Source organism: Hymenobacter coalescens (genome assembly GCF_054783195.1).
On the sequence record NZ_BAAGRA010000007.1, the window covers coordinates 247,535 to 305,205 of the forward strand.

Below are 57,671 nucleotides of genomic sequence, written 5' to 3' on the forward strand. Positions count from 1 at the left end.
ACGAGACGGCGCCGGTAATGGTCATTCAGGGCGTGGCCGGCTCGGGCAAAACCTCTATTGCCCTGCACCGCATTGCGTTCCTGCTCTACCGCTTCCGCGACACCATCGCGGCCAAAGACCTCCTCATCATCTCCCCGAACAAGGTCTTCGCGGATTACATCTCGAACGTGCTGCCCGAGCTGGGGGAGGAGCACATCCCGGAAATGGGCATGGACGAGCTGGCGGCCGACCTGCTCGACAACCGGTACTCGTTCCAAACCTTCTTCGAGCAGGTGTCGGCGCTGCTGGAGGCCCACGACGCCGCGTTCATCGAACGCATCCGGTTCAAGTCCTCGTTTGACTTTCTCAGCCAGCTAAACCAGTACCTGCTGCACGTGGAGAACCACTACTTCACGGTGGGTGAGTTGCGGGTGGGCCGGGTTGTCGTGCCCGCGGCCGTCGTGCAGCAGAAGTTCAGAACTTACCACCGGGTGCCGCTGCTGAAGCGGTTTGCGCTGGTGGCCAACGACGTGCGGGCTTACGTGCGGGACGCTGCCGGCCGCAAGCTGACCGGCGGGGAGAAAGCCACGATCGGGGAAGGAATTCCCCGCATGTTCCGCTTCCACAACGTGCTGGACCTCTACCGCGACTTTTACCGCTGGCTGGGCCAGCCCGAGTTGCTGAAGCTCGACCACAGCCTGCGCCTGGAATACGCGGATGTGTTTCCCTTGCTCTACCTGCGGCTGCGCCTGGAGGGCCTCACTGCCTACGACCACGTGCGGCACCTGCTGGTGGATGAAATGCAGGATTACACGCCGGTGCAGTACGCCGTGCTGTCCCGCCTGTTCCAGTGCCGCAAGACCATTTTGGGCGACGTCAGCCAGACGGTGAATCCCTACAGCGCCTCCTCGGCCGAGGACATCGAGCGCGTCTTTCCGCAGGCCGACGTGGTGAAGCTCTACCGCAGCTACCGCTCCACCATCGAAATCACGGCCTTTGCCCAGCGTATTACGCCGAATCCCCACATCATCCCACTAGAGCGGCACGGGCCGGAGCCCGTAGTGCGGCGTTGCACTAGCCACGAGGACGAGCTGGGGGCTATCCGGCAGTTCGTGGCGGATTTTGCCGGCTCGGGCAACCATTCCCTGGGCATCATCTGCAAAACCCCGCGCCTAGCCGCGCAGGTGTACCAGGCGCTGCAGGCGCCGGGGGTGCATCTGCTCACGGCCGAGTCCACTTCCTTCAAGGAAGGCGTCATCGTGACCACCGCCCATGTGGCAAAGGGCCTGGAGTTTGATGCCGTTATTGTGCCCTTCGTCTCCGCCCGGCACTACAAAACGGGAATTGACAAAAGCATGCTGTACGTGGCGTGCACGCGGGCCATGCACCAGCTCACGCTGACGTATGCCGGCGAAATCAGCGCGTTTTTGGCGCAGGTAGTGTAGGCGGCGGGTGCCGGGTGGGGCTGCGCTGGGCAGGCAGTTGCGCGGTAACCCCGGGCCGCAGGGGCGCGTAGTTTTGCTGCACCTCGGTGCCTTAGCCGCTGCCGTGTATGCCATTTAAGCTTATTGCCCTGCTGGCCGCGTGCCTGGCCCCGGGAAGCGCGGCCCAGGCCTGCACCGTGTGTCGGCCTAAGGTGGAGGCGGGCATCTATACTGCCGGTTATTCGGCTAACGCGTTGGTGCTGCTGTTGCCCATCCTGTTGCTGGTGGGCGGGAGCCTGCTGCTGTATTACTCCCCGAAGCTGCTTCCATGGAAAACGTTTCCGCGCCGGCGCGGCACCGCGCCCCGCTAATTGCCGCTGGCATCCTGCTCGGAGCCGGGCTGGGCGGCTTTGTCGACGGCATCGTGCTGCACCAGATCCTGCAGTGGCACAACATGCTCTCGGGCAAGCTGCCGCCCAACAATCTGGTCGATGCGAAGGTCAACATGTACTGGGACGGGGTGTTTCACGCCGCCGTATGGGGGATGACGGCGCTGGGCCTGCGCCTGCTTTGGGGCGTAGGCCACCGGCGCGACGTGCCGTGGTCGGGCCGGACGTTTGGGGGCAGCTTGGTGCTGGGCTGGGGGCTGTTCAACGTTGTCGAAGGCCTCATCGACCACCTGCTGCTTGGGCTGCACCACGTATACGAGTACACCCCCGACCACCTGCCGGCCGACCTGGGGTTTCAGGCGTTCGGGCTGTTGCAGGTGGCGGCGGGCGCGCTGCTGATTCGCCGCGGCCGCACCGATGCCACGCCGTCTGCCCACGCTACCCGCTAAGGCTTGCCGCTATCCTGAGGTGCTCAAGGCCTGCCCTGGGCAAAACCCAACCGTCATGGCAGAGGGAAAGGCCGGTGAGCAGGGCACGCCAGCTCAGGCATCGGTTCAGCTGCCCCGCGCCGGTCTAAGGGTATTGTCGGGACGGGCGCCTCTGGCCGAAACGAAACCAGCCCATCCGGAGGCCGGATGGGCTGGTATATCAAAGCGGGGCGCCGCTTATTTGCCGAGCTTAACCTTCAGGTTTTCGTCCAGCGCCGCCAAGAATTCCTCCGTGTAGAGGTAGTCCCGGCCGTGCTCCACCTGGTTGCCGTGGATGCAGACGGCCAGGTCCTTGGTCATCTTGCCGCTTTCCACGGTTTCGATGCACACCGCTTCGAGGGCGTGGCAGAAGTCGATGAGCTCCTGATTGCCGTCGAGCTTGCCCCGGAACTCCAAGCCGCGCGTCCAGGCGAAGATGGAGGCGATGGGGTTGGTGGAGGTGGGCTTGCCTTTCTGATGGTCGCGGTAGTGGCGCGTCACGGTGCCGTGGGCGGCTTCGGCCTCCATGGTGCCGCCGTCGGGCGTCACCAGCGTAGAGGTCATCAGACCCAGCGAACCGAAGCCCTGGGCGACCGTGTCGCTTTGCACGTCGCCGTCGTAGTTTTTGCAGGCCCACACGAAGTTGCCGTTCCACTTCAGCGCCGAGGCCACCATGTCGTCAATCAGGCGGTGCTCGTACGTGATGCCGGCAGCCTTGAATTTCTCCTGGTAGTCCTGCTCGTAGATTTCCTGGAACAGGTCCTTGAAGCGGCCGTCGTACTTCTTCAGGATGGTGTTTTTCGTCGAGAGGTACAGGGGCCAGCCTTTCATCAGCGCCTGGTTGAAGCAGGCATGCGCGAAGCCGCGGATCGACTCGTCGGTGTTGTACATGGCCAGGGCCACGCCGTCGCCTTTGAAGTTGTACACCTCAAACGACTGCTCTGCGCCGCCGTCTTCGGGCTGGAAGGTGATGGTAAGCTTGCCCTTGCCCTTGGTCACGAAATCGGTGGCGCGGTACTGGTCGCCGAAGGCGTGACGGCCGATGCAGATGGGGGCGGTCCAGTTCGGCACCAGACGCGGCACGTTCTGCATCACGATGGGCTCCCGGAACACCGTGCCATCGAGGATGTTGCGGATGGTGCCGTTCGGCGACTTCCACATCTGCTTGAGGTTGAACTCCTTCACGCGCTCCTCGTCGGGCGTGATGGTAGCGCACTTGATGCCCACCCCGTACTGCTTGATGGCGTTGGCCGCGTCGATGGTCACCTGGTCGTTGGTCTGGTCGCGGTACTCGATGCCCAGGTCGTAGTACTTGATGTCCAGATCCAGATAAGGAGTGATGAGCTTGTCTTTGATAAACTTCCAGATGATGCGCGTCATTTCGTCGCCATCCAACTCCACCACGGGGTTTGCTACCTTGATTTTGGTCATGTGCTCAGGGGTATTGAAGTGATGTTTGCTGACCTGCCGAATCTGCCGAAGCAGGGCAAGCGTCGTTTTCAGGGCTAAACTTAAGCGAGAATTGCTGCCCGACTGCGCACCGTAGCTCGCGCGTATGCCGCGGCCCGTATACGCAAGGCTATGGTCAGCTGCTGCGGCTACGACGGAGGTAGCGCGGAGCGGGCTGCCAGACAGCAGTGCGTCAGGGGCCAAAGGGCTACGACCGCTGCTGGCCATGCCGACCACCTGACGTGTCCTGGAAGCTATTCTGGGAACTCACGCTTCTTCAGCCGCTGAGCCATGTAGGTAATAGCATAACGCGGGGCACCACCGGTTCGTGACTGAGAGCGGAACCGTTCGGGCAACAGCTCGGTAGCGCAGCGTAACGGCTATTGACCGGGCGGCCCGGCGGATGCACAAGGCTATTCTTCGCCAAATGAAAACGCCGTTCGCACTAGGCGAACGGCGTTTTAAGTTCAGCAAAAAGAGGAAAGCGGCGCTGCTGCGGCTGTAGCGCATGCGCACCTACCAGGCGGCGTATCTAATACGGAAACTGGGCAATGCTGGAGCCGTTGGCGCCCACGGCCGGGTAGATGAGCCGGTTCAGGCCGGGGTCACGGTAGGCATCGGCGTACGCGTTGTCGCCGTAGGCGCGCACATACAGCGTGGCACCGGGCCGCAAGCCGGCCGCTTGCAGCTGCTGGTAGCTGACGGTATCCACAAACTGGTCGCTGCCCACGTTGGTTTTCCCGGAGAACGAGTAGCCGTATTCGGTCGGGGTGAGCGGGGTTTGCGAGCTGAAAAACAGGCGGTGACGACGGGGCGGGTACCCCGGCGCGTTGGGCAAGGAGGAACTCCCGTACACCAGCAGGCCGGGCGCACCGCGCACGACCATGGTGATGATGGGCGGTGCCGTTGAGCTCGTACCTAGGCGCACGAGTGGCAACGGAGTGGCATTGCCGGCCAGGGCCTGATCGATGAGCCGGTACGTGCCCACGTACTGCTTGCTGAACACCAGGGTGCGCATGCCGGTAGGTGCGGTCAGGGAAAAGCTACCGTCCGCTTTGGTCACTGCGGTTGCGCCGTTTCCTTCCACCGCAACCTGCACGCCGCTTTTGTCCGTGGCTTCCCGGCCGAATTCATCCAGGATGGTAACGCGGCCGGAGACCTGGGTGCTGCTGGGCTTGCTGGAGTCCTTGCCGCAGCCGGCCAGCACAAGCAGGGCCGCCATAGCCAGGGGCCAACGTTTTGAAGGAATAATCAGCATGTAAGAATAGCTTGGGTTGATTATTTGACTGAAATGTAAGCAAGGCAGAGGCAACTCCTACTTCATGAGAGGCTTAGATAGAGTAGAAGTAATCTGGACCGGACATGATGTCGGCAGAAGTTCAAAATTACAAGTGGCAGCACCCACTCCCGAGACGCAAACGCCCCGGCTGCACTTGGCAGCCGGGGCGTTTGTGTCTCGGAATTTTAGTCAGGTTCAAGGGCGAAGCCGCCGGGGTTCTACAGGTTAATACAGCACCACTTTCAGCGCCGCCGTGTGCGCGCCCAGGCTCAGGTGCAGCGTGTAGATGCCCGCCGGCAAGTCGGCCACAGGCAGCGTTTGCCGGCCGTTGGCCGAAAGCTGCACGGGCTGCTCCCGCACCAGCTGCCCCACCGAGTTATAGAGTCGCAGCGGCGCCCGGGCAGCGGCCGCCCGTAGCTCGGCCGGAATTTCCACCACAAACTGCCCGTGCGCCGGGTTCGGGTACAGCTTCACGCCGGCGGGAGCCTGGGCGGCTGCGGCGGCCGTGGGGCCGCGGCTGCCGTTGAAGTAGCGCTGCAGGCCCGAAGAAAACGTCGCGTGAATCAGGTCCAGGTCGCCGTCCCGGTCGATGTCGCCGAGCAAGGGCGCGTACGGCCGCGCGGCGCTGTTCATCTGCATGCGTTGGCTATCGGTAAAGAAGCCCTGTCCGTCGTTGAGCAGGATTAATACCCGGTCATTGTAGTAGCCCGTCAGAGCCACGTCCGGGTCGCCGTCGGCGTCCAGGTCGCCCACCGCCATGCCGTCAAGGCCCCCGTGAATCCAGGTGGGCCCGCTACTGTCCACCAGGGTCGGGAAGTTGCCCGCGCCGTCGTTGATGCGCACCGTCAGGCCGTTGTTGACCAACAGGATCATGATGTCCAAGTCGCCGTCGGTGTCCACGTCGCTGAGGGCGAGGGCGGTGAAGTTGCCCGGAATCGGCAGCGAAGTGGTGGTGCGGGTGAAATGGCCCTGGCCGTCGTTGAGGCGCAGCATGGCCGCGAAGTAAGTGCTGAACAGCATGTCCAGGTCGCCGTCGGCGTCCACATCCCCGAAAACCATGTGCGTGATGGAGCCCGAGCCCACGGAAGTGCGCTGGTCGTGGCCGCGGGTGAAGTGGCCCTGGCCGTCGTTGTAGCGGACGCTGGTGGTGCAGGCCACGCGCCCGCCGTTGCCGGTCACCAGGTCCAGGTCGCCGTCGGCGTCGATGTCGACCAGCGCCGCCTGGTGCGGGCCTTCGTCGACGGGCACCTGCATCGTCCCGCTGAACGCGCCCTGGCCGTTGTTGAGGCGGATGTTCACCACGGAGTTGTGCTGGTAATCCTTCACGTCGGCCACGGCCAGGTCCAGGTCGCCGTCGCCGTCCACGTCGCCCAGGGTGAGGCCGCCGATGGTTTCGCGCGGGTAATTCAGCAGCGTGACGGGGCTGGCAAAGTCACCGTTGCCGGTGTTGAGCCGCAGATAGACTTGCGTGCTCACGGCACCGATGAGGTCCAGGTCGCCGTCGCCGTCCACGTCGGCGGCCTGGGGCGGGCGGTCGGAGGCGGAAAACAGCTGCGTGGGCGCCGACATGGTGCCCCGCCCGGTGCCGCCCACGGCCGCCCGGAACTGATACACCTGCCGCGTGACGCGGCGCTGGTTGGCGTCGACGTAGCTCGGAATGCTCACGCTGAGCAGCTCGCCCGGCTCGTAGGCGCGGCTGGGCGTGAAGCTGAGCGTGGCGCTGCCCGCGCCGCCGCGGGTGCCGGCCAGCAGGCCGCCGCGGCGCTGGCTGAACACGGCCAGGTTGGCGGCCGTGTTGGCCGAAATGCTTTGCCCGAACTGCACGCTGACCGGCGTGTTGCGCGGCACCGTAGCGTTGCGCCGGGGGCTGAGGCCCACCACGGCCACGGGCTGGAGCACGGTAAAGGCCGTGGCGGAAGCAGCCGTGCCGGCCGGGTTGGTGACCTGCAGCGGCCCCGTGGTAGCGCCGGCCGGCACGCGCACCTGCAGCTGCGAGGCCGTCAGGACGGTGAACGTAGTAGCCGGCGTGCCGTTGAAGCTCACGCTGCTGGTACCGATCAGGTCGGTGCCGGTAATGGTGACCAGCGCGCCGACCACGTCGCTGACGGCGGCAAAGCTGCTGATGACGGGCGGGGCCACGCGCTGGTTAAACAGCGCGTGCACCTCGTTGCCGTTCGTATTGGCCAGCAGCAAATCCAGGTCGCCGTCCGCGTCCAGATCGGCCAGCTGCGGAGCGCGGCCCAGGCTGCCGGTGCCCAGCGGAGCCGTTTCGGTGCCGCTGAAGAGGCCGGTGCCGTCGTTGCGGCGCAGGGCTGCGCCCCCCAGGCCGGCCATGATCAGGTCCAGGTCGCCGTCGGAATCGACGTCGGCCAGGGCCAGGCCCGTGCCCGCCACCGTGGTTTGCGAGCCGGAGAAGCTGCCGCGGCCGTCGTTGAAGCGCACCAGCCCGTTGCTGGTCACCAAGTCCAGGTCCTGGTCGCCGTCGAGGTCACCGAGGGCCACCTGCAGCAGGTCGCTGCCCGCACTCAGCGTCTGCACGTCGGCGTACCAGCCGATGCCGTTGTTGAAGCCCACGCTGACCGTGCTGCTGGTGGTGCCCTCGTTGCCGGTGACAAAATCCAGGTCGCCGTCGCCGTCCACGTCGCCCAGGGCAATGCTGGCGGGGAAGCGGCCCACGCGCACCTTCAGGCGGGTGTTGAAGCGTCCCGCCCCGTCGTTGAAGCCGATGAGCACGGAGTCGCGGGCGTAGATCGGGGCCACGAAATCCAGGTCGCCGTCCGAGTCGATGTCGCCTAGTGCCAGGTCGCGCGTGTCCGCGTCGAGCCCGGCAATCTGCGGCTGCTGCGCGAACGTGCCCTGGCCGTTGTTGAAGTCGAGGTGGCCGCTGGTGGTTACCAAGTCCAGGTCGCCGTCGCCGTCCACGTCGCCGGCCACGATGTGGCGCGGGAAGGGCGTCTGCGGGTAGAGCACGTAGTCGATGCTGTCAGGGAAGGCGCCCTGGCCGTCGTTGAAGCGCAGGCTGCCTTTGGTAGTGGCCAGGTCCTGGTCGCCGTCGCCGTCCCAGTCGCCCACCGCGAAGCCGTAGGGCGTGTTGTAGGCGGCATGGGGGCCGGCGTAGTTGCTGGGCAGGAACAGGCCGGTGCCGGTGCCGTGCGCGGCCACCGTAAACTGCGCGCTCTGCCGCAGCGCCCGGCTACCGTCGGTACCCGTTACGCGGTCGGGAATGCTGAGGCTCAGCGCGTCGCCGGCCGCAAAGGGCTGCGCCGGCGTGAACGTGAGCGTGCTGGTGCCGCCGCCCGAAACCGTGCCGGCCAGGCGGCCCCCGCGGCGGTGGCTGAATACGCGCAGCTCATTGGCGCTGCTGGCCGCCACGGGCCGCGCAAACGTGACGCTGACGGCCGCCGTGCGCGGGGCGGTGAGGGCATGGCGCGTGGGCTGCAGCGCCGTCACGGCCAGGGGCTGGATGACGGTAAACGGCGTCGGCGAGGTGGCCGTGCCGCCGGGCGTGGTCACGGCCACCGGGCCGGTGCTGGCGCCGGCGGGCACCGTCAGCATCAGCTGGGAGGCCGACAACACCGTGAAAGCGGTGACGGGCACGCCGTTCAGCGTCACGGCCGAGGCCGTGCGCAGGTGCTCCCCGGTGAGGAGCACGCTGCTGCCCACCGGGCCGCTTTCCGGCGCCAGGCTCGTCAGCGCGGGCGGCGGGCCGGGGCGGTTCAGCTTGGCGCGAATCTGGCCCGTCTGGTCGTCCGTGAGCATGTCGAGGTCCAGGTCGCTGTCCAGGTCCGCCAGAATCAGCTGCGAGGCCACCGTGGTGCCCGGGCTGGTGGTGCGGGCCGTCTGCGCGAAGCCGCCGCTGCCGTTGTTCAGGCCCACGCCGGCGTAGGTGACCAGGTCCAGGTCGCCGTCCCCGTCGGCATCGGCCAGCGCGAGCGTGGGGCCGCCCAGCGCCACCGAGGCCACGGCGCTGCCGAAGCGGCCGCTGCCGTCGTTGAGGCGGACGATGGTTTGGTACTGGCTCCCGACGAGGCTCATCAGGGCCAGGTCCAGGTCGCCGTCGGCATCCAGGTCGCCGAGAGCCACGCGGGCGGTGGCGTCGGTGGTCAGCGTCTGGCTGGCGGTGGTGCCGAAGGTGCCGTTGCCATCGTTCAGCACCACCAGCACGTTGTTTTGCCACGAGCTGGCTTGGCCAGGCAGCACCAGGTCCAGGTCGCCGTCGCGGTCCACGTCGCCGACGGCCGCGTCGGTCGGGGTGATGGGAAGGGTCACGTCGGTTTTGGTCGGGAAGCTGCCGGTGCCGGTGTTGAGGAGGGTGCTGATGCCCGTGCTGTTGACCGTCAGCAGGTCCAGGTCGCCGTCGGCGTCCACGTCGGCCAGCAGCAGCTTCCGCAGGTTTGTCAGCGCCGAGAAAGCGCCGGCGCTGACAAACGTGCCGGTGCCGTCGTTGCGCCACACGGCGCCGCTGCCGTTGGCGGAGCTGCTGAGCAGGTCCAGGTCGCCGTCGGCGTCCACGTCGCCGAGCACGATGACGTCGGCAGCCAGACTGCTGGCCACGGCCGGGGCGGCGCTAAACGTGCCGCTGCCGTTGTTGAGGCGCAGCTGAACGCCCTGCGCGCCGGCCGGCACGGCCACGTCCACGTCGCCGTCGTTGTCCAGGTCGCCGGCCTGAAAGCCGGCGGTGCTCGGCAGGGCCATGGTGCTGGCCACCACGAAATCGTGGCGGCCCGTGCCGCCGACCGCCGCCGTGAACTGCACGACCTGCTTGTTAACGCGGTTGCCGTCGAAGGTTTGCAGGCGGTTGGGCAGGCTCACGCTCACCAGCTCGCCGGGCGCGAAGTCCTGAGCGGGGTCGAAGGTGAGCGTCGTCGTGCCGGCGCCGGTCAGGGTGCCCGCCCGGCGGCCGCGGCGCAGGTTGCCGAACACGCGCAGGTGCTCGGCCGTGGCGGCCGTAATGGGCGCGCTGAAGGTGGGGCTGATACTGGTAGCCAGCGGGGCATTGGGCGTGTGGCGGGCCGGGGTGATGCCCGTCAGCAGCACCGGCACCGGAATGGTGACGGTGAAGGACCCCGGCGAAGTAGCCGTGCCCGCGTCTTCCGTCACCACCGTGACCGGGCCGGAGGTGGCCCCCGCCGGCACGCTTACTTCCAGCTCGGTGCCCGCGCCGCGCAGCACGAAGCCCGGGGCCGGCGTGCCGTTGAAGCGAACTTCGGTGACGTCCGTCAGCGCCGAGCCAGCCAGGATAACCGAGGTGCCGATAGGCCCGGAAGCCGGCGTGAGGCTGGCAATGATCGGGGCCGGCAGGGGCAGGGGCGTGCCGGCGTTCCGGCTCAGAATCACCTGGCCCTGGCCGTCCGAGGTGAGCAGGTCCAGGTCCAGGTCGCCGTCCACGTCGCCGAGCACGACGCCGTCGGCGGGCACGGCGGTGGCGGCGCTCAGGTTCAGGCGCAGCTGCCGGCCCTGGGGCGTGAAGGTGCCGCCCGCGTTCAGGTAGGTAATCACGCGCCCGCCGGTGCCCTGCGCCACCACCAGGTCCAGGTCGCCGTCGGCGTCCACGTCGCCGGGACGCAGGCCGCTGGGCGTGCTGCCCGGGGCCAGCGCCAGCGTGGTGCTGCCGCTGAAGGTGCCGTTGGTGTTCAGGCGCAGGCTCACGGAGGCCGCGCCGGCGTTGGCCGTGAGCAGGTCCAGGTCGCCGTCGTGGTCCACGTCGGCCAGGGCCAGCTCCGAGGGCTGCAGCCCGACGGCCACGCTGGTGTAGGCGCCAAAAGAGCCGGAGCCGTTGTTGCGGCTCACGTTGACCACGCCGGTGGGGTTGCTGAAAGTGCCCTCGTTGGTGGTGAGCAGGTCCAGGTCGCCGTCGTTGTCGATGTCGGCCAGGGCCACCGACGTGGGGCCGGTGCCCATGCTCACGGTCGTAGCCGTGCTGAAGAGGCCGCTGCCGTTGTTGACGCGCACCGTCGAGGAGGCGCCGTCGGCGTTGGCCGTCACGAAGTCCAGGTCGCCGTCGCCGTCCACGTCGCCCGCGGCCACGCCGACGGGGCGGGCCCCGACGGGTGCGTTCTGCGCCCCGGTGACGGAACCCAGGAACTCGCCGGTGCCGTCGTTGAGGCAGACGGTGACGGTGTTGAAGTCCGCGTCGCCGACCAAAAAGTCCAGGTCGCCATCCTGGTCCACATCAGCCATCACGGCGCCGGTGGGCTCCTGCCCGGTCGATATGCCGGTCTTGAAGCGGTAATGGCCCTGCCCGTCGTTCAAAAAGATGCGGCAGCCGAACAGCGCGCCGGTGGTCACCAGGTCCAGGTCGCCGTCGTTGTCCACGTCGCCCAGCAGCTGGTGGCGGTTGCGGGTGTTGCCCACCACGGCCGTGTCGAGGAAAAAGCCGCGGCCCGGGCCGCCGGTGGCGGCCGTAAACTGGTACACCTGCCGCGGCAAGGCGTTGCCGCCCGTGCTGCTGATGCTCGCCGGCAGGCTTACGCTTACCAGCTCGCCGGGGGCAAAGCTCTGGCTGGGGGTGAAGGTGAGGGTGCTGGTGCCGCCGCCCGCCACGCCGCCGGGGCGCTTGCCGCGCAGCTGCGTGCCGTACACGCGCAGGTTGGGCGCCGAAGCCGCCGATACCGCCTGCGAGAAGCCCAGGGTCAGGGCCGTGTTGCGCGGGGCCGCCGGAGCGTTGCGCGCCGGCTGGCGGCTGACCACGCTCAGCTGTGCCCGGGCATCCGGGCTAAGGGCCAGCCCGGCCAGTGCCAGCGCGCCGCCCCAGCACAGCCGCCGAAGCCGGGAGGGGGAAGAGCGCCCCAAACGAGAAGTTGATAGGGAGGTAAAGATGTGAATCAAGCGCAGGCAGCGAAAAGGGTGAAGTAATTTGACGAGGCTGGATTATTCCCGAAATATAGTAGGTAGCGCATTTGAACCTAGTTGCTAAAGTGCCTGAGCAGCATTTCAATCCAAGCGTGCATCAGCGGGCAGCGCCAGGCCGCGCTGCCCGCTGATGCACTGCCAGCTCCGGCTGCCCACAGGCCATAGATGGAAAGCGGGCCTTGGTCGAGAAATCCGGCGGGGTGGGCGAAAGGAATTTCCGGAGCTGACGCGGGCGGCCACTTTTGTTTCGGCCCGCGCGGCCTGGTAAGCGAAGCCGACGCCCCTACCTCGCGCAGAGGCCCCGGCGCGGCGGCCCTCCGAATGGCCGGCCCGCCAACGCCGCCGAAAAGGCCGCTAACTTGCTCTCTTCGCCGGTTTGGCCGAACGCATAATATGGGGAAAGTGAGTGCGTGTGGCCGGGCCGGCTGATGGAGTCCGGGCGGCGGCATCGGTTCACCCGGATGGCGTCGGCCATCCGTTTTTTGCCCCTGCAGCCCCCGAGCCGCGTAATGGAATGGGTATTCACCAAACCGACGGTGCTCCGGAGTCGCCGGTTTTGCTGGCTATGGCCCGATTCTTCACCCGGCAGCGCCTGCTGCATATCCTCGTTCACCTGGCCTGCTGGGTGGCGCTGCCGTTTCTGCCGTGGGTGCTGCTGTAGCAACAGCCGCCGCACTTCAGCCTGTGGCGCACGGCGGCCCCGGTGGCGCGGCTGGCCGTGCTCTTCTACCTGAACTACTGGGTGCTGATTCCGCGGCGGCTGGCCCGGCAACGCGTGGGCCTGTACCTGCTGGTCGTCGTCTTGCTCATTCCGCTGCTGCACCTGCCCCTGAGCCTGCAGTGGCTGGGGCTGAGCGCACCGCGCCCGCTGCGGCCCGGTACCACCGTGGCCGACCGGCAGCAGTTCGAGGCCGTGATTGTGCTGATTACGGTGATGGTGTGGATGGTCAGCAGCGGGCTGCGCATCACCAGCGAGTGGTTCGACAACGAGCGGGCCCGCCGGCAGATGCACAGCGACAAGCTCACGGCCGAGCTGGCGTCTCTCAAGTCGCAGGTGAACCCGCACTTCCTCTTCAACACCCTGAACCACATCTACTCCCTGGCGCGGCTGCGCTCCGACGACACGCCCGAGGCCATCCTCAAACTCTCGCAGCTGATGCGCTACATGCTCTACGAGGCCAACGACCCGCGCGTAGCCCTGGAGCAGGAAGGGGAATACCTGCACAACTACGTGGGCCTGCAGCGCCTGCGCCTCGCCGACGACGTGCAGATCGAGTTCGTGCAGACGGGCCGCCTCGCGGGCAAGCTCATCGGGCCCGTGCTGCTGATTCCCTTCGTCGAAAACGCCTTCAAGCACGGCGTGAGCTACCAGCACCCCTCGTGTATCCACCTGGAGCTGCGCGTGGACGGCCCCGCGCTGCTTTTCCGGGTGTGCAACCGCCGCTTCCCGCAGGTGGCTGCCGCCGAGGGTCCCCGCGACTCGGGCATTGGCATCCAAAACGTCACGCAGCGCCTGCTGCTGCTCTATCCCGGCCGCCACCGGCTCGACATCCGCCCGACGGACGACGAATTTCTGGTCACCCTAACCCTCGAACTGCACCATGCTCCGCTGCCTGTTAGTTGACGACGAGCCACTGGCGCTGCGCCTGCTTGCCGGTTACGTCGAACGCATTCCTTTTCTGCAGTTGGTGGGCACCTGCCGCAGCGCCCTCGAGGCCATGCAGGTGCTGCCGCGCGAGCCGGTAGACGTGCTGTTCCTCGACGTGCAGATGCCCGACCTGACGGGCGTGGAGTTTGTTCGCACGCTGCGCCCCAACGCGGCGGTCATCTTCACCACCGCCTACAAGCAGTACGCCGTCGACGGCTTCGATCTGGACGCGGTGGGCTACCTGATCAAACCCATTCCGTTCGACCGGTTTCTGAAAGCTGCCACCAAGGCGCAAGAGCGGCTGTGGTCCGCCGCCCCGGCCGCTCCGGTGCCGCTGGCTGCGCCCCCGGCCGGGCCGGCCGAGGAGTACAACTTCGTGAAGGCCGCGACTACCACACCCAGCGCGTGACCCTGCGCGACATTCGCTACCTGGAGGGCCTGAAGGAGTACGTGAAGATTCACACCGGCGCGGGCAAGCCCTTGCTCACGCTAAACTCGCTGCGCGCCTTCGAGGAGCGGCTGCCGGCCCCGGATTTCGTGCGGGTGCACCGTTCCTTTATCGTCGCGCTGAGCTGGATCGACTCCATCCGCAAAAACCGCATCTACCTCGGCGAGGCCGTTATTCCCATCGGCGACGCGTACGCCGAGGCGTTTCACCGGCACATCGAAGCCCGCAACATGCACTGAGCCGCTTGGTAGCAGCCCGGGCGTGCCGCGGGCTGAATGACCGGAATGGGTCGCGCTGGCCGATGGCTTTCACCCCGGCCACGGACTCCACGGCGCGAAAGTGAAGCGGGAGCAGATGCCCGGCAGGGCTCGAAAAACCGGGCTTGGTCCAGCTGTCCGGGACGTGGGTAGAAAGTTTTTTCGGCCCCGGCGCGGCCGGAATACTTTCAGCTACCTCATTCAGGCGGCCGCGGATACGCGGCGCCCCGTTGCTTCGCCTATGGATTCTGTCCCGCTTCTTGCTCCTGCGTCGCCGCTGACCGGCGCCGATACTGCCGCCCTTGGGCCCGAAGCCCTGCACCAGGCCGTGCAGCCGCTGCAGCTGCGCCTGCGGCCGCAGCTGCGGCGGCACGCCCGCGCCCGCAGGCGCAGCAGCACGACCTGGGCGTGGTAGAGCTGGTCATCCTGCTGGAAAAGCGCTTCGCCGTGGAGCCGCCCGACGCGGAAATCAGCGGCTGGGACACCCTGGCCGACGTGTACGTCACCCTGGAGCAGCACGTGGTGGGCGGCGCTGCCGCGGCCTGCTGCAGTAGCCCGGCCCCTAGCCGGCCCATCCTTCCCGGTCCAGGGAGCGGTACTGAATGGCTTCGGCCAGGTGCTCGATGCGGATTTCCTCGGTGCCGGCCAGGTCGGCAATGGTGCGGGCCACTTTCAGAATCCGGTCGTAGGCCCGGGCCGAGAGGCCGAGGCGCTCCATGGCCGTTTTGAGCAGCGTGCGCCCGGCCGGGTTGATCTGGCAGATGTCCTTGACCATCTGCGAGGGCATCATGGCGTTGGAGTGGATGTCGGGAAAGTCCTGGAAGCGGACGGCCTGCACCTGCCGGGCTTTGTCCACGCGCTGCTGGATGCCGGCGCTGCTCTCGGAGCGGCGCGTTTCGGTCATCTGGTCGAAGGTCACGGGCGTCACTTCCACGTGCAGGTCGATGCGGTCCAGCAAGGGCCCTGACACCTTGTTCAGGTACTTTTGCACCACGCCCGGGCCGCACACGCAGTCCTTCTCGGGGTGGTTGTAGTAGCCGCAGGGGCAAGGATTCATGCTGGCGATGAGCATGAAGTTGGCCGGGAAGTCGATGCTGACCTTGGCCCGCGAGATGGTGACGCGGCGCTCCTCCAGCGGCTGGCGCATCACCTCCAGCACCGTGCGCTTGAACTCGGGCAGCTCGTCCAGGAACAGCACGCCGTTGTGAGCCAGCGAGATTTCGCCGGGCTGCGGGTTGCCGCCCCCGCCCACCAGCGCCACGTCGGAGATGGTGTGGTGCGGCGCCCGGAACGGCCGCACGTTCAGCAGCGAGGCGTTGGCCCCAAGCTTGCCGGCTACCGAGTGAATCTTGGTCGATTCCAGCGCCTCCACCATCGACAGCGGCGGCAGAATGCTCGGCAGGCGTTTGGCCAGCATGGTTTTGCCCGCGCCGGGTGGGCCGATCATGATGACGTTGTGGCCCCCGGCCGCCGCAATTTCCAGGGCCCGCTTGATGTTTTCCTGGCCCTGCACGTCGGCGAAGTCGGCGGCGTACTGGTTGGCCGAGTGCATGAACACGTCGCGGGTGTCCACCTGCAGCGGCGGAATCTCCAAGCGGCCCTCCACGAAGTCGATGGCCTCCTGCATGGTGCCCACGGGAATCACGTCGAGGTTATTGACGATGGCCGCTTCCTGGGCATTCTGCCGAGGCAGGATGAAGCCCTTGAAGCCCTCCTTGCGGGCCTGAATGGCAATGGGCAGCACGCCCTTGATGGGCCGCAGCTCGCCATCCAATGCCAGCTCGCCCATGATAATGTACTCGCCGAGCCGCTCGGTCGTGATTTGCTGGGAGGCGTGCAGGATGCCCAGTGCGATGGGCAGGTCGTAGGCCGAGCCTTGCTTGGGAATGTCGGCCGGGGCCATGTTCACCACCACCTTGGTGCGCGGCATGGTGTAGCCGCGGCCCCGCATGGCCGCCTCGATGCGCTGCTGGCTTTCCTTGATGGCGTTGTCGGGCAGCCCGACCACGTAAAAGTTCATGCCCTGCGATACAACGACTTCAATCGTAATGGTATAGGCGTTGACGCCCTGCACGGCCGAGCCGTAAGTTTTGGTAACCATAAGGATAGACGATGGGGAGTAAGAACGGCGAAGATAGGGAGCTTTAGGACCAATCCCGAACGTCGTCCTGGGGCCTAACCGAAGGGCCTTGCTCGTGCCCTGCACCCCCGCTGATGCCAACGTGCAAACGTGGTTCGGCCAGAACGATAAAAGCGCAGCCACGGCCATTTCGGTCAGTGGCTGCGCTTTCTGGTGGCTACAGCTTTGGAAGTGAGTCCGCCCTTCGTCGGTGGAGGCGGTGCAAGGCTAGAGGAAGGTTCTTCGCAAGCTCAGGATGACGGGCTTTTGCCCTTACGCCGCGACCAGCTGCTCGATGAGCATGATCAGGATGTGGATGGCCTTGATGTGGATTTCCTGAATGCGGTCGGCGTAACCCGAGTGCGGGGCGCGAATTTCTACGTCGGCCAGCCCGGCCAGCGGGCCGCCGTCCTTGCCGGTCAGCGCCACCACCGTCATGCCGGCGGCTTTGGCGGCTTCGGCAGCGCGCAGGATGTTGGGCGAGTGGCCGCTGGTGCTGATGGCCAGCAGCACGTCGCCGGGGCGGCCCAGTGCCTGCACGTAGCGGCTGAACACGTAGTCGTAGCCGTAGTCGTTGGCCACGCAGCTCATGTGCGAGGCCTCGGTGAGGGCAATGCCGGCCAGCGCGGGGCGGTCCTGGCGGTAGCGGCCGCTCAGTTCCTCTGCGAAGTGCTGGGCGTCGCAGAGCGAGCCGCCGTTGCCGCAGCTCAGGATTTTGCCGCCGCCGCGCAGGCTGTCGGCCATGAGACGGGCGGCCTGCTCGATGCAAGCCAGGTTGCGGGGCTCGGCCAAGAAACGGTCGAGTACGCTGCGGGCTTCCGTCAGTTCAGCCCGGATGAGGTCGGTGAGGGTATCTGCCACGCGGCAAAGTTACACCGCGGGCCGGTCCGTGGGGTAGGTGCTGGGGTTGGTCGTCGGCGGGTCGAGGCTGGGCGGCAGGTCGGCGGCGGAGGGCGGCGGCACCACGCTGCCGCGCGGGATGCTACCCGGCGCCGGCTCGGGGCGGGGCACGGTGGTGCCGCCCACGGTGCGCAGGTCCCGGTCGCGCTGCTCCAGCTGGTGGTCGTAGAGCTTGGCTTTGAGCTCGTTGATCTTGGTTTCGTAGCCCAGCATGTTGCGGCGCAGCGCCACGGTGTAGGCGTTTTCGGTGAGCAGCTGCAGCAGCAGCAGGCCCGCCCCGATCAGAAACAGCGCGTACCAGAAGTATTCGCGGCTGCTGTTGAACATGCTCATCATCGCGTCGCGGGCGCCGCTGGTGACGACGAACAGCAAAGCGAGCAGCAGGTAAATCATCACCAGCACGGTGACTATTCGGCGAAGGGCTAACATGGGGAGGAGGAAAGGGTGTGGAAAGCCGGGCCCAGGGCGTTGGGCGGCGGAAATATACCCTTTTACGCCGGGCGCGGGCCGCGGATGCCGGCGCGGCGGGCGCGGGTTAGGCCAGGGCCGGGTTGTTTTGCATGCGGCTCAGGCGGGCGTATAGGCCGTCGGGGCGCCGCAGCAGCTCGTCGTGGGTGCCGCGCTCCACGATGCGGCCGTGCTGCAGCACCACGATTTCGTCGGCGTGCTGCACGGTGCTCAGGCGGTGGGCAATGACCAGGGACGTGCGGCTCGACATGAGGCGCGTGAGGGCCTCCTGCACCAACTTCTCGCTCTCGGTGTCGAGGGCGGAGGTAGCTTCGTCGAGGATGAGGATGGGCGGGTTGCGCAGGATGGCGCGGGCGATGCTCAGGCGCTGCCGCTGCCCGCCCGAGAGGCGCGCGCCCCGGTCGCCGATCATCGTCTGGTAGCCCTCCGGCGAGGCCATGATGAAGTCGTGAGCGTTGGCAATGCGGGCCGCTTCCATCACCTCGGCCTCGGTGGCGTCGGCCTTGTTGAAGCGGATGTTGTTGAAGATGGTGTCGTTGAAGAGGATGCTTTCCTGCGTCACGATGCCCATCTGGGCGCGCACCGAGTGCACGGTGCAGTCGCGCAGGTCGTGGCCGTCGATGAGCAACTGGCCCGCGGTGGGGTCGTAGAAGCGCGGCACCAGGTCGGCCAGGGTACTCTTGCCGCCGCCGGAAGGGCCCACCAGCGCCACGGTTTTGCCCTTGCCCACGGTCAGGTTGATGCCTTCGAGCACCTGGCGGCCGTCCTCGCCGCCGTAACTGAAGCCCACGTTGCGGAACTCGACCTCGTGCCCGAAGGCCGGCAGCGTCTTCGCGCCGGGCTTGTCCTGAATGCTGGGCTCGGTGTCGATGACGCTCAGCACCCGCTCGCCGGCCACCAGGCCGCGCTGAATGTTGCTGAACGAGGACGACAACGCCTTGGCCGGCACCAGAATCTGCGAGAACAGGATGATGTAGGTGATAAAGGAGGCCGGGCTCAGGCCGGCCGTGCCGCTGAGCACCAGCGAGCCGCCGTAGTACAGCAGCCCGGCCACCACCATCACGCCGGCAAATTCGGAGAAGGGCGAGGCCAGGTCGCGGGTGTTGTCGATGCGGCGCTGGGTGCGGGTGTACTGCTCGTTCTGCTCGTGGAACTTGCCGGTCACGTACGCCTCGGCGTTGAAGGCCTTGATGACGCGCATGCCGCCCAGCGTTTCGTCAATCACCGACAGCATGTGGCCCAGGGTGGACTGGCTGGTTTTGGCGTGCTGGCGCAGGCGCTTCGACACGCCGGCAATCAGCCCGCCCGAAATCGGCAGCAGGATGAGCGTGAACAAAGTCAGCTTCACCGACATGCTGAAGAGCACCGCGAACATGAAGAAAATGGTCAGCGGCTCGCGCACCACCGACTGCAGCGTGTTAATCACGGACGTTTCCACCTCCTGCACGTCGCTGGTGAAGCGCGACATCATGTCGCCCTTGCGCGTGTCGGAGAAGTATCCCAGCGGCAGGCGCGTCACGTTCTGGTACAGCGCCGCGCGCATGGTGCGAATGACGCGGGCGCGCACCCGGGCCACCAGGCGCAGGCTCAGGTAGCGGAACAGGTTGCTGAAAAACACCGACACCACAATCACCCCGCACACGAAGCCGAGCGCGCCCATGCGGCCCTCGGTGGCCACCACCTGCCCGAAGTAGTAGTTGAAGGTACCCGTGACGTAGTCCAGGTCCAGGGCGAAGGGCGGGGGCGTGGTCGGCAGCGGCTCCTTGCCTTCCACGCCAAACAGCACGTTGAGCAGCGGAATGACCAGGCTGAAGTTGGCTATGCCGAAGAAGATGCCCAGGATGGTGTACAGGAAGTACAGGGGCACGAAGTCGGCGTAGGGCCGGGCAAAGCTGAGAATGCGCAGGTAGGTTTTCATCGGAAGCGCAAAGGTAACCGCCCGGCGCGGGGCTGATGTACCCGACGCCGATGCGGGCGGAATACCTTAAGCCGAGCTGTCGGTTGGCCCTTTTCGGCCGCCGTAGGACCCCACCCCCGGCCCCTCCCCCGTAGGGAGGGGTGCGTTCTGGCGTTGCAGTCGTCTGGCACCCCTCCCTACGGGGGAGGGGCCGGGGGTGGGGTTTTACCGGCTTGAGCAGAGCCGCCCCCAGCCCTACGCGGCTGGTGGTAAGCCAGGGCCCTATCCGTTCGTATCCGCGGTCTAGAACTCAAACAGGCGCTGGGCCGCGTTCCAGCGCAACGACACCGAGGGGTACACGTCGGAGCCGAACAGGTTGGTGTGGCGGGCCACCACCTTCGCGTCGAGCCAGAGGTTGGGGCGGGCCTGCCAGGTGGCGGTGAAGTCGCCGTGCAGCAACTCGTAGCGCAGCCCGCCGGCGGTGCTGTAGCCGTAGTCGATGAGCTGGTTGTTGGCGTCGCGGGGGCGCTCGTTGTAAGAGCGCAGCACGTTGGAGCCCAGGTTGTTGTTGCGGCCGGTGCCGGTATCCAGGCCCTGCTGCACGTAGATGGCCTTGCCCGTCAGCGTCAGGCGGGGCAGGGGCTGGTAGGTCAGGATGCCGAGCACCTCGCGCAGGTTGGCGCCCATGGGGTGGGCCAGCGGCTGGGCGTAGTGCTCGTAGGCCCGGTACAGGTCGACGTGCTGGTAGGTGAACGGGCGCACGTAGTTGAACTCGGCCTGCAGGTCGAGGTTGCGCAGGCCCAGCACATCGAGGTACCGGGCCCCGAGCTGGAAGGCCTGCTTGTTGCCCCACCAGCCGTTGCCGGCGCGTACTTGGCTGACCACCAATTCGTCGAGGATGACCTGCCCGTAAAGCTGGCCGCGGCGCTTGATGTTCCACTTGAAGTCGGCCCCGAGCACGGCGTTGTCGTTCGAGCCGATGGCCTGCTCCACGCTGCGGTAGAAGATGATGGGGTTCAGGTACTGCAGCTCAAAGTGGCCCTTGCGCCGCCCGAACATCACCGTCTCGAACAGGCCCACGTTCAGCGACGGCGTGATGTCGTAGCTCAGGTGGTGCATGGCCATGTACTTCTTCTGAAACACCGTGTCGATGTTGCCCCCGGTGCTCCGGTCGCGGCTGCGCTCGGTGGTCAGCTCGGCGAAGATGTTCTGGTAGTTCAGCTTCCAGATGCGCGTGTTCAGCTTCAGGAAGAAGTAGGGCGCCGCGAAGTCGGACAGAATGAGCGAGCGGTAGCCGTTGCCGATGACGTTGCGGTCGTGGCCCAGCTGCACGTTGATGTGGCGCGTGGCGGCGTAGGTGACGTAGCCGCGGGCCGTCAGGAAGTCGAGCTGGTCGCCGCGGTTCTTGAAGTTTTTCCAGTAGCCCTCGTGCGGCACGGCGTTGTCGCGCGCCACGCGGTCGGCCACGTAGCCGGGCACGCGCATCTGCGTGTCGGTGAAGTAGGTGTAGAAGCCCAGGCGCCGGTCGATGATGCCCTCCACCTGCACGCCGCGGGTGTTGGCGTAGAGGAAGCCCCCGTCGCCCCCGCCGGCCTGGAAGTGAATCACCGGGTTCACGCGCAGCTGAAAGTCCGGGGTGTTGACGCTGTAGAGGTCAGTGGGGGTGCGGTAGAAGTGCTTCAGGATGGGCTGGCGGCTGCGGCTGCGGGCCTGCGCCGCCGGCTGCGTCAGAAACGGCCAGTTGTCCTGCTGCAGGTAGCGCAGATTGAAGCGGTCGGCCCGGGAAATGCCCGTTGCCTGCGTCGCCGAGTCGCGCTCCATGCGCTCGGCCAGCCGTGCCACCGCCGCGCGGTTGTAGGGCCGATTCGAGGTCTGAATGTCGCCCAGCGAATCTGGCCCGTACTTGATGGCGTAGCGCTCCATCAGCCGGTACACGTCCTGGTTCAGGGGCACGTATACCGGGGCCTGCAGCGGCGCTTTGGGGTCTGTCGCCTCGATGCGGACGGGCGTAGCAGCGGGGGCCGTCGTGACGACGGGCGCAGCCACCGGCGCGGGCGCGGCTACCGGCTCGGCCACCGGGGCGGAGGGCACGGGGACCGGCGTCCGCACGGTATCCGCCGTGGTTTGGGCGAGCAGGGGAGAGGCAACGGCGACGAGCAGCAGGCCGAAGCCCAGCCGGGGGAAAATGTGGTTCATAGGGGAAGGGTAAGCGGCCTGCATACGCAAGCGGCCTGTGCGAAGCTACACTTACCGGCCGAAACGCCCGGCCGGGGCCGCTCGCCGGTGCCCGCCCGCATAATCGGCGGCGGCCGATACTGCCCGAGTCCCGTAGATTTGCCGTTACCCCACGCCACCGTTGCCCCACCACCTCCTGCTGCCATGAGCACCCAACCGACCATTGTACTGCTGCACGGCTTCGCCGAAAGCCGCGAAGTCTGGACCGCCTTCACCCGCGACTTCCCCGACGTGTACCGCCTCGTGACGCCCAACCTGCTCGGCTTCGGCACCAACATCCACGACGTGCGCGACTACAGCATGGAAGCCCAGGCCCGCTACCTGGCCGAGTACCTGCGCCAGCGCGGCGTGGAGCGCGCCGTGTTCATCTGCCACTCCATGGGCGGCTACGCGGCGCTGGCCTTTGCCGAGCGCTATCCGAGCATGGTGGCCGGCCTGAGCCTGTTTCACTCCACCGCCCTGCCCGACTCGGAGGAGAAAAAGGCCAACCGCGACAAAAACATCGATTTCATCCAGCGCCACGGCGTGGAGAAGTTCATGGACTCCTTCGTGCGGCCCCTGTTTGCGCCGGCCAACCGCGAGAAGCTGGTGGACGAGCGGTGCTTCCTTGAGGAAATCGGCAAGGCCACGCCGCCCGAAACCATCATCGGCGCGCTCAAGGCCATGAAGGAGCGCCCCGACCGCACCCAGGTGCTGCGCACGGCACCGTACCCGGTGCAGTTCATCATCGGCAAGGACGACGTGGCCGTGACCGTGGACAGCCTGCTGCCCCAGATCAACCTGCCAGCCGAAAGCCACGTGCTCATCTTGGATAACGTGGGCCACGTGGGGTTCTTCGAGCAGCCCGAAGTGACGCGCCGCGCCGTGCTGGACTTCGCGGGGCGGGTGTTTGAGCGGGAGGAGTAAGCGCTATTTGATCGTGAATGTGAAGGGCAGCAGAAAGTAGCTACGCACCGGCTGGCCCTGTTCCAGCGCCGGCGACATGGGCGGCAGCAGCTTTGCCACGCGCAACGCCTCTGCGTCGAGTTCCGGGGAAACCGACTCAATCACCTGCGGGTATTCCAGGCGACCATCCTCGCTGACCTGCACGAACAGCACCACCTTGCCCTGGCGGTGTTGGCGCATGGCCTGGGCGGGGTAGCGCACCCGTTGCGCCATGGCTCTTAGGTAGGTGTCCGGACCACCGGGAATGACCGGTGGCTGCTCGGGAAACAGCCGCAGCCCGGGCAGCAGCGACACCGTACCCGTGGCCGCATCGAACTGCAGCGGTACGATGTGGCTGCCGGCGGCAGGCTGGCCCTGGGCCTGACCCGCCACCCAGCCCGGGCCGTTGCTGATTAGGTTCAGGGCCTCGAGGCGTAGCGCCGGCATGATGGGCGTAGCCTGCCCGTTCTGCAAGCCAATGCCCGCCGCCGGGCTGATCTTCTCCACCTGGCCCTGAGCGTCTACCTCCACTTGTATGAACACCACGCCCGAGGCCTGCGCCTTCCGGGCCTCCTCGGGGTAAGGGGCCGTCTTCAGGTAGTTGGCCAAGGCTTCCTGTCCGCCCTGCGGGTACGGCGGGCGGTCTTTCGAGGCGGGCCGGTCCGCCGTAGGGGCCGGCGCGGCCGGCGCCGGCGGGGGCAGGCGGAAGGCTATCGGCAGGGTGTACGACACGTTCACGGCCCGCCCGCTCTGCCGGCCCGGCGTCCAGGCGGGCATCTGGGCCACCACCCGCAGCGCTTCCGCGTCGAGCAGCGGGTGGGCGCCCTTCACCACCTTAGCCTGCTCGATGCGGCCCTCGGTGTTTACCACGAAGTTCACGAACACCCTGCCCTCCAGGCGCTGCTGCGCAGCTTCGGACGGGTACTGAAGCTGCTGGCCCAGCGCCTGCATCAGCGCCGACATGCCGCCGGGCGGCTGGGGCATCTGCTCCACGTAGGTATACACGGCGTTGGCAGGCGGGGTAGCGGGCGGGGCCGTCTGGGCCTGGGCGGCCGGGGCGCCAAGAGCCAGGGCCGCGAGTACAAAGCGAAAACGCATAGCGCGAAACGAATAAAAAAGCCGGGCTTTGACGGATAAGCTCCGCCAAAGCCCGGCAAGATAACGCGGCCGCCGTTTACTTCAGCAGCCCGGCCTGCAGCAGATACTCCGCAATCTGCACGGCGTTGGTGGCGGCGCCCTTGCGCAGGTTGTCGGCCACCACCCACATGTTCAGGGTGTTGGGCTGCGATTCGTCGCGGCGCAGGCGGCCCACGAGCACCGCGTCCTTGCCGTGGGCGTCCTTGGGCATGGGGTAGCGGTTGTGGGCCGGATCATCGACGACCTCCACGCCGGAGGTGCTTTCGAGCAGGCGGCGCACCTCCGCCAGGTCGAAGTCGCGGGCAAACTCCACGTTCAGGGCCTCGGAGTGGCCCCCGATGACGGGAATGCGCACGGTGGTGGCCGTCACGCGGATACTCTCGTCGCCCATGATCTTCTTGGTTTCCTTCACCATCTTCATCTCCTCCTTGGTGTAGCCGTTCGGCTCGAACACGTCGATGTGCGGCAGCACGTTCAGGTCGATGGGGTGGGGGTAGGCCTGGCTGGTTACCTCGCCGCCGGCGCGCTCCTGCATCAGCTGATCGACGGCCTTTTTGCCGGTGCCCGTCACGCTCTGGTAGGTGCTCACCACCACGCGCTCCACCTTGTAGGCCTCGTGCAGTTTGCTCAGGGCCACCACCATCTGAATGGTAGAGCAGTTGGGGTTGGCAATGATTTTATCCTCGGCGGTGAGCACGTGGGCGTTGACTTCGGGCACCACCAGCTTTTTCGAAGGGTCCATGCGCCAGGCCGAGGAGTTGTCAATCACCACGGTGCCCACTTCCGCGAAGCGCGGCGCCAGCTCCTTGCTCACCGAGCCGCCGGCCGAGAAAATGGCCACGGCCGGGCGGGCCGCAATGGCGTCGTCCATGCTCACCACGGGGTAAGACTGGCCCTTGAACTGGATCAGCTGGCCCACCGATTTTTCGGAGGCGACGGGCAGGAGTTCGGTCACGGGGAAGTTGCGCTCTTCGAGCACTTTCAGCATCTCGCCACCCACGAGGCCGGTGGCGCCAACGACAGCTACTTTCATCTTCAGAATCAGGAGTTAAGCGCTTCAGGCGAAGCGGCCCGCAAAATTCGTCAAAAGTGCCGGGAATTGCAGCCAATGGTTTAGCTTGCGTATCGGTGCGGCGGGCCCAAATGCCGGTTTCAGGGCGTTTGCCGCCACTGTCCGTCTCGGCCTTCCTATCCCTTTCTTTATTGCCTATGCTCCAACGCGTACTCTACGGGTTGAGCCTGAGCCTGCTGGCGGTCCTGCCGGCCGCGGCCCAGCTCACCGATAACTTTGCCGACGGCGATTTCACGCAGAATCCGGCCTGGACCGGCGACGCCGCCGCTTTTCAGGTGACCAGCCAGCAGCTGCAAAGCAACGGACCGGCCGCCACGGGCACCCAGATTCAGCTGGCCGTGCCCACGCAGGCCGTCACCGGGACGGTGTGGGAGTTCTGGGCCAACCTACGCCTGGCCACCTCCAGCGGCAACCTCGCCGACGTGTGGCTGCTGTCGGAGCAGGCCGACCTGAAGAGCGTCTTCAACCGCGGCTACTTCGTGCGCCTCGGCGGTACCCCCGACGAAGTTTCCCTGTTTCGCAAGGACGCCAGCACCAGCCCGGTGTACGTGGTGAACGGGGCCGACGGCACCCTGGCTTCCTCCTCCAACAACCTGGTGCGGGTGCGCGTGACGCGCAGCACCGCCGGCGTGTGGACGCTGGAGCGCGACCTGACCGGCGGCACGGCCTTCGTGAGCGAGGGCAGCGGCACCGACGATCTGTACCAGCGCAGCCAGTACGCGGGCGTGCTGCTGACCTATTCCGCCGCCAACAACCGCAGCTTCTACTTCGACGATTTTCGCATTTCGGACACCACCGCGCCGCTGCTCAGCGGGGCGGCGCCCGTCAGCGGCACCGTGCTCGACGTAACGTTCAACGAGCCGGTGGCTGCCAATACCGCCGCCGGCGCGTTTCGCCTGGCCAGCGGCGCGGTACCCACCAGCGCCGTGCGCGACGCGCAGGACCCGCGCCTCGTGCACCTGACCTTCGCCGGAGCGCTGCCCCTGGGCCCCAGCACGCTGGAGGCGCGCAACGTGGTGGACCTGTACGGCAACGTGGCCACGGGCCCGCTCACGGCCGCTTTCACTTACAACGGCACGCCCATCGTGCCCGGACCCAACCAGCTGCTCATCACCGAAATCATGGCCGATGAGACGCCGGCGGTGGGCTTGCCGGCATCCGAGTTCATCGAAATCCACAACCCCTCAGCCACCAACCCGCTCGACCTGAACGGGGTGCGCCTCACCAAGGCCGGCAGCGGCACCGCGGCCGTGTTTGGGGCCGGCACCACGCTGCTGCCGGGCGAGTACGCGGTGGTGTGCGCCAGCACCCGCTTCACCCAGTTCGCCGGCTTCGGCAAGGTGTTCGGGCTGAACAATTTTCCCTCGCTCAGCAACGCCGGCGACCAGCTGCTGCTGCGCGGCCGCGACGGGCGCCTGCTCTTCGAGGTGAGCTACGCCGATACTTGGTACCGCGACAACCGCAAGAAGGAAGGCGGCTGGACGCTGGAAATGGTGGATACCGGCAACCCCTGCGGCGGCCTGGACAACTGGACGGCCAGCACCGACGTGAGCGGTGGCACACCCGGACGCGCCAACGCGGCCCGCGCCGCCAACCCCGACCGCACGCCGCCCGCTTTGGTGCGGGCCGTAGCTGCCACGCCCACGCTGGTACGCCTGACCTTCGCCGAAAAGCTCGACAGCGCCCTAACCGCTAATGCCAGCTTGTACGCACTGCCCAACGGCGGCCCCGCGGTGCTGCGCGTGACGCCGGTGCCCTTCGATTTTCGCGCCGTGGAGCTGACGCTGGCTGCCCCGCTCACCGTCAATCAGCCCTACGCCGTGACGGTGCAGCGCGCCACCGACTGCGTGGGCAACGCCGCAGGCCCCATCACCTCCGGCACGCTGGTGCTGCCCACCGTGGCGGCCGCCGGCGACGTGGTCGTAAACGAAATCCTCTTCAACCCGCGCACCGATGCCTACGACTTCGTGGAGCTGGTGAACCGCTCCGGTAAATACGTAGACCTGCAAGGTTGGCGCATCGGCCGCGTGCGCCCCGACGGCACCGAAGAGCTGCGTGACATCATCGCGGAACCCTATGTACTGGCGCCCGGGCAGCTGGCCGTGCTCACGGAGCGCCCCGACGTAGTGCAGGCGCAGTACCCCACCAGCCACGACGCGGCCGCCTTTCTGCCGGGCATTTCGCTGCCGACTTTTCCCGATACGGAGGGCACGGTAGTGCTCTACAACGCGCAGGGGCTGCTGATCGAGAAGCTTACCTACACCGAAGCCATGCACCTGGCCCTGCTCGATACGCGCGACGGGGTGTCCTTGGAACGCATCCGGCCGGAAGGCCCTAACGCGGCCGGCAACTTCCACTCGGCCGCCGGCAGCGCGGGCTACGCCACCCCAGGCCGCCGCAACTCGCAGTTTCTGGCCGAGGCGGCCAGCAGCCAGCAGTTTGCGGTGGAGCCCGAGGTGTTCACGCCCGACGAGGACGGGCAGCAGGACTTCACCACCCTCCGCTACCGCCTCGACGCACCCGGCTACGCAGCCAGCGTGACCGTGTACGACGCCCAGGGCCGCCTGACGCGCCGCCTTGTTCGCAACGAAACCCTGCCCACCACGGGCTTTTTCCAGTGGGACGGCCTGACCGACGGTAGCCGCAAAGCCCCCATCGGCTACTACGTGTTGCACATCGAGCTGTACCAGCCCGGCGGCGGGCAGAAAAAAGAGTATAAAAAGACGGTGGTGCTAGGTGCGCGGCTGTAGGCAGATGGCGTGCTGGCCTGGCAATAGAGACGGATAAAACAAACGGCCGTGGTAACGCTGGGTACCACGGCCGTTCGGCTTCTACTGATTTTTCGCAGCGAGGAGCTTATCGCGCAGCCGCGTCGGCAGCCGAAGCAGTTGGCTGCTCCGCCTGGCCCAGCGCCGCCAGCAGTTCGTAGGAGCGGAGCCGGGCGGCCGGGTCGTAGATGTGCGACACCACCAGCAGCTCATCGACCTGCGTAGCGTTGGCGAACTGTTGGACCTGCCGGCGCACCGCCTCGGGGCCGCCCACGAAGGAATAGGCCATCATCATGCGCACCGATTCTTCCTCGATGTCGCCCCAAAGGCCTTCCATGCTGGCCACCGGCGACTGCAGGGGGCGGGAGGTACCCCGCACGATGTTCAGGGCGAGCTGGTAAAAGGACGTGGCCAGTCGCTCGGCTTCCGCGTCGGTATCGGCGGCAATGACGTTGACGCAGGCCGCGGCGTAGGGCTCCTGCAGGTACTGCGAGGGCCGGAAATTCTCGCGGTACAGGTGCAGGGCGGCCTGCAGCTGGGCGGGTGCGAAGTGGCTGGCAAAGGCGAAGGGCAGGCCCAGGTAGGCGGCCAGCTGCGCGCTGTAGGTGCTGGAGCCCAGCAGCCAGACGGGAATATCGAGCCCTTCGCCGGGAATGGCGCGCACGCGGCTGCCGCGGTTGTCGGCCGAGAGGTAGGTGAGCAGTTCCTGCACGTGCTGCGGAAAATCGTTGACCGAGCCCTGCAGGTCGCGGCGCAGGGCCATGGCCGTCAGTTGATCGGTGCCGGGGGCGCGGCCCAGGCCCAGGTCGATGCGGCCGGGGTAGAGCGAGGCCAGCGTGCCGAACTGCTCGGCCACGATGAGCGGGGCGTGGTTGGGCAGCATCACGCCGCCCGAGCCCACGCGGATGGTGGACGTGCCGCCGGCAATGTGGCCGATCAGCACGGCCGTGGCCGAGGAGGCAATGCTGGCCATGTTGTGGTGCTCGGCCAGCCAGAAGCGGCGGTAGCCCCACCGCTCGGCGTGCTGGGCCAATTCCAGGCTGTTGCGAAAGGTATCGGCGGCCGTGTGGCCCTCCGTAATGGCCGCCAGATCCAGAATGGACAGCGGCAGATCGGCGAGGTTGGTAGGCATGCGATTCAATGCTAAGCTGCCAGAACAGCTATTTTGGGCTGCTTGTTTCCGGGAGCTGGTTTTCCGCGTACTTCAGCCGGCTGGCTGACCGTGGGTGCCGCGACAGCCGACCCGGCTCACGGAGGCCAGCGTAATCCGGCGCCAATGGAGTACGTTAAACCCGCGGGCCTTTCCCGCATCCAATCCCCATGACGACGCAACAACAGGTGCAGCACTTGCTGTGGCGGGCCGGGTTCGGGCCGCGCCCGCACGATGTGGCCGCGGGCCTCGCGCCGCGCAAGGTGCTGCGGCAGCTGCTGCGCGACGCCGAAACGTACACCCCGCTCGACAGTCCGCAGATGCGCTACCGGGAGGCGCGGGCCATGAGTCCTACGCCCACGATGGATCTGAAGCAGGACCCGCAGACCCCGGCCCTGGCCAAGGGCGGCCTCACGGCCGAGCAGCGCAAAGAGCAGAACCGCCAGATTCGGGACGCGTTCTACGCCATGAACACCGGCTGGCTGCAGCGCATGGCCACCTCGCCGGCCCAGCTGCGCGAGAAGCTCACGTTCTTCTGGCACGGGCACTTCGCCTGCCGCGTGCGCCGCCCCGACGCGGCTTTGCAGCTCCACAACACCATCCGGCGGCTGGCGCTGGGCAAGTTTCCGGACCTGCTGCTGGCTGTGTCGAAAGAGCCGGCCATGCTGCAGTTTCTCAACAACCAGCAAAACCGCAAGCAGCGCCCCAACGAGAATTTCGCCCGCGAGGTGATGGAGCTGTTTACCATCGGCCGCGGCCACTACACCGAGCAGGACGTGAAGGAGGCGGCCCGCGCCTTTACCGGCTGGGGCTACACGGCCGAAGGGCAGTTTCAGTTCCGGGCCAAGCAGCACGACGACGGCCCGAAAACCTTCCTGGGCCGCACCGGCAACTTCGGTGGCGAAGACATTCTGCGCCTGCTCACGGAGCGTCCCGAAACGGCAACATTCATCACCACCAAGCTCTACCGCTTTTTCGTCAACGAGCAGCCCAACCCGCAGCACATCCGGCCCCTGGCCGAAGCCTTTTACCGCTCGGGCTACGACGTGCAGGACCTGCTGGAGCGGCTGTTTTCGGCCGACTGGTTTTACGCCCCGGCCAACGTGGGCACCCGCATCAAGTCGCCGGTGGAGCTGCTGGTGGGGCTGCAGCGGCAGGCCGGCCTGGCCCCCGCCGACGGGCAGAAGCTCGTATTTTGGCAAAAGGCCCTGGGCCAGACGCTGTTTCAGCCGCCCAACGTGGCGGGCTGGCCGGGCGGGCGCAACTGGATTGATTCGTCGTCCTTGCTGCTGCGGCTGCAGCTGCCGCAGGTGCTGCTCAAGCAGGCCGAAGTCAACATTGCCCTGAAGGAGGACGACAACGACCTGGCCCCGCAGCTGCCGCGCAGCGAGCGGCTCCTGCACAGCCGCGCCCAGGCGCCGCACGAAGCCCCCGTGAGCCTGGCTACGGTGGCGGCGCTGGTGCAGCAGGTGCCCGCCGACCGGCAGCCCGCGGCGCTGGCCGGCTTTCTGCTGCAGGCGCCCCTGCGGCCCGAGAGCCAGACGCTGCTGCAGCAGGCCGCTGCGGCCGGGGCCGCCCCGGCGCAGCGGCTGCGCCAGCAGGTGAGCACGCTGCTGTCGTTGCCGGAATACCAGCTGATGTAGCTCGGACCGGCTGCGCTTTCCCTAACCTTGTTTCCGTGGTGCGCGTCGCACTTTCTTGCCATGACCACTCGCCGCGACTTCCTGAAAACTTCCGCGTTGGCCAGCACCCTGCTGTTCGTGCCGCGCTTCCTGCACCGACTCGACGCGCAGGCCCTGCCCGCGCTGCAGGACGCGGGCGGGCGCCGGCTGGTGGTGGTGCAGCTCGGCGGCGGCAACGACGGCCTGAACACCATCGTGCCGTACCGCAACGACCTGTACTACAAAGCGCGGCCCACCCTGGCCTTGCGCGAGCCAAGCGGCCTGCTGACGCTGGAAAAAGATTTGGCGCTGAACCCGCGCATGACGGCGCTGAAGGGCCTCTACGACCAGGGGCAGCTGACCGTGCTCAACAGCGTGGGCTACCCCAACCCGGACCGCTCGCACTTCCGCTCCATGGACATCTGGCACACCGGCTCGGCCGCTGATGAGTACCTGAGCACCGGCTGGCTTGGGCGCTACCTCGACGCGGCCTGCGCGGGCTGCCCCACCGGCCACACCGGCATCGAGGTCGACGATACGCTGAGCCTGGCCATGAAAGGCGCGGCCCGCAAAGGGCTGGCGCTGAAAAACCCGCAGAAGCTGCGCGACGTCACGCGCAACCACCTGCTGGCCGCCGCCAGCCGCCCGGCCCCCAGCACCGGGCTGAGTGAGCTGGACTACCTCTACAAAACCCTGGCGGAAACCGCTTCCTCGGCTGATTACCTCTACGAGAAAAGCAAGGTCTACCGCTCCCAGGCCCCGTACCCAAATACGGATTTTGCCAAGAGCCTGCGCACCACCGCCGAGCTGATCAACTCCGGCCTCGACACCCGCGTGTACTACGCCTCGCTCACCGGCTTCGACACCCACGTGCGCCAGCAGGAGCAGCAGGGCAAGCTGCTGCAAGACCTCTCCGACGGCCTCGGCGCCTTCGTGGCCGACCTGCAGCAGGCCGGCAACCTCGACAGCACGCTGATCCTGGTGTTTTCTGAGTTTGGCCGGCGCGTGGGCCAGAACGCTAGCAACGGCACCGACCACGGCACGGCCAACAACGTGCTGCTGCTCGGCGGCAAACTGCGCCGGCCCGGCGTAGCCAACGCGGCCCCCGACCTGGCCGACCTCGACGCGGGCGACCTGCGCCACCAGATTGATTTTCGCAGCATTTACGCCAGCGTCCTGCGCGACTGGCTGGGAGCGGACAACCAACATATACTGAGCCGGGACGTGGCGCCTTTGCCTGGCTTGGTATAAACACGCAAAACCCGAACTCGGCAATACCTGCTTGATTGTCAGCGCGTAAAAGACAGGGTCAATGCATTGTTCAACCCCATACTTTGCACAGCCATGCGAGTTCTGTCACCTTCCGCCCACGGCGTCCTGGACTACCTCACGGTGGCCTTCTTCGCGCTGGCGCCCACACTGTTCGACCTGCAGGCGCCGTACGCCACCGCCTTCTACGTATTGGCCGCCGGCTACCTGCTCATTGCGCTGCTGACCGACTACCCACTCGGCGCCATGCGCATGATTCCTTTTCCGCTGCACGGGGGCTTTGAGCTGGTCAGCGGCTTGGTATTCATGGTGCTGCCCTTCGTATTCGGCTTCTCCGACGACCAGCCGGTTGCCCGTAACCTGTTTATCGGCTCTAGTATCTTCTTCCTGCTTTCGTGGCTGATGACCGACTGGAAAGGCGTGGGCACGCACGCCCACGACGGCCGCCGCCACCCCGGCTCCCTGATGACCGATGGGGGCAATGTGCGCCACTAGCCTGTCTGAAAGTAAAAAGCCGGCTGGATACATGTCCAGCCGGCTTTTTTGTGGGATTCAGCGTCAGCGCCGGAACGTGAAGCCGAAAAAGAACTCCCGGTCGGTTTCGCGGTTCAGCGCCAAGTGTGCTCCAAGGTCGAACTGCAGGTTGTCGGTCACGTTGATGATGGGTGCCACGTTGAGGGAGTTGCGCCAGTCCGAGTGCTGCGCGTCCCAGCGCGCCACACCTTCCACCAGAAAGGAAAAGGTGTCGTTGAAGTCGTGTTCCAGGGCCACCGACGGCACCACGCCCAAGTAGTGGCTGGCCGATTCCCGGTCGTATTGCAGCTTGGTTTCCACCTGGCCTTCCAGGTCCCAGTGCGGGCCGAGGTGCACGTCGGCGGGCACAACCAGGCCCGCTTCCACGCCGCCGTCGCCGGCCTGCCCGCCGGTGGGCAGGCGCACGTACCCCACAGCCGCCATGGCCAGCGGGGCTTCGTCGTCATCGCCGAGGAAGTTATGCTTCACGCGGACGGCCACGTCACCGAAGCCGCGGTGCCGCACCCAGTTGGGGTCGTCGGCCATGCGCTGCTTTTGCGATGAATACAGCGGTAGTTCCAGCTGCACGTCGGTGCGGCGGCTCAGCCCCAGCTTGGGCATCAGGTACACTGCGCGCCATTCCCGCTCGCGCTTGTTGTCGTCGCGTCGGTTGATGAGGCGGATGGCGTCGGTTTCCAGCTGAAAATGTCCGGCATCCACGGTATAGGGGCTTTCGGTGGTGCCCGGTCGGTCGGGGCGAAGCTCGCGCAGCTGGTGGCGGGGCACAGGCTTGAAAAGGCTGAAATGCGCCGAATCATACGGCGAGCCGCCGGATTGCGCGTGCCCCGCCGTGCACCACAGCAGGGCTCCGGCAAGGGTGAGAAATCGGTACATGGGAAGGGGGGAGGAAATGGTATTCTTCCCCGCATACGCATCCGCCGCACCACAGATGTGCTGCCGGGTTCCACTGGTCGGAATTCCGTACTTATAGCGTGTAGCGCAAGCCCAAGAAGCCTCTGCGCCCCTGCAAAGGTGCGTAGTTATACTCGGTGTCGAAAGTGTAGCCGTTGGGATTATCCTGGGTGATGTGCTTATCGAAAGGATCGAAGGCGCGCAGCAGCACGTGGCGCGGCAGAAAGTTCAGCAGGTTTTTCACGCCGCCGTAGAGCTGCAGGCGCTGTCCCAGCTGCTTGGTCGCCTGCACGTTCTGCAGCGAGAACCACGGCGAGCGGGCCGGACGGTAATCCAGCGGCTGCACCGGCAGGTGCATGGGGCCGTTTACCTGACCGGTGTAGTCAACGGTGAGGCCCCAGCGCGGCACCGCGTACGTGGCCGCGTACGTGCCCGAGAAGCCGGGCGTCTGCACCTGCCGTAGACGCTCGGCCTGGCCCGGTTCCCGCCGGTACACGTCGAGCAGCGTCACGCCCGCAATGAGCTTGAGGTCGGGCAGTACGGTCCAGTCCGCGTTCAGCGTGAGGCCGCGCGAAACAGCGTAGCCCTGCAGGTTGCGGTAGATGATCTGGTTAGGGTCGGTGTCGTAATCGGGCAGGATCTTGTTGGTGAAGTAGGTCCAGAACAGGCTGCCGTCGAGCAGCAGCGGCCGGGTGTCGGGGCCCAGCTGGTGGGTGTAGTTGAGGGTCGCGTTCCAGGAGCGCTCCGGCTGCAGGCGCTCGGCCACCACCACCTGGCGGGCGCCGGTGAGGGCGGCGTGGTCTTCGGTGAAGAGGTTCACCACGCGAAAGCCGTTGCCAGCCCCGAGGCGCAGTACCCGGCGCCCGTCCAGCGTCCCCCACTTGTAATTGACGCGGCCGGAGGGTACGGCGCCGTGGCGCGGGTCGTAATCAAGGCGCAAGCCGGTGAGCAGCGTCGCGTGGATGTTCAGGTGCCATTCGTCCTGGGCAAACAGGCCGGGCAGCCGCACCACGTCGGGCCGACTGCGGCCGGTTTCGCCCGAGGCGGTGGCGGGCGTGTTGTCGTCGTACCAGGTATAGCGGTAGGCTGCGCCGAGCAGCAGCTGGTGCTGCACGCTCAGGGTGCGCAGCCAGGTGAGCTGCCCGAAGCCCACGTGCTGGGTGGCGGTGTAGCGGGTGGTGCCGTACACCGAGTTCTGGTGGTGGCGGTTGTAGGAGCCGCTGAGCAACATTTTCTGCCCCTGGACCGGCAGCTGATACTGGCCCAGCAGCTCGTAGCGGCCGGTGTAGATGCTCTCTCCGTACACGCTGTCGGTGCCCCGGAACTCCGGCCGCCAGCCCAACTGCCCGCCGAAGCGGTCCTCGTAGTAGTAGCGCGCCGCCAGGTTGGCCACCCGGTCCTCGGGGCGGCTCAGGCTCCATTTGTTGAACACGGTGGCCCGGTGCTGCGTGGGCACGTCGGTGAAGCCGTCGTGGTTCACGTCGCGGCGCTGGTTGTAGCCGAAGAGGTTGGCGGTGAGCAGCGTATTGGCTTTGCCCACGCGCGCGGCCGTGCCGCCGTCCACGTTCAGCTCGCCGAAGCTGGTGCCGAACACGTCCACCGCCAGCGGCGCGGCTTTCTGCGGATTCTTGGTAATCACGTTAATCAGTCCGCCCACGGCTTCCGAGCCGTACAGCGTGGAGGCCGGGCCCTTCACCACTTCCACGCGCTCCACCATGCTGTTCGGAATGCCGCTCAGCCCGTACACCGTGCTCAGCGCCGAGACGATGGGCATGCCGTCGATGAGCACCATGGTATAAGGCCCTTCGAGCCCGTTGATGTGAATGTCGCCGGTGTTGCACACGCTGCAGTTCAGCTGCGGCCGCACGCCGTTCACCATGGTCAGGTTCTCAAACAGGCAAGGGGAGGGGTTTTTCTGAAAAAACTTCGGCGTGTAGAGCTCCACCGGCACCGGCGACTCGCTTTTGATGACTTCGCCCAGCGTCCCACTGATAACCACTTCGGCCGTTTCGTTGCTGGTCGGCAGCAGCAGCAGCGTGACTTCTGCGGTTTGGCCAGCCTGCACCGTCACGCTGCGCTCGGCCAGCCGGTAGCCCAGGGCCGTTACCACCAGTTGGTAGCTGCCCGCGGGAATTTTGCCCAGCGTGAATCCGCCGCGTTCATCGGCCGTGGTGCCGTGCGTGGTGCCTTTCAGCCCGACGCTGGCAAACGGCACGGCTTGGCTTGCTGACCGCGCCGTCCCGCGAATAGTACCCGTTTGGGCCTGGACCGCAGTGGCCAGCATCCCCCAAAGCAGCAAGGCAAGTAAGACTTTGTGCATGATTTTAGCTGTGGCTGATGATTATATTTAGATGCGTCTAAATCGCGGAAAAGGCGCAAAAAAGCGGAATCAGGCCAGGCCCGATTCCGCCGTGGTTTAGTCCAGGAAGGTCTGAATCAGCAAGTGCCCGTTTAGCAGAATGATGATGACAGATATGGCCCAGGCCGTGTACTTAAGCCAGGGACGGTTCACGAAGCGGCCCATCTTCTGACGGTCAGAAGTGAAGAGCACCAGCGGCACCACCGCAAAGCTCAGCTGCAGCGACAGGATTACCTGGCTGAGCACCAGCAACTCGCCCGTGCCTTTCTCGCCGTAGATCAGCGTGACGATAAACGCCGGTACCACCGCAATCAGCCGCGTAATCAGGCGCCGAAGCCAGGGCTTGAGCTTCAGGTTTAGGAAACCCTCCATCACGATCTGGCCCGCCAGGGTGCCGGTCAGCGTCGAGTTCTGGCCCGACGCCAGCAGGGCCACGGCAAACAGCACGCTGGCTGCCCCAGCACCTAGTACGGGGGTGAGCAGTTCGTACGCTTGGTTGATGTCGGCCACGTCGTGGCGGCCGGTGCGGTGGAAGGCCGCGGCGGCCAGCACCAGAATGGCCGCGTTGACGAAGAAAGCCAGAAACAGCGCCACCGTCGAATCGATGGTGGCAAACCGCACGGCCATGCGCTTGCCTGCGTCGTTGCGCTCAAAGGCCCGCGTCTGCACGATGCTGGAGTGCAAGTACAGGTTGTGGGGCATCACCGTGGCGCCCAGGATGCCAATGGCCACGTAGAGCATGGCAGGATTGGTTACTATCTCCCGTTGGGGCACCAGCCCGGCCGCCAGTGCAGCCCATTCTGGTTTCGAGACGATTACCTCATAGGCGAAGCAACCGAAAATCACCACGATAAGCCCCGCCACGAGGGATTCGATGATGCGGAACCCCCGGTTCTGGAAGTACAGTACCACCAGCACGTCGAGGATGGTGAGCAGCACGCCCACGGTTAGCGGAATGCCGAATAGCAGATTGAGCGCAATGGCCGAGCCGATGACTTCCGCCAGGTCGCAGGCAGCAATAGCGACTTCGCAGAGCACCCACAAGACCATGGCGACCGGCTTGGAGTAATGGTCGCGGCAGGCCTGGGCCAGGTCGCGGCCCGTGACGATGCCCAACTTGGCCGCCAAATGCTGCAGCAGCATGGCAAACAGGTTGGAGAGCAGAATAACCGACAGCAGCGTGTAGCCGTATCTGGCGCCACCGGCAATATCGGTCGCCCAGTTGCCGGGGTCCATGTAGCCGACGGCCACCATGAGGCCGGGACCCCAGAAAGCCAGTAGCTTACGCCAGAAAGAAGCCCCGTAGCTAGGCACGCTCACGGACGCATGAACATCGGCCAGCGACGGCGCATGACGCGCCTGCCGCCAGCCCGCATCGACGTCTAAGTCGGGGGCGTGTTTGGGGGTGGTGGCCGGCGGGGTATCGGTTGAGAGCATCAAGGCAGGATGTTTAAGCTAGACAAAGGTAATTTAGTCTGGTCTAACTTTTTTTTTAAGCTGCCTTAATTACTTCTTTTTGGTCAAAAGGTTTTGTGCGCGGCTCACTTGGCTAGGCACAACAGCCAGATTGCAGCGGAGAACGGGACTGACGTCCGCCATGCGGCAGGCAGTCTGAATAAGTCCCACGCGAACAATAAAAAAGGCGCTGCGGACCGCAGCGCCTTTTTTAGCGAAAGGAGGGGTGGAATTAGCGCACCAGCTCTACCCAGCCTTTGGTCACTTTGCCGTCGCGGGCAGTGATGTGGTAGTAGTACACGCCGGCCGGTTGGCTTTCGCCGTCCCAATCGTTGTTGTAGTTACTGAACTCCTTCACCTTGCGGCCCCAGCGGTTAAAGATTTCCACTTTGTTGCCTTCCTGCTCGGCTTGCACGATAAAGGTATCGTTGAGGCCGTCTTTGTTAGGCGTAAATACGTTCGGCACGTCCAGTTGGGGCACCGTTACGGTGAAGCGGGCAATCGATTCGGGGCAGGTGGCACCGGGGGTGCGGTTGGCTACGCTCAGGCGAATCTCGTAGAGGCCGGGCTTCATCAGCGTCAGCGGGCCCGGGGCCAGGCGGCCCGAGAAGCGTACGGGCTGCTCGTTAAGCCGTTGGCCTTTGCCATCGGTCGTCCGCTGGTAGGTCCACCGCACCGAGTCAATGCCCACGGCCGTTACCACGTTGTTCACGCGCGACTGGTTAGTGAAGGTAAACACGCGGGGCGGGCGGTTGAAGCGGCTGTTGGGCGCCGCCGCCGAGTCGGTGCGGAACGCGGCTACTACCTGCGGGGCTACCCGCACGCGGATCGAGGTGGTGTCGCCGCACAGGCCGGGCGAGAAGCCCGTGGTAGGTGCAATGCGCAGGCGGTAACGGGTGGTTTGGGTCGGCCTTACCGTGATGTTCTGCTTGTTCTGATCGGCGGGGGCCAAGCCATTGGCCGGCTGCCAGGTGTAGGTGTAGGTTTGCAGGCCGTTGCGCACCGAGTCGGGGCGTACCACCGAACCGCGCAGATCCACAGAAGTGCCGTAGCAGATGATTGGGTTAGCGCTGTTCTGGCCGCCGCCTGCCGCCGCTACTGCCGTAGCAAATTCGCCGCGCAGCACCCGAATGACCAGAATACGGTTCTGTACCGCTTTCACCGGGCAGGCGTTGTCTTCGACGCGGATCGGAATGCGTACCACCGTGCCCACCAGCTGCGGAGAAGGCTGGAAGTAGAAAGTGGCTACCGGGCTGGTCGTGCCATTGCCCGACAGGGCGTAGCCATTCGGTACGATAACGTCGGCGAGGGGAGCCAGCGCAGCCGAGGGAATGGTCACCGTCAATTGCTGGTTCGGGTTCGGGTCGGTGAAGCGCACGCGTACCTGCGAGTAGTTGCAGGAGTATACCGTGATGAAAGTCGAGTCAGCCGAGTTGACCGTACCGGTGTTTGAGCCGGGGGTAACCCCTACGGCCACGGGCGGGTTTGGCACGGTGTTGCCACCGCAGTCGATGATGATAATCAGCATGTCCCGGCGCACCGAACCCACTTTGTAATAGCGGCCGTTGATCTTGCGGTATTCGGTCACCTTACCCACCACCGTGTATTTGTTACGGCCGGCCGAGGGGGCCGTGTTCGGGTAGTACAGGGCCGGGGTGAAGGTGAAGCTGCCCAGCTGGTCGTTGAACAGGAAGTTCGGGGTGCCCTGCTGCACCGGGCAGGCGCCGGTAGCAGTGTAGGAGAAGATCGGGAGCGTGGGCGAGTAGTTCTGCGAGCTGTTCGTGCCCAGGTCGATGTAGCAGCCGGGGGTAGTGGGGTGACGGATGATGCCCGTGCCGCCATCGATGGCTTGGTAAGTCGAGAAGTCGTTGCAGCCTTCTAAGGGGCGGTCCAGCGCGTACACCAGCGAGTCACCGTCCGGCTCGAAGGTCGAGAAGGTGAGGGTCGTACGCTGACTCACGCACACGAACGGAACCGGAACGTCCTGGGGCTGGTACTGCGGCGAAGTGTTCTGGATGGTTTGCTGGGTGCTGCCAACCTGGAGTTGGTTGTTCAGCGTGGCCTCGAAGCGCAGGGTGGTGTTGCCGCCGATGTTCTCAATGGACGGGCGGGCGCTGATCTGCACGCTCAAGGTCCATTCTTCTGCGGGGGGCAGGGTCACGTCGGCAGTGTAGCGGGCCGTTTCGTAGTTGGCGTACTGGCTGGAGGAGGAGCAGACGTTGGCCCCGGCCAGGGTGCTGCAGTAAGGCGTGCCGGAGGTAAGCTGGCCGCGCAGCAGCGGGGTGGTGAAGTTGCGCGAGTCGTTGCTGGAGCACGAGGTAGTGGGTGAGCCTACCCGGCAGTTGAGCGTCAGCGAAGCTTCGGTGGAGAGGGTGGAGGAGCAGTCGCGGAAGTAGCGACAGGTTACGCGGTAGCGGTTGTTGCCAAGGGCCTCATAGGTCAACTCCCCGCCCTGGGCGTGCGTGGCGTACGCCCGCTGGGAGCCAACCATCAGGAGGCACCAGGCAGTGAGCAGTAAGAGAGAAGCGCGTAAGAGTTGCTTCATGTGTGAAGTGGGTTGAAGGGAAACAATGGACCTGGGTGGGTGACTGATTTTGCTGCGTAAGATAAAGACAATTGCATCTTATCCAGCAAACTCGGCTTTAAACCTTTATTGTGCTTAGCAAATATTTTACCAGCTTTTACGCCGGTTGCACCGTGGATAAAAAAAAGTTCCCGGTCGAGTTTTGTTTTTTATATCACTTTGATAGGATTAGCTTTAAGCGCCTCATAGAGTGTCGTTACACCACTGCGGGCTGTTCTTACCACCCTTAACCCCCTTTTCATGCGAAAAACTCTACGCATGCAGACCACACCTTCACCCAGGCGCGGACTGCTTTCGTGGTGGCTACCTGTGTTGCTGTGGCTGGCCTCGGCCAGTGCCTGGGCGCAGTCCGTCACCATCGGCTCCACCACCGTGCCGGTAGTCACACCGGCTACCAGCTCGCCGTACTTCGGGCCTCTGTACCGATTCTCGGCGACGTCGACCACCGTTAATTCCCGCCACGCCTACCTGTACAGCGCGGCCGAACTAGGCCTGCCGATCGGGGCGACCATTACCCAACTGGATTGGCTGAAATCGGATGCGGGCGGTGCCACCGGCAACAACGTATTCAACGTATGGCTGGGCAACACTTCCAACGCCACGCTAACGACGGGCACCGCTTGGTCGGCGCTGACGGCGCAGGCCACGCAGGTGTATGCGGCCACCGCCCAACAGGTATCGGGGGCTGCCGGTGCGTACTTCGGCGTAGCGCCCACCACCAGCTTCGTGTACACGGGCGGCAACCTGCTGATCCTGACGGACTGGGCGCTGTCGAGCACCACCAACGCGCCCAACGCTATTGAGTTCGTCACCAACCCGGCTACCGGCCAAGCCATCGGCACGGCCAGCGGCTCGGCCCTGACGAACACTACCACGCTGAGCACCACTACCTACGGCAACCGCCGCCCCACGCTGCGCGTGACGTACACGCCGCCGCCGGCCTGCACAGCGCCGCCCACGGCGGGCACGGTGCTGGCTTCCAGTACAAGCGTGTGCGCCAATTCGCCCGTCAGCTTCACGCTGCAGGGCGCTTCGTTCGGCACGGGCCTGACCTACCAGTGGCAGAGCTCGGCCAACGGCACGACCTACACCAACATCAGCGGCGCGACCAACCCAAACTACTCGGCCAGCTCGCTGACCGCCTCGACCTACTTCCGGGCCGTGCTGAGCTGCTCGGGCCAGTCGGCTACGACGCCGGCCGTGCAGGTAACCGTATCCAACCCGACCTACGCGACCCTGCCGTTCGCCACCAGCTTTGAAAGCGCGTGGATTGACGGCTGTGCCACCCGCGACATCCCGTCGAACAACTGGCGCAACACGCCAAGCACAGGCAACAATTCATGGCGCCGCGACGATGACGCCACGGCTGCCGGCTGGACAAACCCGACCTCGTACGGGTACACTCCGGCGGCCAGCCAGGGGAGCCGCTCGGCCCGTTTCCACAGCGGATACTCGACCGCCGGCCAGATCGGCACGATGGACCTGTACGTGAACCTGAGCGCGGCCGGTACCAAAGTGCTGACCTTCGATTACATCAACACGAGCGGCACCGACTCGCTGTCGGTGCAGGTGTCGACGGACGGCGGGGCCACGTTTGGCCCGGCGCTGTTCCGCCAGGGCATCTCGGCGGCCTGGACGCCCAAGAGCGTGTCCTTCACGGCCACCTCGGCCACGGCGGTTATTCGCTTTCGCGCCCGCGCCGACTTCGGCTCGACCGACATCGGCCTGGATAACGTGTCGCTGGACGTGCTGAGCGGTGTGCCGAACTGCGCGAGCAACCTCTCGCCCGCCAACAACGCCACCGGCGTACTGCGCCCCGTGACGCTGACGTGGTCGAGCGGCGGCGGCGTCGCCACCGGCTACGACGTGTACTTCGGCACCACGTCCACGCCGCCGCTGGTAAGCAGCAACCAGGCGGCTACGAGCTACACGCCCGCCGGTACCCTGCTCCCCGGCACGGTTTACTACTACCAGATCGTGCCGCGCAACGCCAACGGCGCCGCTACCGGCTGCGCCGTAAGCCAGTTCACGACGAGCACCACTTTCCAGTACTGCAGCGCCAACCTGGGCTCGTACTGCGGCACGGCCGACATCACGACGGTAACCGTGCCCACGACGACGCTGAACAACGCCGGCACGACCTGCTCCGTGAGCAACGGCAGCGGCTACACGGCGTACCCGGCCTCGGGCAGCACCACGGCAACGTTACTGCCCGGCGCTACTTACCAGCTGAGCGTGACGACCTCGGCGGCGGCCATCGTATCGGTTTGGGTCGACTACAACCAAAACGGTACCTACGAAGCCAGCGAATGGACGCAGGTGTCGACCGCCACGACGGCCAACCAGGCTACCACGGTGAGCATCACCGTACCCGGCTCGGCCGCCAGCGGCCAGACGGGCCTGCGCGTGCGCAGCCGCAGCACCGGCAGCCCCAACGGCGCCACCGACGCTTGCACGGAGTTTTTCTCCGGTGAAACCGAGGACTATATCGTGACCATCGCGCCGGGGGCGCCGTGCACCGCGCCGCCCACAGCTGGCACTGTTACGGCAAGCGCCACCAGCATCTGTGTGCCCACGGCCGTGACGCTGGGCCTGCAGGGCGCTTCGTTCGGTTCGGGCCTGACCTACCAGTGGCAGAGCTCGACCAACGGCACGACCTACACCGACATCAGCGGCGCGACCCGCTCGAGCTACGTGACGGCCCCGGTGACGGCCACGACTTACTTCCGGGCCGTGCTGAGCTGCTCGGGCCAGTCGGCTACTTCGACCCCGATCCAAGTGACGCTGAACGCGCCGGCCTACGCCGCGCTGCCGGTGCTCGAAAACTTCGACAACACCTGGGTGAGCGTTTGCGCCACCCGGGAGGTACCCTCGAACAACTGGCGGATGACGGCTGACCCGGCCGACGTAGACGCCTCGTGGCGCCGCAGTGATGACGGCGCGTCGGCCGGTTGGACTTCCCCGACGGGCGGTGCCTACTCCCCCCTGGCCAGCCAAGGCCTCCACTCGGCCCGCTTCCACAGCTACTACGCCGACGACAACAAAGTTGGTACGCTGGACCTGTACGCCAACCTGAGCGCGACCGGCAACAAGCGCCTGACGTTTGACTTCATCAATCCTTCGGGCGACGACTCGTTGACGGTGCACGTCTCCACGGACGGCGGCCTCACCTTCGGGCCGGCCCTGGTGCGTTTGAACACGGCCACCGCCTGGAGCAGCCGGGTATTGCAACTGACCACCACCTCGGCTACGGCCGTCATCCGCTTCCGGGGCGTGGGCGACTTCGGGGCCAACGACATTGGCTTGGACAACGTCCGCGTCGAATCGGCCAACGGCTGCCTCTCGCCGGCGGGCCTGGCAGTGGGTACCACCACTACCACCACGGCCGTCCTGAGCTGGGCGGCGGGTGGCACGGGCACCTACACCGTCGAGTACGGCCCCATCGGCTTCCAGCCGGGCAGCGGTACCTCGGTACCGGGCATTACTGGCACGACCACCACGCTGACGGGCCTGACGCCCGGTACGCCGTACCAGTTCTACGTGACGCAGAACTGCGGCGCTACCACGTCGGCCGCCGGCGGTCCGGTCGTATTCAATACGCAGATTGTCAACGACGACCCGAGCGGCGCCGTGACGCTGAACGTCGGCACCTCTTGCACGCCGACCAACGGTACCAACGTGGGGGCTACCACCACTACTGTAAATGGCTACGCCAACCCGGGCAGTGGCGCCACCGGCTGCGGCATTGCCGGCACGCCCAAGGACGTGTGGTTTAAGTTTACCACGGCCGCTACGGGTCCGACCAGCACGGCCGTGCGCATCAGCGTAACGGGCGTACCGGCCAGCCAGCTGCGCGCCTTCTCGGCTGCCAGCGCTGCTGGTCCGTTCACCCAGATTGGCTGTTCTTCGACGAGCAGCACGGCGGCCGCGCCCAACCTGGATCTGAGTTCCCTGACCCCGTCGACGACGTACTACGTGCGCGTTTCGGGCTACGGCAGCTCCGACCCGCAAGGGCCGTTCACCATCTGCGCTTCGTTGCTGCCGAACTGCGCGGCGCCGGTAGCTCCGGATGCTTCGGGTGTGACCAGCAACTCCGCTACACTCGTATGGGGCGGTGTGCAGTCCACGGGCTCCACGTACGAAATCCAGTACGGTGCTCCCGGCTTCACGCTGGGCCAGGGCACCACGGCCGGCGGCGTCACGGGGCAAACGACTACGCTGGCGGCGCTGACCGCGAATACGGACTACTGCTTCTACGTGCGGCAGAACTGCGGCACGACCAACGGCTTCAGCGCCTGGGTGGGCCCGACCTGCTTCCGTACCAACGTGGCCGCTGCCACCAACGATGAGCCTTGCACGGCCATTGCGGCTACGGTAGGGCCGAACGGCTACGTAACGGGCATGAACGGTACCACGGTGGGAGCCACCACCAGCACGGGCGGCGGTCTGGGCGGCTTGCTGCCGGCCTGCTCGCCCGCCTCGGGCCCGAAAGATGTGTGGTTCACCGTGACGCTGCCGGCTGGGCAGACCTCGATGAGCGCCGTGTTCAACGGTAACGCGGCCGGTATGGTGCGCGTCTTCACGGCGGCCAACTGCTCGACTGCTTTCACGCAGGTGGGCTGCCAGGCTGCTACTGCTGCCAACACGAGCGTGGGCCGCGTAACCTTCACGGGCCTCACGGCGGGTACGCTGTACTACGTGGCCGTATCGGGCTACGGCTCCGGCGACACGCCGGGGGGCTTCACCATCCTTTCTTCGCGCAACCAGCAGCTGGCCGGTGGCCAGGTGGACATCTTCCCGAACCCCGTCGCCGGGGGCTCGGCGCTGAACTTGCGCATCAAAGGGGCCAAGCTGGGCACGCTGCGCTGCGAGGTGCTGAATATTCTGGGCCAAGTGGTGCTGACGCGCTCCGCCGAAGTACGCAACAGCAGCTTCGAGCAGAGCCTGAACACCACCGGTTTGGCGAAAGGCCTGTACCAAGTGCGCCTGAGCATCGGCAACGAAACGATGGTTCAGAAAGTGATAGTTGATTAATAGGAACCTTCTATTATTGAAAAGACAGCAACGGCCTCCGTTGCTGTCTTTTTTTTATGTTTCTTGGCCATGCCCGCTTAGGTTTCTTCTTCACCCAAACCATTTTTTTCTATGGTAACACCTTTACTACTAACACATTTGCGCAAAGGATGGCACCGAGCAGTGGCCGTAGCAGCGGCTGTGCTGCTGGGGGCTCCAATTGCACAGGCGCAGGTCGATAGCTACACCCTGACGGCCAGCCAAGGCACCTTTACACCGGTTACCGGCGGTACGCCCGTCGATGCCATCGAAACCGACGATGAAATTTCCGGCACCATCCCGCTGGGCTTCTCGTTTGTGTTCGATGGCACGACCTACTCGCAGGTTAAAGCGTCGTCCAACGGCTGGCTGACGTTTAACACGGCCACCACGACCAACAACCGCTTCAACGAGCTGAACGTCGGGCCGACATCCATCCGCCCGCTGGTAGCGCCGCTGTGGGACGACCTGGACGGCGACGGAGGCGCTGCCTCGTACACCACCACCGGCACGGCCCCGAACCGGGTGTTTACCATGGAGTGGCTGAACTATTACTGGGTATACACCGCGACGGCGCCCGGCATCAGCTTTCAGGTGAAGCTGTACGAGGGCACCAACCGGGTGGAATTCATCTACCGGCAGGAAAGCGGGGCCCTGAGTAGCCCTACGGCTTCCATCGGCCTGGCTGGTTCCACGGTGGGCTCGTTTCTGTCGTTGAACAACGCTTCGGCCGCGCCCACGACCAGTTCCACTACGGAAACCAGCAACATCAGCACGAAACCGGCTACGGGGCAGATTTATGCCTTTACCGCACCGGTGCTGACGGGCTGCTCCACGCCCCGCGGGCTGACGGCCACGAACCTGAGCCTTACCTCAGCGACGCTGAACTGGACGGCGGCCAGCGGCAACGGCACGTTCACCGTGGAATACGGTCCGACGGGATTCGTGCCCGGCACCAACGCCCCGGGCAGCGTGCTGCGCACCGGCGTGACCGGCAACTCGCTGAACATTACCGGCCTGACGGCCTTCAACCGCTACCAGTTCTACGTCACGCAGAACTGCGGCGGCACGCTGGGTAACAGTGCGCGCTCCAACCCCGGCGCCTTCACGGCGCTCAACGACGACTGCGTAGGCGCCATTCCGTTGACCGTGTCCACCGGCAACATCTGCACCACGCGCACCCGCTTCACGCTGACGGGCGCTTCGTCTTCGGCGGGCGCACCGGCTCCTTCCTGCGCCAGCTTCGACGGGGGCGACGTGTGGTTTAGCGTGGTGGTGCCCGCCAACGGAGCACTGACCTTCGAAACCGACTCGGTGGGCGGCTCCGGCATCACCGATACCGGCATGGAAATCTACTCGGGTACCTGCGGCAACCTGACGTCCATTCAGTGCGACGACGACAGTTCTCCCAACGGAAACTATTCCTTTATCGACCGCACCGGCCTGACGCCGGGCAGCACGATTTACGTCCGCGTGTGGGAATACAACGAATCTGCCCCTACGGGCCGCGTAGCCATTTGCGTGCGTTCCATTTCGCCGCCGCCTCTGCCCACCAACGATGAATGCGCCACGGCCATTACCGTGCAAAGCGACCCGGTGTGCAGCAGCCCGACCAACGGCTACGTAACCGGCGCTACCCAGTCGCAGGCAGCGGGCTGCGGCTCCGTGGCCCAGGCCAACGACGTGTGGTACAAGTTCACGGCCGTGTCCACGGCCCAGGCTATTACCCTAACGCCGCAATTCAGCGCCGTGATGGACGTACTGCGCGGCGCTTGCGGCTCGCTGACGAGCTTCTCCTGCGCCACGGTGAGTTCCGGCAACGGCACAGCCCGCATCCTGACCGGCTTGACTGTGGGCCAGTCCTACTACATCCGGGTATTTGCCAATACGGCCAACGTGCCGGTATCACAGGCCATCTTCTCGCTGTGCATCAAGCCCGCCCCGGGCAGCTGCGCCACGCCCACGGGCCCCACGGCCGCCAACGTGACGTCGAGCCAAGCCACGCTGAACTGGGCTGGGATACTCGGCACGGGCGAGTCGTTCACCGTGCTCTACGGTCCGCGCGGCTTTACCACCGGCACCACGGTGGCGGGCATCACCGCCACCACGACGACCCTGACGGGCCTGACGCCGGATACCGACTACTGCTTCTTCGTGTCGAAAAACTGCGGCGCCCAGCTGGGCGTGAGCACGCCCACGGCCGAAACCTGCTTCCGCACCCTGCTCAGCGTACCGCTGAACGATGAACCCTGCAGCGCGGTGAGCCTGAACGTGACTGGCAGTGGGCAGATTGCTCCGGCGGTCAATGGCACCAACGTCGGCTCCACAACCAGCCTCGGCGGCGGACTGGCTGCCCTGTTGCCAGCCTGCTCTCCCTCGCAGCAGCCGAAGGATGTGTGGTACCGCCTGACCATGCCCGCTGGCCAGACCTCGCTCAGCGTGGGCCTGTCGGGCAACGCGGCCGGCATGGTCCGCCTGTTCACGGCCGCCAGCTGCTCCACGTCGTTTGCGCAGGTGGCCTGCCGCTCGGGCAATGCAGCCAACACGGGCGCCGGCCCGCAGACCTTCACGGGCCTCACGGCGGGCAGCACGTACTACATCGCCGTGTCGGGCTACGGCTCCAACGACACGGCTGGTCCCTTCGTCATCGGCACGGTGCTGGCGGCTCGTAATCCGCTGCTCGGCGGCGAGCTGACGGTGTTCCCGAACCCGGCTCACGGAGGCACACTTACGCTGCGCCTCAGCGGCGCCGGGGCCGCCCAGGCTGCCCAGGCCCAGCTGATCAACGCGCTGGGGCAGGTGGTGCGCAAGCAGGCCGTAAGCATCCGCAACGGCGGCGCGGAGCAGCCGCTGAGCATCGACGGCCTGAGCCGCGGCCTTTACACGCTGCGCGTGGAAATCGGCGGCGGCGCAGTTACCCGTACAGTGGTAATCGACTAGGTTAACCGCCTGCCAAATGCCAAAAGCGGCGCTCCTCATGGGGCGCCGCTTTTGTGTTTTCGGGCAGAGGGTTACTGGCGCAATAGCCGGCTGCGCAGTATGCTGCCATCGGGGGCGCGTAGCTGCAGGATGTAAACGCCTGGCGCGGTGGCTGGCAGCTGCAGCCGATTCTGGCGGGCGGCCACCGGCGCGGCCCACACGCGGCGGCCCTGCCCGTCGGTAAGCTCCGCGGTGGCTCCCGCGGCCAAGAGCGGCAACTGCAGCAAGGTCGCCGTGGCGGGCGCCGGGTTGGGTGCAACGGACCAGCGGTGAGCCGCCGCGTTGCGGGTGGCTGTGGGCGAATACGCCCGGTTTTCGAGCACCAGTATGCGGTCATCGGTGGCCGCCGGGCGGCCGCGCCCGTCGCGGTTGGAAGTGGTCAGGTACACGCGGCCCTGCGGCGACACGCAGATGGCGCGCAGGCGGCCGTAGGTGCCGGCCCACAGGTCAGTCCGCCCGCTTACCTGGTCACCGCTCGCCGTGAGCGGCAGGTAGGTGAGGGCGCCGTCCTTCAGGCTGACGAGCAGCAAGGCGTTGCGCCACTCCGGAATGGCGGGGTGGTCGTAATACGTCAGGCCGGCCACGGCGCGGGTGGGCGTCCAGGCGACCAACGGCTCCCGCACGTTGTTGGCCTGGCAAAACGTGCGCTCGGCCGGCAGGTCGCAGAAGCCCTCCACCGCAGGCCAGCCGTAGTTGCGCCCCGCCTCGATGAGGTTTAGCTCATCGTCGTTACTGGGGCCGTGCTCCGAGCTGAAAATGCGCCCACCGGCGGCCACGCGCACCAAGCCCTGCGGGTTGCGGTGGCCCAGGGTGTACACCAGGCTGCCGGGCGTCGGGTTGTTGGCGGGCACCGTGCCGTCGAGGTTCAGGCGTAGGATCTTGCCGTTCAGGGCCTGCGGATTTTGCGCCAAGCTGGTCACGGCCGCGTCGCCCGTGGTCATCAGCAGCGTGTTGTCGGGGAGCAGCAGCAGGCGTGAGCCGCTGTGGATGCTGGCGGCCGGCAAGTTGCCGAGCAGCACCTGCGGGGCGGATACGGTGCCGTTGAAGTAGGAATAGCGCACCAGCTTTTCCTTGAGCACGTTGGCCTCGGTGTAATTGTAGACCACGAAGAGGGTAGCCCCGCCCGGCACGGCCGACGCCGACACGGCCATGCCAAGCAGGCCGCTTTCCCCGGTTTCGGTAACGTCCGGGATGGTCAGCACCGTTTGGCGCTGCCCCGTGCCGGGGTCGACGCGGCTGATGCGGCCGCCCCGCTCGGTGAGCCACAGAAAATTGTCGGGGCCCCAGAGCAGCTCCCAGGGCGTGTCCAGGTCGGTCGTAAGCGTTGAAAGCGTCAGCGTGGTGCTGCCCACAGGGTACGTAGTGCCGGTTTGGGCCTGGGCACTGCTCAGCCCAAACCAAAAGAGCGAGGATAATAGCAGCGCGGCGAAACGTTTCATCAGCAAAGCGTTAGGGTGAAATGAATCGGTTTACAGCCTAGGTACGCAGCCGCGGGTTGGGCAGGCGGGTTCTATTGCGGATATTTCCTGGCGCGCTCTGCGCCTGTCCCGACTACCGCTGCCATGCTCCTCAAACCACCGTTTTCCTACCTGCTGGGCGGCGCCGCCTGCTTTGCGCTGGGCGCCCTGACCATGCACGCCGCCGACGTTCCTGGGCCCATCACGGTGCCCGGGTTGCGGGCCGCGCAGCTGCTGCTGGGCCTGCGCTTCACCGATGCCCAGCTGGATTCGGCCCGCCGCGACGTGGCCGAGAACCGCGGCAGCTACGAGGTGCTGCGCCGGCTGCCGCTGCCCAACGAGGTGGCGCCTACGCTCCTGTTCGATCCGGTGCCGCTGCGCCTGCGCCAGGCGCCCGCCGCCGACGCCGGCGACGACCAGCTGCCCAAGCTCGGCCCGCTGCAACTGCCCGCCAACCGCGACGACCTCGCCTTCTACTCGGTGCGGCAGCTCGGAGAGTTGCTGCGCACCCGCCAGATCAGCTCCGAGGAGCTGACCCGGTTTTTCCTGGCCCGGTTGCGCCGGTACGACCCCAAGCTACTGTGCGTCACCACGCTCACCGAGGAACTGGCCCTGCAGCAGGCCCGCCAGGCCGATGCCGACATCAAAGCCGGTAAATACCGAGGCCCGCTGCACGGCGTGCCCTTCGGCGTGAAGGACCTGTTCAGCACCAAGGGCTACAAAACTACCTGGGGCTCGGTGCCTTACCAAACCCAGCAGCTCGACACCGATGCGGCCGTGGTGGAGCGCCTGCGCGCGGCCGGGGCCGTGCTGGTGGCCAAGTTCACCCTCGGCGAGCTGGCCATGGGCGACGTGTGGTACGGCGGCATGACGCGCAGCCCCTGGGACGTGACGAAGGGCAGCAGCGGCTCGTCGGCCGGTTCGGCCTCGGCGGTGGCGGCTGGGTTGGTGCCCTTCGCCATCGGCACCGAGACGCTCGGTTCCATCGTGAGCCCCAGCACGGCCTGCGGCACCACCGGCCTGCGCCCCACTTTCGGGCGCGTGAGCCGGGCCGGCGCCATGGCGCTGAGCTGGTCGATGGACAAGGTGGGGCCCATTGCTCGCTCGGCCGAAGACTGCGCCGTGGTGTTCGATGCGCTGGAAGGGGAGGACCCGCGCGACCCGGCCACGCTGCTGGCGCCCCGTTCCGCCGCCGGGTTCCGGTACGCGTTCAACCTCGACGTGAAAAAGCTGCGCGTGGGCTACGTGAAAGCTGATTTCGACGGCAATTACCCCGCCAAGGCCAACGACCAGGCCACGCTGGCGGTGCTGCGCAAGCTCGGGGTGGAGCTGGTGGAGCTGGAACTGCCCAAGCTGCCGGCGTCCGACATGACCTTTGTGCTGACTGCGGAGGGCGCCGCGGCCTTCGACGAGCTGACGCGCTCGGGCCGCGACGCGCAGATGGTCAAGCAGGACCGCAACGCCTGGCCCAGCCTGTTCCGCTCCTCGCGCTTTATCCCGGCGGTGGAATACCTGCAGGCCCAACGGGCCCGCCGTCTGCTCATCGAGGAGTTGGACGCCCGCATCAAGAACCTCGACGCGTACGTGGCCCCGTCGTTTGGCGGCCCCAACCTGGTGCTGACCAACCTGACGGGCCACCCGGCCGTGGTGGTGCCCAACGGCTTCCGGCCCGGCGGTCTGCCCAGCACCATCACCTTTACCGGGCAGCTGTACCAGGAAGCGCGCCTGCTGGCGCTGGCCAAGGCTTACCAGGATGCCTCCGATTTCGACGAGCGGCACCCCAAGCTGTAACAAGTTGACTACACGGGCGGTAAGCGGCCGGCGCCCCGAACTGGACTCTTACCGCCCGTGAGCCGCACCGATTTTTTTGTGCTGCTCACCGCCAAAACCGGGCGGCCAAACGTTCATGCGCTGCTACGTCACTTCTCGGCTGCCTATTCCCCTTCTCCGTTATCCAATTCGTTATGGCGCTAACCCTGGAAGCCCGCTGGCAACTGCTGCTGGCTCCGCTGGCCCCCGACGCCGACCTGCGCCGGCGCGGCTACCAGCAGCTGCACGAAGCGTACAGCCAGCCCGGGCGGCACTACCACGCCCTCACGCACATCCGGCAGATGCTGGAAACCCTCGACGCTCACCACGGCCAGCTGCACGATGCGCCTGCCGTGCAGCTGGCCGTGTGGTTTCACGACGCGGTGTACAGCCCCCTGCGCTCCGACAACGAGGCGCGCAGCGCGGAGCTGGCCCGGCAGTTTCTGGCCCAGACGAGCCTGAGCCCCGCGCGGCGGGAGCGGGTCGGGTACCTGATTGAGCGCACCAAGGACCACACCCAGCCCCAGCCCGCCGCCGATACCGACCTGCACCTGCTGCTCGACACGGACCTGCAGATTCTGGGCGCCTCCGAAGCCGATTACTGGCGCTACGCCCGGCAGGTACGCCAAGAGTATGCGCTGGTGCCCGACGTGCTGTACCGCCGTGGCCGCCAGCAGGTGCTCAGCAAGTTCCTGGAGCTGGGCCGCATCTACCAGACCGATGCGTTTCAGCAGCGGCTGGAAACGGCGGCCCGCCGCAACCTGCGGGCCGAGTTGGAGGCCTGGCAGCAAAACCGGTTCTAGGCAAGCCCTGGCGCCGGGCCCCAGCCGGGGCCCGGCGCCAGGGCTGCAACGGTGGCCCCGGCGGGCGTGTCGTTGCCGGCCGGGCAGCGTACCTTGCGCGTAGCCCCGGTTTGTCTGCTTTTCATTCATGCGCTTCCCCCTCCTGCTACCCCTGTTGCCCGGCTGCCTGCTGCTGGCCGGCGCGGCCGCGGCCCAAACGGCCCCCGCAACTGCCGAGCCGCTGACGCCGCTCACCGTCGATAAAATCATGCGCGACCCGGCCCAGTGGCTGGGCGGCCTGCCAGCCAGCCCGTACTGGAGCGAAGACGGCAAGCGCATCTACTTCCAGTGGAACCCCGACCGGGCCCGCCGCGACTCGCTCTACACGACCACGCCCGCGGGGCAGGCCCCGCGCAAGGTGAGCCTGGCCGAGCAGCGCCAGCTGCCCGCCGCCCGCGGCCAGTACGACGAGGCCCGGCAGCGCAAGGTGTACGAGAAGGACGGCGACATCTACCTGCTCGACCTGAAATCGGGCAAGACGCGACGGGTAACCAACACGGCCGAGCGTGAAACCGAGCCCGGCTTTGCCCTGCAGGACCGCGTGCTTAGCTACACCCGCGCCGGCAACCTCTTTACCTGGGACCCGGCCACCGGCGAAACCACCCAGCGCACCGATTTCCGCCGCGGCCAGCGCCCGCCCGGCCCCTCCGTCGACAAATCAGAGAAGTACCTGCGGGCCCAGCAGCTAGCCTTGTTCCAGGTCATCCGGCAGCGCGAACAGGACCGCCTGGCCCGCGAGCGGCAGCAAAAAGCCCTGGCCAAACTGCGCCCCAAGCCCATTTACCTCGGCAACCAGACCATCGAGAGCCTGCAGCTTTCCCCCGATGGCCGCTACGTGACGTATTCGCTGGTGCAGGCGCCCTCGGCCGATAAGGTGGCCATTGTGCCCGCCTTTGTTACGGCTTCCGGCTTCACCGAAGACCTGAACACCCGCAACAAGGTAGGGGCCCCGCAATCGGCCTACGAGTTGGGCATTTACGATATCGGCCGCGACACCACCTTCACGCTCGGCTACAAGGAGCTGAAGGGTCTCGACGAGCTGCCCGCCTACCGCAAGGAATACGCCCTCCAAGCCAAGGCGCCGCTGCCGACCCCCGACGACAAAACGCCCGTTGCCAAGGAAAAGCCCGCCAACGAGCTGCGCCGCGTGGTGCCCTACGGCCCGTACTGGAACCGCAGCGGGCAGCGCGCCTTCCTCGTCATCCGCAGCACCGACAACAAGGACCGGTGGATTGTCAGCCTCGACCCGAGCACCCAGAAAATCAGCCTGCTGGACCGCCAGCGCGACGAGGCCTGGATCAACGGCCCTGGCATCGGCTACGAAGCCGGCAACGTAGGCTGGCTGCCGGACGAGCGGCGCATCTGGTTTCAAAGCGAGGAAACCGGCTACTCGCACCTCTATACCGTCGACGTCACGAACGGCCAGAAGAAGGCGCTGACCAGCGGCAACTTCGAAGTGCAGCAGGCCCAGCTGTCGAAGGACAAGAAAACCTGGTACCTCACGGCCAACAAAACCCACCCCGGCGAGCAACACTTCTACCGCATGCCGGCGGAAGGCGGCACCCTGACGCAGCTCACTTCCCGACCCGGGGCCCACGAAGTAGTTCTCTCGCCCGACGAGAAAACCTTGCTCGTACGCTACAGCTACGCCAATAAGCCCTGGGAGCTGTTTGTGCTCGACAACAAACCCGGCGCCAAGTACCGGCAGCTCACGCACTCCACCACCAAGGAGTTTGAAAGCTACCCGTGGCGCGACCCGGAAGTCGTGACGTACAAGGCGCAGGACGGGGCCACCGTCTACGCCCGGCTGTACCGCCCGCAGCAGCCCGACCCCACCCGCCCGGCCGTCATCTTCGTGCACGGTGCCGGGTACCTGCAGAACGCGCACAAGTGGTGGAGCCAGTACTTCCGCGAGTACATGTTCCACAACCTGCTGGTAGACCGCGGCTACACCGTGCTCGACGTGGACTACCGCGGCTCGGCCGGCTACGGCCGCGACTGGCGCACCGGCATCTACCGCTACATGGGCGGCAAGGACCTGCAGGACCAGGTCGACGGCGCCAAGCTGCTAGTCGAGAAGTACGGCGTTGATGCGCAGCGCATCGGCATCTACGGCGGCTCCTACGGCGGCTTCATCACGCTCATGGCCATGTTTACCCAGCCCGAGGTGTTCCGGGCCGGTGGCGCCCTGCGCTCCGTCACCGACTGGGCCCACTACAACCACGGCTACACCGACAACATCCTCAACGAGCCCTATAACGACTCCATTGCTTACGCCCGCTCGTCGCCCATCAACTACGCCGAGGGCCTGAAGGGCGCCCTGCTCATGTGCCACGGCATGGTCGACACGAACGTGCACTTCCAGGACATCGTGCGCCTCTCGCAGCGGCTCATCGAGCTGAAAAAGGAAAACTGGGAGCTGGCCGTGTACCCAGTGGAAGACCACGGCTTCGTGGAGCCGTCCTCTTGGACCGATGAGTACAAGCGCATCCTGAAGCTGTTCGAAACCAACCTGCGTGGGCAAAGCGGCGCCGTCACCGGCAGTAGCAATGCCGGCGGGAAGTAGCAGAGCGGCTCTTGCTCAAAACCCGAGTCCCGGTTCCTTTGGCAGGAGCCGGGACTCGGGTTTTGATCTTTTTTAAGTGCAGGCTTAGTAATGCTTGCCCGAGTTGTCGTTTAGCCGCCAGCTGGCCGGGCTTCCGAATAGATCCAACAGCTGCTAAGCTTATCGTGCCCGTTTGCCCGCTTCAGCGGGCCCTACAGCTGTTTGGTCAGCCGAAAGCCGCTGTACGTGAACCCGTTCACGTTGATGCCCTGCATGGGCGTAACCGACATGCCATTGCGGCCCGCCGTTTTGTGCAGCTGGGGCACCAAAATGCCCGAGGCCGCCCCAACGGCGTAGCCCAGCAGGTTGTCGCTCAAAAAGTGCTTACCGGCCTCGATGCGCCCCACGGCTACGGCCGCCGGCACCAGCGCGGCTGCCGTCCACACGTAGGGCTGGGCAGGCGAGTCAGGGTTGAAGTCGTGGAAAACCTTCGCTGCGAAAAACGTGGCCGTAGCCGTGTGGGCCGTGTGCCCGGCAAAAAACGAATTCGTGGAAATCTTGCTGCCGCGCTTATTGGCCGGGCCTGCATTGCCGTACAAGAAAGGGCGGTAACGGTACACACTACCGGCCGAAAGCGTAAAGGCCGCGTCGGAAAAAGCCAGGGCCTGCATGTACAGACCAAGCACTTGCCCGTAACGGCCACGCACTTTATCGTTCAGGGCCAGCAGCCCCGGGGCCACCACCAGCGTTGGGTAGCAGAGGACGTCGCTGACCAACTGCGCGTTGTCGCTGTATTTGCCCGCCACCCACCGGTCGAACTTGGGAATATCGTTCTTATCGAGCGCCGCCAGCTCGGCTTCGCTCAGGCCGCTTTTCTGTTGAATCAGGTACAGGCCCGTGCCCGCCGCGGCGATGAAGCCGGCGGTAATGGGCGCATCAATGACGAAGCGGGTGCGGTAGGGCGAGTAAGCCTGTTGGGCGTCCGCTTCGGGCGCAGCTGCCAGCAAGGTGCCGGCCAGCAGCAAGGAGGAGAATTGCTTCATGGGAAAAGACCAATGGGCCTACAACGCGGGAGCAATAGACGAGGTTAGGGGCACCCGGCAGGGTTGCTTGTTGTGCCCGAGGGAAAAATGCGGGGCAACGTCCCACGGAGGCGAGAACAACTGATAAACTGATTGGTAAAATCGTAGCTTTGCGCCTCACCCACCGCCGCTCTGCCGGGGCGCCCGGTGGGTGTTGGGTTTCCGTGAAACCGGCACTAATTCAGCGCAATGCCTTATTTGTTTACTTCCGAATCGGTTTCGGAGGGCCACCCCGACAAAGTCGCCGACCAGATTTCCGACGCCATCCTCGACGAATATTTGCGTCAGGACCCGACGGCTAAAGTCGCTTGCGAAACCTTGGTTACCACCGACTTCGCGCTGGTAGCCGGCGAGATTAAATCGACGGCTCACGTGGAGCCCGAGCCCATCATCCGCGAGGTCATCCGCCGCATCGGCTACAACAAGCCCGAGTACCTCTTCAATGCCGACACCTGCGAGGTGATGAACCGGCTGCACGAGCAGTCGGCCGACATCAACCAAGGCGTAGAGCGCGCCAAGCCCGAGGAGCAGGGCGCCGGCGACCAGGGCATGATGTTCGGCTACGCTACCCGCGAAACGGCCAACTACATGCCCCTGGCCCTGGACCTCTCGCACCGTCTGCTGCAGGAGCTGGCCCTGATTCGTCGCGAAGGCAAGGAAATGACCTACCTGCGCCCCGACGCCAAGAGCCAGGTCACCATTCGCTACTCCGACGACAACACGCCGGAAGCCATTGAAACCATCGTGGTAAGCACGCAGCACGATGACTTCAACGAGGACGAAGCCGTGATGCTCAAGCAGATCGAGCAGGACATCAAGACCATCTTGGTGCCGCGCGTGAAGGCTCAGCTGACGCCGGAGGTACAGCAGCTGTTTACCGACGACATCAAGTACCACATCAACCCGACCGGCAAGTTTGTCATCGGCGGCCCCCACGGCGACTCCGGCCTGACCGGCCGCAAAATCATCGTGGACACGTACGGCGGCAAGGGTGCCCACGGCGGGGGCGCTTTCTCGGGCAAGGATTCCTCGAAAGTGGACCGCTCGGCCGCTTACGCCGCGCGCCACATTGCCAAAAACCTCGTGGCTGCCGGCGTGGCCGATCAGGTGCTGGTACAGGTTGCCTACGCCATCGGCGTGGCCGAGCCGGTGGGCGTGTTCGTGACAACCTACGGCACCACCCACGTGAGCAACGGCCACGGCCACAAGCTCACCGACGGGCAGATTGCCGAGAAAGTGCAGACCATCTTCGACCTGCGCCCCTACGCCATCGTGCAGCGCCTGGGCCTGCAGAATCCCATCTTCGCGGAATCGGCCGCATACGGCCACATGGGTCGCAAGCCCGGTCAGAAGCAGGTGAAAGCCGCCGACGGCAGCACCCGCACCGTGGAAACGTTTACCTGGGAGAAGCTGGACTACGTCGAGCAGATCAAGCAGGTCTTCGGCCTGAACTAATCCTTGCGGCTGCTTGGCGGAAGTCGGCCAAAAGGCAAGTACCAACGAAAACGGCGCCCGTTCCTGGTGGAACGGGCGCCGTTTTACGTATTGGCTTCGGGAACTCAGTATGCTACCTGCTTTTCCTTGTGGCGGATAAGCTGCTTTTTGAGTTGCTCGGCAGCGGCGTCCGCCGCCGCCTCAAAACTCCCGGCGCTTTCCTGGCTGAAGAGCGAGGTGCCGGGTACGAAGAGCTTGATTTCTACCGTTTTATTATTTACACCATCGTTGTTGTTCAGGCGCATGATTACCTCGCCTTCGGTTACGCGGTCGTAAAATGTTTCCAGTTTATCGAGGCGCTTCTGGATGAAGTCGAGCAACTTTTGATCGGCGGTGAAGTGCACCGATTGCATCTGTACTTTCATCGGTCGTAGGGGTTTGGGGTAAGAAAAAAGGAACCGTCAGGCCTTTGGGTGGGCCTTTTCAAACACTGCTTTCAATTTGTCGATGCTCAGGTGCGTGTACACCTGCGTGGCCGCCAGATTCGCGTGGCCCAGCAATTCCTTGATGGCATTCAGGTCGGCGCCTTTGCCCAGCAGGTGCGTGGCAAAGGAGTGGCGCAGCACGTGGGGATGTTGCTGGCCGGGGGCCGAAGTGATTTGCCCGAGGTAGTGCTTGACGGTGCGGTACACCAGCTGCGGATAAAGCGGCTTTGCCTTATCCGTAACGAGCAGGGGCCCCGCGGCGTTGTCGGCTGTGCCGAACTCCTTGGCTTTCCGTGCGATATAATTGTCGATAACAGCAATCAGGGACGGGTTCAGCGGGACCACCCGCTGCTTGTTGCCCTTGCCCGTGA

Annotated in this window: 37 protein-coding genes (2 of these 37 running past the window's edge); 18 read left to right on the top strand and 19 right to left on the bottom strand. The window is 65.7% G+C overall.

The window, feature by feature from the left end:
* The 3 genes from ACYVKQ_RS06605 to ACYVKQ_RS06615 all read left to right on the top strand — a co-directional run.
* Nucleotides 1–1,424, top strand: the 3' portion of a protein-coding gene (locus ACYVKQ_RS06605) for a HelD family protein (RefSeq protein ID WP_460576885.1). Its footprint begins 631 nt before the window's first position; 1,424 of the gene's 2,055 nt are visible here — the last part of the coding sequence; its start codon lies off the left edge, out of view; the stop codon is at nucleotides 1,422–1,424.
* Between the two features lie 107 nt (nucleotides 1,425–1,531).
* Nucleotides 1,532–1,774, top strand: a complete 243-nt coding sequence (locus ACYVKQ_RS06610) for a hypothetical protein (protein WP_460576886.1) — start codon at nucleotides 1,532–1,534, stop codon at nucleotides 1,772–1,774.
* Complete coding sequence (locus tag ACYVKQ_RS06615; RefSeq protein WP_460576889.1) at nucleotides 1,732–2,241, top strand: DUF2243 domain-containing protein; 510 nt, start codon at nucleotides 1,732–1,734, stop codon at nucleotides 2,239–2,241. Before ACYVKQ_RS06610 ends, ACYVKQ_RS06615 begins: the two co-directional genes overlap by 43 nt.
* A 216-nt stretch (nucleotides 2,242–2,457) precedes the next feature.
* Here ACYVKQ_RS06615 and ACYVKQ_RS06620 read toward each other — a convergent pair whose 3' ends face one another.
* From ACYVKQ_RS06620 to ACYVKQ_RS06630, 3 genes are all read right to left on the bottom strand, one after another.
* Complete coding sequence (locus ACYVKQ_RS06620) at nucleotides 2,458–3,690, bottom strand: NADP-dependent isocitrate dehydrogenase (protein ID WP_460576890.1); 1,233 nt, start codon at nucleotides 3,688–3,690, stop codon at nucleotides 2,458–2,460.
* Between the two features lie 550 nt (nucleotides 3,691–4,240).
* The gene (locus ACYVKQ_RS06625) at nucleotides 4,241–4,930 is read right to left on the bottom strand and encodes a peptidase associated/transthyretin-like domain-containing protein (protein ID WP_460576892.1); all 690 of its coding nucleotides are present in this window, start codon (nucleotides 4,928–4,930) and stop codon (nucleotides 4,241–4,243) included.
* A gap of 282 nt (nucleotides 4,931–5,212) precedes the next feature.
* A complete protein-coding gene (locus ACYVKQ_RS06630; protein WP_460576894.1) occupies nucleotides 5,213–11,779 on the bottom strand; it encodes an FG-GAP-like repeat-containing protein in 6,567 nt (2,188 codons plus the stop codon).
* A gap of 778 nt (nucleotides 11,780–12,557) precedes the next feature.
* Here ACYVKQ_RS06630 and ACYVKQ_RS06635 point away from each other — a divergent pair.
* The 4 genes from ACYVKQ_RS06635 (at nucleotide 12,558) to ACYVKQ_RS06650 (ending at nucleotide 14,607) form a co-directional block, all read left to right on the top strand.
* Nucleotides 12,558–13,463, top strand: coding sequence for a sensor histidine kinase (locus ACYVKQ_RS06635; RefSeq protein WP_460576896.1), 906 nt, complete (start codon nucleotides 12,558–12,560; stop codon nucleotides 13,461–13,463).
* Complete coding sequence (locus tag ACYVKQ_RS06640) at nucleotides 13,441–13,896, top strand: LytR/AlgR family response regulator transcription factor (RefSeq protein ID WP_460576898.1); 456 nt, start codon at nucleotides 13,441–13,443, stop codon at nucleotides 13,894–13,896. The genes ACYVKQ_RS06635 and ACYVKQ_RS06640 overlap by 23 nt, the downstream gene beginning before the upstream one ends.
* Nucleotides 13,893–14,174, top strand: coding sequence for a LytR/AlgR family response regulator transcription factor (locus ACYVKQ_RS06645; protein ID WP_460576900.1), 282 nt, complete (start codon nucleotides 13,893–13,895; stop codon nucleotides 14,172–14,174). Before ACYVKQ_RS06640 ends, ACYVKQ_RS06645 begins: the two co-directional genes overlap by 4 nt.
* Nucleotides 14,175–14,433: 259 nt before the next feature.
* Nucleotides 14,434–14,607: a hypothetical protein gene (locus ACYVKQ_RS06650; protein WP_460576902.1), complete on the top strand. Its 174-nt coding sequence runs from the start codon at nucleotides 14,434–14,436 to the stop codon at nucleotides 14,605–14,607.
* A gap of 147 nt (nucleotides 14,608–14,754) precedes the next feature.
* Here ACYVKQ_RS06650 and ACYVKQ_RS06655 read toward each other — a convergent pair whose 3' ends face one another.
* From ACYVKQ_RS06655 to ACYVKQ_RS06675, 5 genes are all read right to left on the bottom strand, one after another.
* Nucleotides 14,755–16,293 (bottom strand): YifB family Mg chelatase-like AAA ATPase, encoded by a 1,539-nt coding sequence (locus ACYVKQ_RS06655; RefSeq protein ID WP_460576904.1) that lies wholly within the window; start codon nucleotides 16,291–16,293, stop codon nucleotides 14,755–14,757.
* Nucleotides 16,294–16,584: 291 nt separating this feature from the next.
* Complete coding sequence (gene lpcA / locus ACYVKQ_RS06660; RefSeq protein ID WP_460576906.1) at nucleotides 16,585–17,172, bottom strand: D-sedoheptulose 7-phosphate isomerase; 588 nt, start codon at nucleotides 17,170–17,172, stop codon at nucleotides 16,585–16,587.
* Nucleotides 17,173–17,181: 9 nt separating this feature from the next.
* Nucleotides 17,182–17,640 (bottom strand): hypothetical protein, encoded by a 459-nt coding sequence (locus tag ACYVKQ_RS06665; RefSeq protein WP_460576908.1) that lies wholly within the window; start codon nucleotides 17,638–17,640, stop codon nucleotides 17,182–17,184.
* A gap of 106 nt (nucleotides 17,641–17,746) precedes the next feature.
* On the bottom strand, nucleotides 17,747–19,597 hold the full coding sequence (locus ACYVKQ_RS06670) for an ABC transporter ATP-binding protein (RefSeq protein ID WP_460576910.1): 1,851 nt from the start codon (nucleotides 19,595–19,597) through the stop codon (nucleotides 17,747–17,749).
* Nucleotides 19,598–19,879: 282 nt separating this feature from the next.
* Entirely contained in the window at nucleotides 19,880–21,772 is a 1,893-nt protein-coding gene (locus ACYVKQ_RS06675) for a hypothetical protein (protein WP_460576912.1), read from the bottom strand.
* Nucleotides 21,773–21,955: 183 nt separating this feature from the next.
* On the opposite strand from ACYVKQ_RS06675, the gene ACYVKQ_RS06680 reads away from it, so the two are divergent.
* Nucleotides 21,956–22,717, top strand: a complete 762-nt coding sequence (locus ACYVKQ_RS06680; RefSeq protein WP_460576914.1) for an alpha/beta fold hydrolase — start codon at nucleotides 21,956–21,958, stop codon at nucleotides 22,715–22,717.
* A gap of 3 nt (nucleotides 22,718–22,720) precedes the next feature.
* On the opposite strand, the gene ACYVKQ_RS06685 is transcribed toward ACYVKQ_RS06680, so the two are convergent.
* Both ACYVKQ_RS06685 and ACYVKQ_RS06690 read right to left on the bottom strand, forming a co-directional pair.
* Nucleotides 22,721–23,833 carry an energy transducer TonB gene (locus tag ACYVKQ_RS06685; RefSeq protein ID WP_460576916.1) on the bottom strand — a complete coding sequence of 371 codons (1,113 nt, stop codon included), beginning with the start codon at nucleotides 23,831–23,833 and terminating at the stop codon, nucleotides 22,721–22,723.
* A 76-nt stretch (nucleotides 23,834–23,909) separates the two neighbouring features.
* A complete protein-coding gene (locus ACYVKQ_RS06690) occupies nucleotides 23,910–24,905 on the bottom strand; it encodes an aspartate-semialdehyde dehydrogenase (protein ID WP_460576918.1) in 996 nt (331 codons plus the stop codon).
* A gap of 176 nt (nucleotides 24,906–25,081) precedes the next feature.
* On the opposite strand from ACYVKQ_RS06690, the gene ACYVKQ_RS06695 reads away from it, so the two are divergent.
* Nucleotides 25,082–27,694 carry a lamin tail domain-containing protein gene (locus tag ACYVKQ_RS06695; protein ID WP_460576920.1) on the top strand — a complete coding sequence of 871 codons (2,613 nt, stop codon included), beginning with the start codon at nucleotides 25,082–25,084 and terminating at the stop codon, nucleotides 27,692–27,694.
* A gap of 106 nt (nucleotides 27,695–27,800) precedes the next feature.
* Here the strand turns inward: ACYVKQ_RS06695 and ACYVKQ_RS06700 are convergent, their stop codons facing one another.
* Nucleotides 27,801–28,844 (bottom strand): LLM class flavin-dependent oxidoreductase, encoded by a 1,044-nt coding sequence (locus ACYVKQ_RS06700; RefSeq protein ID WP_460576922.1) that lies wholly within the window; start codon nucleotides 28,842–28,844, stop codon nucleotides 27,801–27,803.
* 188 nt (nucleotides 28,845–29,032) lie between these two features.
* On the opposite strand from ACYVKQ_RS06700, the gene ACYVKQ_RS06705 reads away from it, so the two are divergent.
* From ACYVKQ_RS06705 to ACYVKQ_RS06715, 3 genes are all read left to right on the top strand, one after another.
* Nucleotides 29,033–30,505, top strand: a complete 1,473-nt coding sequence (locus ACYVKQ_RS06705; RefSeq protein ID WP_460576924.1) for a DUF1800 domain-containing protein — start codon at nucleotides 29,033–29,035, stop codon at nucleotides 30,503–30,505.
* Nucleotides 30,506–30,565: 60 nt separating this feature from the next.
* Nucleotides 30,566–31,774: a DUF1501 domain-containing protein gene (locus ACYVKQ_RS06710; protein WP_460576926.1), complete on the top strand. Its 1,209-nt coding sequence runs from the start codon at nucleotides 30,566–30,568 to the stop codon at nucleotides 31,772–31,774.
* A gap of 93 nt (nucleotides 31,775–31,867) precedes the next feature.
* Nucleotides 31,868–32,287 (top strand): SPW repeat domain-containing protein, encoded by a 420-nt coding sequence (locus tag ACYVKQ_RS06715; protein WP_460576928.1) that lies wholly within the window; start codon nucleotides 31,868–31,870, stop codon nucleotides 32,285–32,287.
* A gap of 63 nt (nucleotides 32,288–32,350) precedes the next feature.
* Here ACYVKQ_RS06715 and ACYVKQ_RS06720 read toward each other — a convergent pair whose 3' ends face one another.
* From ACYVKQ_RS06720 to ACYVKQ_RS06735, 4 genes are all read right to left on the bottom strand, one after another.
* Nucleotides 32,351–33,199, bottom strand: coding sequence for a transporter (locus ACYVKQ_RS06720; protein WP_460576930.1), 849 nt, complete (start codon nucleotides 33,197–33,199; stop codon nucleotides 32,351–32,353).
* A 91-nt stretch (nucleotides 33,200–33,290) separates the two neighbouring features.
* Entirely contained in the window at nucleotides 33,291–35,537 is a 2,247-nt protein-coding gene (locus ACYVKQ_RS06725) for a TonB-dependent receptor (protein WP_460576931.1), read from the bottom strand.
* Between the two features lie 96 nt (nucleotides 35,538–35,633).
* A complete protein-coding gene (locus tag ACYVKQ_RS06730; protein ID WP_460576933.1) occupies nucleotides 35,634–37,013 on the bottom strand; it encodes a divalent metal cation transporter in 1,380 nt (459 codons plus the stop codon).
* A 250-nt stretch (nucleotides 37,014–37,263) separates the two neighbouring features.
* Nucleotides 37,264–39,576, bottom strand: a complete 2,313-nt coding sequence (locus ACYVKQ_RS06735) for a gliding motility-associated C-terminal domain-containing protein (protein WP_460576935.1) — start codon at nucleotides 39,574–39,576, stop codon at nucleotides 37,264–37,266.
* Nucleotides 39,577–39,855: 279 nt separating this feature from the next.
* Here ACYVKQ_RS06735 and ACYVKQ_RS06740 point away from each other — a divergent pair, with 279 nt between their 5' ends.
* Both ACYVKQ_RS06740 and ACYVKQ_RS06745 read left to right on the top strand, forming a co-directional pair.
* A complete protein-coding gene (locus tag ACYVKQ_RS06740; protein ID WP_460576937.1) occupies nucleotides 39,856–44,649 on the top strand; it encodes a fibronectin type III domain-containing protein in 4,794 nt (1,597 codons plus the stop codon).
* Nucleotides 44,650–44,787: 138 nt separating this feature from the next.
* Nucleotides 44,788–47,607 carry a fibronectin type III domain-containing protein gene (locus tag ACYVKQ_RS06745; protein ID WP_460576939.1) on the top strand — a complete coding sequence of 940 codons (2,820 nt, stop codon included), beginning with the start codon at nucleotides 44,788–44,790 and terminating at the stop codon, nucleotides 47,605–47,607.
* A 71-nt stretch (nucleotides 47,608–47,678) separates the two neighbouring features.
* Here the strand turns inward: ACYVKQ_RS06745 and ACYVKQ_RS06750 are convergent, their stop codons facing one another.
* On the bottom strand, nucleotides 47,679–49,085 hold the full coding sequence (locus tag ACYVKQ_RS06750; protein ID WP_460576941.1) for a PQQ-dependent sugar dehydrogenase: 1,407 nt from the start codon (nucleotides 49,083–49,085) through the stop codon (nucleotides 47,679–47,681).
* Between the two features lie 123 nt (nucleotides 49,086–49,208).
* Here ACYVKQ_RS06750 and ACYVKQ_RS06755 point away from each other — a divergent pair, with 123 nt between their 5' ends.
* From ACYVKQ_RS06755 to ACYVKQ_RS06765, 3 genes are all read left to right on the top strand, one after another.
* A complete protein-coding gene (locus ACYVKQ_RS06755) occupies nucleotides 49,209–50,894 on the top strand; it encodes an amidase (RefSeq protein ID WP_460576943.1) in 1,686 nt (561 codons plus the stop codon).
* 173 nt (nucleotides 50,895–51,067) lie between these two features.
* Nucleotides 51,068–51,715: an HD domain-containing protein gene (locus ACYVKQ_RS06760; RefSeq protein ID WP_460576945.1), complete on the top strand. Its 648-nt coding sequence runs from the start codon at nucleotides 51,068–51,070 to the stop codon at nucleotides 51,713–51,715.
* A 127-nt stretch (nucleotides 51,716–51,842) separates the two neighbouring features.
* Nucleotides 51,843–54,320 carry a S9 family peptidase gene (locus ACYVKQ_RS06765; protein WP_460576947.1) on the top strand — a complete coding sequence of 826 codons (2,478 nt, stop codon included), beginning with the start codon at nucleotides 51,843–51,845 and terminating at the stop codon, nucleotides 54,318–54,320.
* A gap of 191 nt (nucleotides 54,321–54,511) precedes the next feature.
* On the opposite strand, the gene ACYVKQ_RS06770 is transcribed toward ACYVKQ_RS06765, so the two are convergent.
* Nucleotides 54,512–55,342 carry a phosphatase PAP2 family protein gene (locus ACYVKQ_RS06770; protein WP_460576949.1) on the bottom strand — a complete coding sequence of 277 codons (831 nt, stop codon included), beginning with the start codon at nucleotides 55,340–55,342 and terminating at the stop codon, nucleotides 54,512–54,514.
* A gap of 228 nt (nucleotides 55,343–55,570) precedes the next feature.
* Between ACYVKQ_RS06770 and metK the strand changes: the two genes are divergently transcribed.
* Nucleotides 55,571–56,836 carry a methionine adenosyltransferase gene (gene metK / locus ACYVKQ_RS06775; RefSeq protein WP_460576951.1) on the top strand — a complete coding sequence of 422 codons (1,266 nt, stop codon included), beginning with the start codon at nucleotides 55,571–55,573 and terminating at the stop codon, nucleotides 56,834–56,836.
* A gap of 104 nt (nucleotides 56,837–56,940) precedes the next feature.
* On the opposite strand, the gene hpf is transcribed toward metK, so the two are convergent.
* Together hpf and ACYVKQ_RS06785 are read right to left on the bottom strand one after the other, a co-directional pair.
* Nucleotides 56,941–57,240 carry an HPF/RaiA family ribosome-associated protein gene (gene hpf, locus ACYVKQ_RS06780; RefSeq protein ID WP_460576953.1) on the bottom strand — a complete coding sequence of 100 codons (300 nt, stop codon included), beginning with the start codon at nucleotides 57,238–57,240 and terminating at the stop codon, nucleotides 56,941–56,943.
* 36 nt (nucleotides 57,241–57,276) lie between these two features.
* Nucleotides 57,277–57,671, bottom strand: the 3' portion of a protein-coding gene (locus tag ACYVKQ_RS06785; protein WP_460576955.1) for a site-specific integrase. The gene runs 493 nt beyond the window's last position; 395 of the gene's 888 nt are visible here — the last part of the coding sequence; the start codon falls outside the window, past its right edge — the gene reads right to left on this strand; it ends in the stop codon at nucleotides 57,277–57,279.

Coding starts and splice junctions, on each gene's coding strand:
- ACYVKQ_RS06610 (WP_460576886.1), top strand. CDS start 1,532: ATGCCATTTAAGCTTATTGCCCTGCTGGCCGCGTGCCTGGCCCCGGGA.
- ACYVKQ_RS06615 (WP_460576889.1), top strand. CDS start 1,732: ATGGAAAACGTTTCCGCGCCGGCGCGGCACCGCGCCCCGCTAATTGCC.
- ACYVKQ_RS06620 (WP_460576890.1), bottom strand. CDS start 3,690: ATGACCAAAATCAAGGTAGCAAACCCCGTGGTGGAGTTGGATGGCGAC.
- ACYVKQ_RS06625 (WP_460576892.1), bottom strand. CDS start 4,930: ATGGCGGCCCTGCTTGTGCTGGCCGGCTGCGGCAAGGACTCCAGCAAG.
- ACYVKQ_RS06640 (WP_460576898.1), top strand. CDS start 13,441: ATGCTCCGCTGCCTGTTAGTTGACGACGAGCCACTGGCGCTGCGCCTG.
- ACYVKQ_RS06650 (WP_460576902.1), top strand. CDS start 14,434: ATGGATTCTGTCCCGCTTCTTGCTCCTGCGTCGCCGCTGACCGGCGCC.
- ACYVKQ_RS06655 (WP_460576904.1), bottom strand. CDS start 16,293: ATGGTTACCAAAACTTACGGCTCGGCCGTGCAGGGCGTCAACGCCTAT.
- ACYVKQ_RS06665 (WP_460576908.1), bottom strand. CDS start 17,640: ATGTTAGCCCTTCGCCGAATAGTCACCGTGCTGGTGATGATTTACCTG.
- ACYVKQ_RS06670 (WP_460576910.1), bottom strand. CDS start 19,597: ATGAAAACCTACCTGCGCATTCTCAGCTTTGCCCGGCCCTACGCCGAC.
- ACYVKQ_RS06675 (WP_460576912.1), bottom strand. CDS start 21,772: ATGAACCACATTTTCCCCCGGCTGGGCTTCGGCCTGCTGCTCGTCGCC.
- ACYVKQ_RS06680 (WP_460576914.1), top strand. CDS start 21,956: ATGAGCACCCAACCGACCATTGTACTGCTGCACGGCTTCGCCGAAAGC.
- ACYVKQ_RS06685 (WP_460576916.1), bottom strand. CDS start 23,833: ATGCGTTTTCGCTTTGTACTCGCGGCCCTGGCTCTTGGCGCCCCGGCC.
- ACYVKQ_RS06690 (WP_460576918.1), bottom strand. CDS start 24,905: ATGAAAGTAGCTGTCGTTGGCGCCACCGGCCTCGTGGGTGGCGAGATG.
- ACYVKQ_RS06695 (WP_460576920.1), top strand. CDS start 25,082: ATGCTCCAACGCGTACTCTACGGGTTGAGCCTGAGCCTGCTGGCGGTC.
- ACYVKQ_RS06700 (WP_460576922.1), bottom strand. CDS start 28,844: ATGCCTACCAACCTCGCCGATCTGCCGCTGTCCATTCTGGATCTGGCG.
- ACYVKQ_RS06705 (WP_460576924.1), top strand. CDS start 29,033: ATGACGACGCAACAACAGGTGCAGCACTTGCTGTGGCGGGCCGGGTTC.
- ACYVKQ_RS06710 (WP_460576926.1), top strand. CDS start 30,566: ATGACCACTCGCCGCGACTTCCTGAAAACTTCCGCGTTGGCCAGCACC.
- ACYVKQ_RS06715 (WP_460576928.1), top strand. CDS start 31,868: ATGCGAGTTCTGTCACCTTCCGCCCACGGCGTCCTGGACTACCTCACG.
- ACYVKQ_RS06720 (WP_460576930.1), bottom strand. CDS start 33,199: ATGTACCGATTTCTCACCCTTGCCGGAGCCCTGCTGTGGTGCACGGCG.
- ACYVKQ_RS06725 (WP_460576931.1), bottom strand. CDS start 35,537: ATGCACAAAGTCTTACTTGCCTTGCTGCTTTGGGGGATGCTGGCCACT.
- ACYVKQ_RS06730 (WP_460576933.1), bottom strand. CDS start 37,013: ATGCTCTCAACCGATACCCCGCCGGCCACCACCCCCAAACACGCCCCC.
- ACYVKQ_RS06735 (WP_460576935.1), bottom strand. CDS start 39,576: ATGAAGCAACTCTTACGCGCTTCTCTCTTACTGCTCACTGCCTGGTGC.
- ACYVKQ_RS06740 (WP_460576937.1), top strand. CDS start 39,856: ATGCGAAAAACTCTACGCATGCAGACCACACCTTCACCCAGGCGCGGA.
- ACYVKQ_RS06750 (WP_460576941.1), bottom strand. CDS start 49,085: ATGAAACGTTTCGCCGCGCTGCTATTATCCTCGCTCTTTTGGTTTGGG.
- ACYVKQ_RS06755 (WP_460576943.1), top strand. CDS start 49,209: ATGCTCCTCAAACCACCGTTTTCCTACCTGCTGGGCGGCGCCGCCTGC.
- ACYVKQ_RS06760 (WP_460576945.1), top strand. CDS start 51,068: ATGGCGCTAACCCTGGAAGCCCGCTGGCAACTGCTGCTGGCTCCGCTG.
- ACYVKQ_RS06765 (WP_460576947.1), top strand. CDS start 51,843: ATGCGCTTCCCCCTCCTGCTACCCCTGTTGCCCGGCTGCCTGCTGCTG.
- ACYVKQ_RS06770 (WP_460576949.1), bottom strand. CDS start 55,342: ATGAAGCAATTCTCCTCCTTGCTGCTGGCCGGCACCTTGCTGGCAGCT.
- metK (WP_460576951.1), top strand. CDS start 55,571: ATGCCTTATTTGTTTACTTCCGAATCGGTTTCGGAGGGCCACCCCGAC.
- hpf (WP_460576953.1), bottom strand. CDS start 57,240: ATGAAAGTACAGATGCAATCGGTGCACTTCACCGCCGATCAAAAGTTG.